The 50,492-nt window shown below is 62.4% G+C and carries 59 protein-coding genes, 1 tRNA gene and 1 pseudogene (1 of these 61 running past the window's edge); 46 read left to right on the top strand and 15 right to left on the bottom strand.

Annotation, left to right across the window (positions count from 1 at the left end; genetic code table 11):
* The 4 genes from IFU00_21145 to IFU00_21130 form a co-directional block, all read left to right on the top strand.
* The coding region (locus IFU00_21145; GenBank protein MBD8544788.1) for an elongation factor Tu at positions 1-225 on the top strand (225 nt) is incomplete at its 5' end.
* A gap of 189 nt (positions 226-414) precedes the next feature.
* Positions 415-729: a 30S ribosomal protein S10 gene (gene rpsJ, locus IFU00_21140; protein ID MBD8544787.1), complete on the top strand. Its 315-nt coding sequence runs from the start codon at positions 415-417 to the stop codon at positions 727-729.
* A 203-nt stretch (positions 730-932) separates the two neighbouring features.
* Positions 933-1,850 carry a hypothetical protein gene (locus IFU00_21135; GenBank protein ID MBD8544786.1) on the top strand — a complete coding sequence of 306 codons (918 nt, stop codon included), beginning with the start codon at positions 933-935 and terminating at the stop codon, positions 1,848-1,850.
* Positions 1,844-2,458, top strand: coding sequence for a hypothetical protein (locus IFU00_21130; GenBank protein ID MBD8544785.1), 615 nt, complete (start codon positions 1,844-1,846; stop codon positions 2,456-2,458). The genes IFU00_21135 and IFU00_21130 overlap by 7 nt, the downstream gene beginning before the upstream one ends.
* A 292-nt stretch (positions 2,459-2,750) precedes the next feature.
* Here IFU00_21130 and IFU00_21125 read toward each other — a convergent pair whose 3' ends face one another.
* The 7 genes from IFU00_21125 to IFU00_21095 form a co-directional block, all read right to left on the bottom strand.
* Entirely contained in the window at positions 2,751-4,073 is a 1,323-nt protein-coding gene (locus IFU00_21125) for a TerD family protein (protein ID MBD8544784.1), read from the bottom strand.
* Positions 4,074-4,075: 2 nt separating this feature from the next.
* Positions 4,076-4,993, bottom strand: coding sequence for an HpcH/HpaI aldolase/citrate lyase family protein (locus tag IFU00_21120; GenBank protein MBD8544783.1), 918 nt, complete (start codon positions 4,991-4,993; stop codon positions 4,076-4,078).
* Positions 4,986-6,074, bottom strand: a complete 1,089-nt coding sequence (locus IFU00_21115) for a cysteine protease StiP family protein (protein ID MBD8544782.1) — start codon at positions 6,072-6,074, stop codon at positions 4,986-4,988. Before IFU00_21115 ends, IFU00_21120 begins: the two co-directional genes overlap by 8 nt.
* Positions 6,074-6,838 carry a hypothetical protein gene (locus IFU00_21110; protein MBD8544781.1) on the bottom strand — a complete coding sequence of 255 codons (765 nt, stop codon included), beginning with the start codon at positions 6,836-6,838 and terminating at the stop codon, positions 6,074-6,076. The genes IFU00_21115 and IFU00_21110 overlap by 1 nt, the downstream gene beginning before the upstream one ends.
* The gene (locus IFU00_21105; protein ID MBD8544780.1) at positions 6,816-7,988 is read right to left on the bottom strand and encodes a phosphoribosyltransferase domain-containing protein; all 1,173 of its coding nucleotides are present in this window, start codon (positions 7,986-7,988) and stop codon (positions 6,816-6,818) included. Before IFU00_21105 ends, IFU00_21110 begins: the two co-directional genes overlap by 23 nt.
* Positions 7,989-7,990: 2 nt before the next feature.
* The gene (locus IFU00_21100) at positions 7,991-9,010 is read right to left on the bottom strand and encodes an ATP-grasp domain-containing protein (protein MBD8544779.1); all 1,020 of its coding nucleotides are present in this window, start codon (positions 9,008-9,010) and stop codon (positions 7,991-7,993) included.
* Between the two features lie 70 nt (positions 9,011-9,080).
* Complete coding sequence (locus tag IFU00_21095; protein ID MBD8544778.1) at positions 9,081-9,656, bottom strand: TerD family protein; 576 nt, start codon at positions 9,654-9,656, stop codon at positions 9,081-9,083.
* 290 nt (positions 9,657-9,946) lie between these two features.
* Here IFU00_21095 and IFU00_21090 point away from each other — a divergent pair, with 290 nt between their 5' ends.
* The gene (locus IFU00_21090; GenBank protein MBD8544777.1) at positions 9,947-10,702 is read left to right on the top strand and encodes an SDR family oxidoreductase; all 756 of its coding nucleotides are present in this window, start codon (positions 9,947-9,949) and stop codon (positions 10,700-10,702) included.
* A 10-nt stretch (positions 10,703-10,712) separates the two neighbouring features.
* Here the strand turns inward: IFU00_21090 and IFU00_21085 are convergent, their stop codons facing one another.
* From IFU00_21085 to ggpS, 3 genes are read right to left on the bottom strand one after another with little or no spacing between them, the layout of a single operon-like run.
* Entirely contained in the window at positions 10,713-11,603 is an 891-nt protein-coding gene (locus tag IFU00_21085; GenBank protein MBD8544776.1) for an AraC family transcriptional regulator, read from the bottom strand.
* Between the two features lie 28 nt (positions 11,604-11,631).
* On the bottom strand, positions 11,632-12,747 hold the full coding sequence (locus IFU00_21080) for a mechanosensitive ion channel family protein (GenBank protein MBD8544775.1): 1,116 nt from the start codon (positions 12,745-12,747) through the stop codon (positions 11,632-11,634).
* A gap of 1 nt (position 12,748) precedes the next feature.
* A complete protein-coding gene (gene ggpS, locus IFU00_21075; protein ID MBD8544774.1) occupies positions 12,749-15,067 on the bottom strand; it encodes a glucosylglycerol-phosphate synthase in 2,319 nt (772 codons plus the stop codon).
* A 406-nt stretch (positions 15,068-15,473) separates the two neighbouring features.
* Between ggpS and IFU00_21070 the strand changes: the two genes are divergently transcribed.
* From IFU00_21070 to dsbD, 30 genes and pseudogenes are all read left to right on the top strand, one after another.
* Positions 15,474-15,550: transfer RNA gene (locus IFU00_21070), tRNA-Val, on the top strand.
* Between the two features lie 276 nt (positions 15,551-15,826).
* On the top strand, positions 15,827-16,483 hold the full coding sequence (gene rplC, locus IFU00_21065; GenBank protein ID MBD8544773.1) for a 50S ribosomal protein L3: 657 nt from the start codon (positions 15,827-15,829) through the stop codon (positions 16,481-16,483).
* Between the two features lie 3 nt (positions 16,484-16,486).
* Positions 16,487-17,107, top strand: a complete 621-nt coding sequence (rplD, locus tag IFU00_21060; GenBank protein MBD8544772.1) for a 50S ribosomal protein L4 — start codon at positions 16,487-16,489, stop codon at positions 17,105-17,107.
* Positions 17,104-17,421, top strand: coding sequence for a 50S ribosomal protein L23 (gene rplW / locus IFU00_21055; GenBank protein ID MBD8544771.1), 318 nt, complete (start codon positions 17,104-17,106; stop codon positions 17,419-17,421). The genes rplD and rplW overlap by 4 nt, the downstream gene beginning before the upstream one ends.
* Entirely contained in the window at positions 17,421-18,248 is an 828-nt protein-coding gene (gene rplB / locus IFU00_21050; GenBank protein MBD8544770.1) for a 50S ribosomal protein L2, read from the top strand. Before rplW ends, rplB begins: the two co-directional genes overlap by 1 nt.
* Positions 18,249-18,257: 9 nt before the next feature.
* Positions 18,258-18,533, top strand: coding sequence for a 30S ribosomal protein S19 (gene rpsS / locus IFU00_21045; GenBank protein MBD8544769.1), 276 nt, complete (start codon positions 18,258-18,260; stop codon positions 18,531-18,533).
* Positions 18,530-18,862: a 50S ribosomal protein L22 gene (gene rplV / locus IFU00_21040; GenBank protein MBD8544768.1), complete on the top strand. Its 333-nt coding sequence runs from the start codon at positions 18,530-18,532 to the stop codon at positions 18,860-18,862. Before rpsS ends, rplV begins: the two co-directional genes overlap by 4 nt.
* Before the next feature lie 11 nt (positions 18,863-18,873).
* Positions 18,874-19,713 carry a 30S ribosomal protein S3 gene (rpsC, locus tag IFU00_21035; protein MBD8544767.1) on the top strand — a complete coding sequence of 280 codons (840 nt, stop codon included), beginning with the start codon at positions 18,874-18,876 and terminating at the stop codon, positions 19,711-19,713.
* Between the two features lie 2 nt (positions 19,714-19,715).
* Positions 19,716-20,135, top strand: coding sequence for a 50S ribosomal protein L16 (gene rplP / locus IFU00_21030; protein ID MBD8544766.1), 420 nt, complete (start codon positions 19,716-19,718; stop codon positions 20,133-20,135).
* Between the two features lie 12 nt (positions 20,136-20,147).
* Positions 20,148-20,339, top strand: a complete 192-nt coding sequence (gene rpmC, locus IFU00_21025; GenBank protein ID MBD8544765.1) for a 50S ribosomal protein L29 — start codon at positions 20,148-20,150, stop codon at positions 20,337-20,339.
* Positions 20,336-20,608 (top strand): 30S ribosomal protein S17, encoded by a 273-nt coding sequence (gene rpsQ / locus IFU00_21020; protein MBD8544764.1) that lies wholly within the window; start codon positions 20,336-20,338, stop codon positions 20,606-20,608. The genes rpmC and rpsQ overlap by 4 nt, the downstream gene beginning before the upstream one ends.
* 232 nt (positions 20,609-20,840) lie before the next feature.
* Positions 20,841-21,209, top strand: coding sequence for a 50S ribosomal protein L14 (gene rplN, locus IFU00_21015; GenBank protein ID MBD8544763.1), 369 nt, complete (start codon positions 20,841-20,843; stop codon positions 21,207-21,209).
* Positions 21,210-21,218: 9 nt separating this feature from the next.
* Positions 21,219-21,533 (top strand): 50S ribosomal protein L24, encoded by a 315-nt coding sequence (gene rplX / locus IFU00_21010; GenBank protein ID MBD8544762.1) that lies wholly within the window; start codon positions 21,219-21,221, stop codon positions 21,531-21,533.
* Between the two features lie 6 nt (positions 21,534-21,539).
* Positions 21,540-22,079 (top strand): 50S ribosomal protein L5, encoded by a 540-nt coding sequence (gene rplE, locus IFU00_21005; protein ID MBD8544761.1) that lies wholly within the window; start codon positions 21,540-21,542, stop codon positions 22,077-22,079.
* A gap of 5 nt (positions 22,080-22,084) precedes the next feature.
* Positions 22,085-22,390 carry a 30S ribosomal protein S14 gene (gene rpsN, locus IFU00_21000; GenBank protein ID MBD8544760.1) on the top strand — a complete coding sequence of 102 codons (306 nt, stop codon included), beginning with the start codon at positions 22,085-22,087 and terminating at the stop codon, positions 22,388-22,390.
* Positions 22,391-22,404: 14 nt separating this feature from the next.
* Entirely contained in the window at positions 22,405-22,800 is a 396-nt protein-coding gene (gene rpsH / locus IFU00_20995) for a 30S ribosomal protein S8 (protein ID MBD8544759.1), read from the top strand.
* 10 nt (positions 22,801-22,810) lie between these two features.
* Positions 22,811-23,344 carry a 50S ribosomal protein L6 gene (rplF, locus tag IFU00_20990; protein ID MBD8544758.1) on the top strand — a complete coding sequence of 178 codons (534 nt, stop codon included), beginning with the start codon at positions 22,811-22,813 and terminating at the stop codon, positions 23,342-23,344.
* Positions 23,345-23,355: 11 nt separating this feature from the next.
* Positions 23,356-23,718: a 50S ribosomal protein L18 gene (gene rplR, locus IFU00_20985; GenBank protein MBD8544757.1), complete on the top strand. Its 363-nt coding sequence runs from the start codon at positions 23,356-23,358 to the stop codon at positions 23,716-23,718.
* Between the two features lie 12 nt (positions 23,719-23,730).
* Positions 23,731-24,249, top strand: a complete 519-nt coding sequence (rpsE, locus tag IFU00_20980; GenBank protein MBD8544756.1) for a 30S ribosomal protein S5 — start codon at positions 23,731-23,733, stop codon at positions 24,247-24,249.
* An 11-nt stretch (positions 24,250-24,260) separates the two neighbouring features.
* Positions 24,261-24,440 carry a 50S ribosomal protein L30 gene (gene rpmD, locus IFU00_20975; protein MBD8544755.1) on the top strand — a complete coding sequence of 60 codons (180 nt, stop codon included), beginning with the start codon at positions 24,261-24,263 and terminating at the stop codon, positions 24,438-24,440.
* Positions 24,441-24,468: 28 nt separating this feature from the next.
* Entirely contained in the window at positions 24,469-24,900 is a 432-nt protein-coding gene (gene rplO / locus IFU00_20970) for a 50S ribosomal protein L15 (protein ID MBD8544754.1), read from the top strand.
* A 28-nt stretch (positions 24,901-24,928) separates the two neighbouring features.
* Positions 24,929-26,263 (top strand): preprotein translocase subunit SecY, encoded by a 1,335-nt coding sequence (gene secY / locus IFU00_20965; protein MBD8544753.1) that lies wholly within the window; start codon positions 24,929-24,931, stop codon positions 26,261-26,263.
* Positions 26,264-26,284: 21 nt separating this feature from the next.
* A pseudogene (gene infA, locus IFU00_20960) lies at positions 26,285-26,493 on the top strand (translation initiation factor IF-1).
* 39 nt (positions 26,494-26,532) lie between these two features.
* A complete protein-coding gene (gene rpmJ, locus IFU00_20955) occupies positions 26,533-26,646 on the top strand; it encodes a 50S ribosomal protein L36 (GenBank protein MBD8544752.1) in 114 nt (37 codons plus the stop codon).
* A 16-nt stretch (positions 26,647-26,662) separates the two neighbouring features.
* Entirely contained in the window at positions 26,663-27,028 is a 366-nt protein-coding gene (gene rpsM, locus IFU00_20950) for a 30S ribosomal protein S13 (protein ID MBD8544751.1), read from the top strand.
* Between the two features lie 14 nt (positions 27,029-27,042).
* Positions 27,043-27,447: a 30S ribosomal protein S11 gene (gene rpsK, locus IFU00_20945; GenBank protein ID MBD8544750.1), complete on the top strand. Its 405-nt coding sequence runs from the start codon at positions 27,043-27,045 to the stop codon at positions 27,445-27,447.
* Between the two features lie 249 nt (positions 27,448-27,696).
* Positions 27,697-28,320, top strand: a complete 624-nt coding sequence (gene rpsD / locus IFU00_20940) for a 30S ribosomal protein S4 (GenBank protein MBD8544749.1) — start codon at positions 27,697-27,699, stop codon at positions 28,318-28,320.
* Positions 28,321-28,622: 302 nt separating this feature from the next.
* On the top strand, positions 28,623-29,600 hold the full coding sequence (rpoA, locus tag IFU00_20935; protein MBD8544748.1) for a DNA-directed RNA polymerase subunit alpha: 978 nt from the start codon (positions 28,623-28,625) through the stop codon (positions 29,598-29,600).
* Between the two features lie 135 nt (positions 29,601-29,735).
* On the top strand, positions 29,736-30,131 hold the full coding sequence (gene rplQ / locus IFU00_20930; GenBank protein ID MBD8544747.1) for a 50S ribosomal protein L17: 396 nt from the start codon (positions 29,736-29,738) through the stop codon (positions 30,129-30,131).
* Between the two features lie 125 nt (positions 30,132-30,256).
* Positions 30,257-32,128 (top strand): protein-disulfide reductase DsbD, encoded by a 1,872-nt coding sequence (gene dsbD / locus IFU00_20925; GenBank protein ID MBD8544746.1) that lies wholly within the window; start codon positions 30,257-30,259, stop codon positions 32,126-32,128.
* 42 nt (positions 32,129-32,170) lie between these two features.
* Here the strand turns inward: dsbD and IFU00_20920 are convergent, their stop codons facing one another.
* Positions 32,171-32,704 carry a Spy/CpxP family protein refolding chaperone gene (locus IFU00_20920; protein MBD8544745.1) on the bottom strand — a complete coding sequence of 178 codons (534 nt, stop codon included), beginning with the start codon at positions 32,702-32,704 and terminating at the stop codon, positions 32,171-32,173.
* A 196-nt stretch (positions 32,705-32,900) separates the two neighbouring features.
* Between IFU00_20920 and IFU00_20915 the strand changes: the two genes are divergently transcribed.
* The 5 genes from IFU00_20915 to IFU00_20895 all read left to right on the top strand — a co-directional run bounded on the left by IFU00_20915 (position 32,901) and on the right by IFU00_20895 (position 40,474).
* Positions 32,901-33,629: a response regulator gene (locus IFU00_20915; protein MBD8544744.1), complete on the top strand. Its 729-nt coding sequence runs from the start codon at positions 32,901-32,903 to the stop codon at positions 33,627-33,629.
* The gene (locus IFU00_20910) at positions 33,626-34,981 is read left to right on the top strand and encodes a HAMP domain-containing protein (protein ID MBD8544743.1); all 1,356 of its coding nucleotides are present in this window, start codon (positions 33,626-33,628) and stop codon (positions 34,979-34,981) included. The genes IFU00_20915 and IFU00_20910 overlap by 4 nt, the downstream gene beginning before the upstream one ends.
* Positions 34,982-35,117: 136 nt before the next feature.
* Positions 35,118-36,302, top strand: coding sequence for an efflux RND transporter periplasmic adaptor subunit (locus IFU00_20905; GenBank protein ID MBD8544742.1), 1,185 nt, complete (start codon positions 35,118-35,120; stop codon positions 36,300-36,302).
* A complete protein-coding gene (locus IFU00_20900; GenBank protein MBD8544741.1) occupies positions 36,299-39,406 on the top strand; it encodes an efflux RND transporter permease subunit in 3,108 nt (1,035 codons plus the stop codon). The genes IFU00_20905 and IFU00_20900 overlap by 4 nt, the downstream gene beginning before the upstream one ends.
* A gap of 141 nt (positions 39,407-39,547) precedes the next feature.
* Positions 39,548-40,474: a hypothetical protein gene (locus IFU00_20895; GenBank protein MBD8544740.1), complete on the top strand. Its 927-nt coding sequence runs from the start codon at positions 39,548-39,550 to the stop codon at positions 40,472-40,474.
* A 314-nt stretch (positions 40,475-40,788) separates the two neighbouring features.
* Here the strand turns inward: IFU00_20895 and hemB are convergent, their stop codons facing one another.
* Together hemB and IFU00_20885 are read right to left on the bottom strand one after the other, a co-directional pair.
* On the bottom strand, positions 40,789-41,796 hold the full coding sequence (gene hemB / locus IFU00_20890) for a porphobilinogen synthase (protein ID MBD8544739.1): 1,008 nt from the start codon (positions 41,794-41,796) through the stop codon (positions 40,789-40,791).
* A 19-nt stretch (positions 41,797-41,815) separates the two neighbouring features.
* Complete coding sequence (locus IFU00_20885) at positions 41,816-42,565, bottom strand: YihA family ribosome biogenesis GTP-binding protein (GenBank protein ID MBD8544738.1); 750 nt, start codon at positions 42,563-42,565, stop codon at positions 41,816-41,818.
* A gap of 153 nt (positions 42,566-42,718) precedes the next feature.
* Between IFU00_20885 and IFU00_20880 the strand changes: the two genes are divergently transcribed.
* The 5 genes from IFU00_20880 (at position 42,719) to IFU00_20860 (ending at position 48,497) form a co-directional block, all read left to right on the top strand.
* On the top strand, positions 42,719-43,390 hold the full coding sequence (locus tag IFU00_20880) for a cytochrome c4 (protein MBD8544737.1): 672 nt from the start codon (positions 42,719-42,721) through the stop codon (positions 43,388-43,390).
* A 111-nt stretch (positions 43,391-43,501) separates the two neighbouring features.
* Positions 43,502-45,601: a cytochrome c biogenesis protein ResB gene (locus tag IFU00_20875; protein MBD8544736.1), complete on the top strand. Its 2,100-nt coding sequence runs from the start codon at positions 43,502-43,504 to the stop codon at positions 45,599-45,601.
* Positions 45,602-45,624: 23 nt separating this feature from the next.
* Positions 45,625-46,803, top strand: coding sequence for a c-type cytochrome biogenesis protein CcsB (gene ccsB / locus IFU00_20870; GenBank protein MBD8544735.1), 1,179 nt, complete (start codon positions 45,625-45,627; stop codon positions 46,801-46,803).
* A gap of 96 nt (positions 46,804-46,899) precedes the next feature.
* Positions 46,900-47,877 (top strand): protein-methionine-sulfoxide reductase catalytic subunit MsrP, encoded by a 978-nt coding sequence (msrP, locus tag IFU00_20865; protein ID MBD8544734.1) that lies wholly within the window; start codon positions 46,900-46,902, stop codon positions 47,875-47,877.
* Positions 47,877-48,497 (top strand): sulfoxide reductase heme-binding subunit YedZ, encoded by a 621-nt coding sequence (locus IFU00_20860; GenBank protein MBD8544733.1) that lies wholly within the window; start codon positions 47,877-47,879, stop codon positions 48,495-48,497. The genes msrP and IFU00_20860 overlap by 1 nt, the downstream gene beginning before the upstream one ends.
* Positions 48,498-48,665: 168 nt before the next feature.
* On the opposite strand, the gene lysA is transcribed toward IFU00_20860, so the two are convergent.
* Positions 48,666-49,943: a diaminopimelate decarboxylase gene (gene lysA / locus IFU00_20855; GenBank protein ID MBD8544732.1), complete on the bottom strand. Its 1,278-nt coding sequence runs from the start codon at positions 49,941-49,943 to the stop codon at positions 48,666-48,668.
* Between the two features lie 29 nt (positions 49,944-49,972).
* Positions 49,973-50,197, bottom strand: coding sequence for a lipoprotein (locus IFU00_20850; GenBank protein MBD8544731.1), 225 nt, complete (start codon positions 50,195-50,197; stop codon positions 49,973-49,975).
* On the opposite strand from IFU00_20850, the gene cyaY reads away from it, so the two are divergent.
* Positions 50,196-50,492, top strand: the 5' portion of a protein-coding gene (gene cyaY / locus IFU00_20845; GenBank protein ID MBD8544730.1) for an iron donor protein CyaY. It continues 33 nt past the right edge of the window; the window shows 297 of its 330 coding nt (coding positions 1-297); the start codon lies at positions 50,196-50,198; its stop codon lies off the right edge, out of view. The genes IFU00_20850 and cyaY overlap by 2 nt on opposite strands.

Genomic DNA, 50,492 nt, shown 5'->3' with positions numbered 1-50,492 from the left:
CCGTTCTTCAACAACTATCGTCCACAGTTCTACTTCCGTACGACTGACGTGACCGGTTCGATCGAGCTGCCAGCAGACAAAGAAATGGTCATGCCAGGCGACAACGTGTCGATCACCGTCAAGCTGATCAACCCGATCGCGATGGAAGAAGGTCTGCGCTTCGCAATCCGCGAAGGCGGCCGTACCGTCGGCGCCGGCGTTGTTGCAAAAATCCTGCCTAACTAATTAGGGCAAGATGGTGGATCGGCTCTCTTTCGGGAGAGTCTGATTGACACAACGATGGGGACAGACTTTTCGGTCTGTCCCCATCTGTTTGGGTGGGAACGATGTTATACTCCCGCCTCTTGTGCAGTAACGAAGTATCTCGACCACATTGCCGGCACCAAGCCGGAACGTTCTTTTAAAGGAAATCGCATGTCCGCTAACCAGAAAATCCGTATTCGCCTGAAAGCATTCGACTACAAGCTGATCGACCAGTCGGCCCTGGAAATCGTCGAGACCGCGAAGCGCACCGGCGCCGTCGTCAAAGGCCCAGTCCCACTGCCAACCCGTATCCAGCGTTTCGACGTGCTGCGTTCGCCACACGTGAACAAGACCTCGCGCGACCAGTTCGAAATCCGTACGCACCAGCGTCTGATGGACATCGTGGACCCAACCGACAAGACCGTTGACGCACTGATGAAGCTCGACCTGCCAGCTGGCGTCGATGTCGAAATCAAACTGCAGTAATCGCATTTAAGTATTGGCGGCATTGGCCGCCGATGCTGCAAGAAGCCAGGTTGACCGCATTGCGGGCAACCTGGCTTTTGTCATTTCCGGACCCAGTGATCATCATGCCGGGTGCATGAACTACGCTCTGGCAACCATCAAGCATTGTCGGTCCCGGCAGGGCGTGATGTAATCGACGGGTTTATTTGTTCAATTTCTCGTCCATACGCCAGATGCACGTTGTTTCCCTTTTGCGCGCCATGACATGGCGCGAACTCGCCGGCCTGGCGGTCGGCGCGCTGCTGCTTGCTGCCATCGCCAAGAGTCTCGCACCTGAAGCGGTCAAGCCGCTGCTGCATCATGCCGGTCTTGCGCTGCCCTTGCTGCTGCTGATGGCAAAGGACATCGCGCATGCCCCGCAAGCGTGGCAACGGCTACGCAGCGCCCATGCGGCGCGGGCGCCGTGGCATGCACAAGTGACGGCGCTACTGCCGCCTGAACTGCCGGGACTGTTCAAGCTCGATCGCCTGCTGTGGCTCGGTTGCCTGCGCCGCATGCAGGGCAAGCTGCTACCTGTCACGCTGCCTGAGGGCGTCGCACTGACTTACCTCGAACGCGGTGCCTACAACACGGCGCGCGCCGTGGTCTTCGTCGCGCTGCTGCTCGAGCTGCCCACGCACGCACTGCTGCTGCACCTGTTCATCAGGGATCCCGATGCGCTGCTGGTGATCCACGTGCTGGGCGCTATCGCCGTGCTGTACACACTGGCCTGGGTGCTGGGGGATCGCTGGCACATCGGGCCAGGGCGCCATGTGATGACGGCAGAGGCCCTGCACCTGCGCGTGGGGGTGCGGGTCGAGGGCACGCTGCCGTTGGCGGCAATCGCGCGCGTCGAACCGGTCGACCTGCTGCTGCAGACGTGGCGCCATCGGCATGGTGTAGCGCGCAACGATACCTTGGTGCTAACGCCATTCGACAAGCCGAACTGCGTGCTGGTACTGCACCAGCACGCGCAGGTCGACATCCTGCTGCATCAAGTAACGACGCGGCTGCCGCAGTACGTGTTCTTGTATCTCGACCGCCCTGCATTGCTGGCAGCGCACGTCGACCGGATGCGCCCGACTGTCAGCATGCCATGCTGATGCAGGAGCAGGGCGCAACGGGCCGCGCCGGGTCCGTCGCGTTCATCGTGCTGGCGCACGTGCTGTTCGTGCTCGCATTGGTGCACTACGCCAGTCCCCGACCAGACAACGTCAGCACCCCGGTCGATTACATCGCATTTGCCTTCATCGTCGCGCCGGTGAAGCCGCCGCCAGTGCCGCAGGTGCGCAGCGCGCCGCCACCACCAGTTTCTGTCCAGGTTGTGCGGCCACCCCGCATCGCCACACAGCGTGCGCTGCCGGCGTCCCCTGAGCCGATGACGATCATCGCTGCGCCGGAGGAAACCTCAACGGCCACGCCAGCCGAAACGACGACGGCACCTGCATCGGCGTCAACCGGAAAGCTGGACATGGAGTCGCTGCGCGGGCTGGCCCGGCAGGTGGAAAAAGAGCGCGTGCCAACGGCACTGGAACGCGTGCGCACCGCGGAGCAACTGCGCGGCGCCGATGACACTAATCTGGCGCGCGCGATCAAGAGGGCGAAGAACCCGGACTGTCAGAAGAAGTATGCCGGCGGCACAGAGACCAACCTACTGCTGTTGATCCCGCTTGCCATCGATACCATCACTGGCACCGGCTGCACGTGGTAGCTGTCAAAAACAGCCGGGGTCAAAACAGCCGGGGTCAGGTCTGACATTTGGACACGATCTCTACTGTACCTTGGCAAACAGCCGGGGTCAGGTCTGACATTCGGACACGATCTCTACCGTACCTTGACCGAGCGTCGGATTAAATTTTTGCTTGCTGGCGAAGTTGTCCTAGTAGCTTCCTAGAACTTTAGCTAAAGCTGAGGCCGTGTCCAAATGTCAGACCTGACCCCGGCTTTGAAAGCTGAGGCCGTGTCCAAATGTCAGACCTGACCCCGGCTTTGTTATGGCCAGCTTATTTGCTGCCGGTCTTCCAGCGCATGCCGAAGCCGAAGTGGCGGTCCATCAGTTCGTGGGCGCTGGTGGTGCCTTGCTGCTGGAAGTATTCGGCCAGTTTGGTGATCACGAGCTGGCCGCCGCGGTTTTCGATCAGCGCGATCGCGCACATGATCTGGCGGTCGCCGCCGTCGAGCTTGACTTCCACTGGCGCCTGGCCTGGTGCGGTGATCGTTACCACGCCATTGGTCACGCTCCAGTTGGCGGCGCCTTCGTAGATGAACGAGAAGATCACGGCGCGCTTGATCTGGTCGAAGCGCTCGCCGTTGATGAATAGGTTTTCGCCATTCGCGGCGGCGCCCGTGCGGTCGTCGGCGTCGAGCTTGATGAATGGATCGCGCTCGTAGTCGCCGAACGTGTTGCCCAGTGCCTGCACCAGCCCCCGGCGGCCATCCGTCAGCTCATACATGCAGCCCAAATCGAGGTCGATGCCTGTGCGGCCCTTGCGTGACGCTTGCGCCTTGTTGGCCATCTCGCCGGCCTTGTGCGCGAGGTCGCCGGCCATGCTGGTCAGGCGGTCGAGGAAGCCGCCGCCCCGGGCTGCGGCGGCCGGTGGCGGCGTGGACGGCGCCGGTGGCGGCGCGATTGCGGCCTGGTTCCAGTTCAGGTTGACGTGGATACGGCCATAGCCGCCGCCTGCGCGCTTGTCGAGTGAGACCTTGTCGCCGCGCTTGTCGAGCGTGATCTTCGACAGCGAGACGCGTGGCGCGGCTGGCGTCGCGACGGGAGCAGGTGTCGGCGTCGGCGCTGGCGTTGCCGGCTTCGCTGACGATCCCGCCTCGGCACCGCCAAAGTGCGCGAGCAGCGTCGACAGGCCGCCGGCAAAACCCTGGCCGACCGCGCCGAAGCGCCACTGGCCGTCGCGGCGATACAGCTCGGCCACGATCACGGCTTTTTCGTCGCCGAAGTCGGCGCCCGACCACGGGAAGCGCAGCGCGCTGCCCAGCGTGAGCGAGCTCGCGCCCAGGGTGCGCATGCTGGCCGCGCCGTCGATCGCGGCGACGAACACCAGCTTGGCGATCGATGCCGGCAGCTGGTCGAGGTTCACGGCGAAGCTGGCGCGGCCCGGTGACTGGTTCAGGCGCACCGCGCCTTCCGGGCTGGCCAGCTGGTTGTAGAAGACCATGTAGCGGTCATCGGACAGCTTGTCGTTGGCGTCCAGGCCGAAGCAGGAGACATCGACCGAGGCGCCGTTGGCGGCAATCTCGACGTCGACATTGAAGACGTGGCCGCTGCCCAGATCGGCCAGCTTGCCTTTCTGGCCGCGCGAATAGGTGGTCATGTTCATGAGGGTTCCCCTTCCAGGAATGGTTTGTGATCCAGTTCGGCGCCGTGGAAACCGAACAGGCGCGATTGCTCGACCGTGCGTTCGGCCCAGGCGCGATGGGTGGCGACTTCGCACATGGCGTCGTTCATGCGAAACACGGCCGGTGCCGACTGGTCGAGAATCGCGCGCGCCACCGCCAGGTCTTGCGGCGACACCTTGAAGTGCTGCTCGATCGGCGCGATCTGGGTCGGATGGATGGCGGTCTTGCCGATCATGCCGTGCGCCAGGTCTTCGATGACTTCCTGGTCCAGCAGCTCGGGCAGATCCAGGTACTCGAACACGGGCGCGGTCAGCATGAAACCGTAGGGCCGGAACGTGGTGACCAGTCGCGAGATGACGGGGCCCAGCGGCGTGCGGTACAGCGTCATGCCGCGCGGCCGGCGCAGGCCCAGCAGCGCCAGCAGGTCGTTGCCGCCGATGCGCAGCGCCAGGATGCGATGACGTACGCCGGGCGCTTCGAGCACCGCGCGCAGGCCCTGCATCTCCTGGTCGTCAAAGGCTTCGGCCGTTTCCAGCGTCGGCATCAGCACGTGCTCGGTGTGGCGCAGGAGCCGGTAGTAGTTGTCGAAGTTGTGGCGCGTGATCTTGGGCAGCACGAAACCGGTGAGCTTGTCGGCGCCCGGCATCGCCAGCACGCGCTCGAGCACTTCGGTATTGCGTACCCGGACGAAGCGGTCGGCCGCCACGTCCACGCGCATATTGGCCAGCACCACCGACAGGTTGAACAGCGAATAGCTCAGCTCCCGGTCGGCGATGGCGTCCTCCGTGCAGAAGATCAGCGACCGCGCCTGCGGGATCAGGTCGCCATTGGCGATCTCCGCCAGGTCCTTGTGATTGGCCGGCACGTACAACGACGCGCCCAGTGATTTAGCCATCGGATGCACTCCTGATCAGGGATACTGCGTGGTAGGGCAGGCTCGGGTCGATCTCGACCGGGACCTGTTTTTCTTCGGCCAGCGCGGCCAGGTGCGCCACATCCGGCGCATCCGCCTCGCGCAGTATGACCAGGCGCGGCACGCGCCGCAGCAGCACGCGCGTGGCTTCGCCGATGCCCGGCTTGACGAGGTTGATGTCGGGCACGCCGTAGCGCCCCATCGCGGCGCCGAGATAGGCTTGCGAGCGTTCGCGCGCCGCATGTGCATCCACGGGCGGCGCCTCGGCGGCATCCGCCGCCAGCGCCAGCGCGATCAAATTATCAGCGAACGCCTGCGAGCGGTCGATGCCGGCAAAGTCCGCATAGAAAACACAGCCGTGGAAATCGTCCGCGCCCAGATCGTCGGGCATGACGGTGCGGCTCACCAGGCCCGATACCGTCGCGTTCAGGATGCTCGACGGGATCAGATAATCGTCGCACGAGGCGGCGCAGGCGGCAGCGCCGGCCAGGTCCGACAGCACGTACAGGCCCGTGTCGATCGCCACGCCGTGGCGCAGGTTGAACGCGTCGACCGAGCCGGCCAGTTCGCGCGCGATGACGCCCTTGCCGGTCCAGCCGTCGACGAACACGATCGATTCGGGCGCGTGGCCCTGGGCCAGGATGTGGCGCAGCGCGGCCGCGTCGATGCCGCGGTCGCGCACGATCGACACGCAGTAATGCACGGCGTCGCGCCCGAACCGTTCGCGCAGCAGGCGCGTGACGACCACGCCCACCGGTGTGCCGGCGCGTGCCAGCGAAACGATCGTGATCTGCTGCGCGCGCCGCGCCGCGATCAGGCCCGCCAGGCGCAGGCAGTCCTGCGCCATGCGCGGATTGTTGGCGGCGCAGGCGGCATCGAACAGGCGCATGTAGCGCCCGGAGGGTGCGGATTCCGGCGACAGCATCTGGCTGTAGTGACGCTGGCCGCTCTGGATCAGCGCTTCCTTCTCGGCGACATTGGTGAAGTCCTGCTGCGGCAGGCAGCGCAGCAAAAAGTCGACGTCACCGGCGCGATAGCTGCCCGGGAAGGGGGCATGCCCGATCACAGCGCCCCCACGGTAACGCCGGCCAGCTGCGTGCCGCGCGGGATGATCGCGTAGTCGCAGGCGGCCATGAAGCGCGCATCCGAGCGGCTGTCGCCCATGCCGAACGTGACGATCTCGCCGTGTTCGGCCTTCAGGCGCGCCGTGATGTGCGCGACCGCATGGGCTTTGTCCAGCGCCCTGGGCAGGATCGCCAGGTTGTTGCCGTTGCGGTGGACGACGTAGTCGCGGTTGCCGTCCGCGATCCACGGCCGCACCACGTGTTCTTCGAGTGGCGCGAGGCGCTCGCTCAGCTTGTCCGGGTCTTTCACGACCAGGAAGAATGGCGTGCCGATATCCTCGATCATGCGCGCGCGGCCGGCGTAACTGGTGCGCGCGCCATGGGCGTCGATGTGGGCCGCCAGCTCCAGCAGGCCGGGCAGGGCGGTGTGCATCGCCGTGCGCACGCCTTCCAGAAAGGGCCGGTCGACCGCGCCGCCCGGCTCGAGCACGACGCCGCCGTAGTTGATGACGGCGTAGCTGGTGAACGGCAGGTGCACGCGGCGCAGGCCATCGAGGTCGCGCGCGGTGGTCGGGATCATCGTCATCCCGTCCTGCAGCAGCGCGAGAAACGAGCGCTGGGCCGGGGTGGTGTATGAACAGATGCTGCCATCCTTGTAGTAGGCGGCAGGCTGCAGCGCATCGGGGGCATCCCGGTGCGTGCCGCACTTGCCGAAGGTCTGGAACAGCGTGTCGTCCAGGTCAGCGAACAGGAACTTCTTCAACGTGGTCCTCGGACTGGAAATGGAACAGGCGCGCGCGCAGGGTATCGGCCAGCGCGAACAGCGCGGGGCCGGGGGCAGTTTCAAAGCACAGCAGGACATGGTCGTACTGGCCGGGTGCGACGTTGTACAGGTAGTTGGCGATGCCTTCGCCGTAATTGTCGGGGAAGCTCAAGGCGTGGCCCACCGCACCCCAGGTCAGGATCGGCGAGCGGGTCGTCGACTGCACCACCACGTCGACGCCGCGCTCCTGCAGGGCCGCGCCGAGCAGCGTGGACGCGTGCATGAATTCGCCGGTGCCCAGCACCAGCACGCGGCTGCCAGGGGCGAACTCGCCGGCCAGGCGCGCGGCCAGGGTGGTCGGCGCTTGTACGGCGTGGTCGATGCCCAGGCGGCCGAACGCGCTGCTGGCGCCGCGGTCGGCATCGTGCTCGAAGCGCTGGGCCGCGCCCTGGTCCGGCGGCAGCGGGCCTTGCGCAAACGTGAACTGGCCGTCGACCAGCGCGCCGATGGTGGCCGGCAGGCCGAAGCGGGCGTCGAGCGCGCCCGGGGCGGCCGGGCCCATGAAATTGGTGATCGTCGCCAGGTGCACGCGCTCGATGCCGGGATTCAGGCGCTGGCAGGCGGCAGCCAGGTTGACGAAGGTATTGCCGGTGCTGGCTTCATCGTCGACCATCACGACCGTGCGCGCCGCCATGAACAGCGCGTGCAGCGCCGCATCGGTGGGCTCGTGCAGGAACTGGCGCGGCGCGTGGCTGTGCGCCTCGGCAAATTCGATCAGCGGACCGGTGCCCACGCGGTAGCGCGTGGTGTACAAAAAAAGCGCCTGCTGCGCCGGATGCGCACGCAGCCAGGCTTCGAATACGCCCTGGCCCAGGCCAATCGCGGTTTCGGCCATCGCAATGAAGAGCACCGGGCCATCGACCGGCGGCACGGTGGCCGCCAGGCGCTCGTGCACGGCCAGCATCGCGCGGGGCGACGCCGGCCAGTGCTTGCCCAGCACCTTGCTCAGAAAGAGAAAGCCACGCTTGGCATTGGCGCGCGCGGCAAAGCCGAGCAGCTCGTTGACCTCGGGCGCGCCGCTGTCGATGCGCAGTTCGAGCGTGCCGGTAGGCAGTTCGATCCGCTGCAGGGTGGAGGAAGGCGCGGCCATGGTCATGCCAGTTCCGTGGCGACGCTGACTTCGGCCACGCGCATGCCGTTGGCCACGGGTGGCACGGTGACGCTGTCGAAGCCATCGGCAAAGCAGCGCAGTGCGATGTAGGGCAGGTTGGGGCCAGCCAGGCACGCCATGGCGATCCCGCCCGACATGCGCGGGTTGATCTCCAGCAGACGCGGACGGCCGCCGCCTTCGCGGAACTGGGCGTTGAACACGCCGTTCAGGCGGTAGTCGGCGCACAGGCGCGTGGTGGCGTCCAGGATGTCCTGGCGCATGTCGATCAGCTGCCCGCTGCCCGCTTGCGGCAGTTTGCGGCGCACGACGGCGGTCACGAGGCGGCCATTGTCGCCAACGCAGTCGACGCTGTATTCGGGGCCTTCGAGGAACTCCATCAGGAGCATGGTGCGAAATTCGCCCATCTCGGCCAGGCCGCGGCGCAGGTCATCGTAGCCGACGTGGTATTCGGCGCCGGCCAGCAGCAGCGCGGCGCTGCTGCGCGCTTCGTCGACGATGGCAAAGCCCAGGCCATAAATCGAATGCGACGGCTTGACGCACAATTTGGCGTGGCGCGGGCGCAGTTCGGCCCAGGCGGCGTCGAATTGGACGATGTTTTCAAAGACGCGGAATTCGGCCACCGGCGCGTCGGGCAGCACGGTCTCGGCGTAGAAGTCGGCCTTGTCATGGATGCGTTTGAGTTCGGCCGGCGGCGCGGCCGACAGCACACGCGTGCCTATCTCGGCAAAGCGTCCCAGTTCGGACGCCAGCAGCGTCGCTTCACGGCCTGGCACGAAGATGTCGATTTTCTGTTCGCGGCAGAAGGCCAGGCACCAGTCGATATACGCCTCGCCTTTCAGGCCGACCGGCTCGATATGAAACTCGTGTGCCAGGCGCGCAGCAGGCGCATGGCGGTTGGCGTTGCTGTGAACGATGGTGAAACGGCCGTCGGTGTCGGCCTCGCGAATCAGCTTGATCGCAGCATTGACGGACGAAAAAGTCCTGTTGTACCAAACGCGCATGCGCTAATTCCTGAAATTTTGCAGACATGGCCCGCGCTGAACGCGGGCCGGGGAAGACGAGACGAACGAATCAGACGTTGACGCCGAACGAACGGGCCAGAGGACCCAGACCGCCCTTGAAGCCCTGGCCGACAGCGCGGAATTTCCATTCGCTGCCATGGCGGTACAGTTCACCGAAGATCATTGCGGTTTCGGTCGAGCTGTCTTCGGACAGGTCATAGCGCGCGATCTCGGTTTCGCCGGCGGCGTTCAGGCAGCGGATGTACGCCTTGCTGACCTGGCCGAAGCTCTGGCGGCGCGTCTCGGCATCATGGATGGTGACGCAGAACGAGATCTTGTCGATGTCGGCCGGCACGCGGTTCAATTCAACGGCGATCTTTTCGTCGTCGCCCTCGCCCTGGCCGGTGGTGTTGTCGCCGGCGTGGACCACAGAACCGTCGGTCGACTTCAGGTTGTTGTAGAAGATGAAGTCGGTATCGCCGCGCACTTTGGCGTCGGTCTTGAGCAGGAAGGCGCTGCCATCCAGATCGAAAGCGGAACCGTCGGTCGAGCGGGGATCCCAGCCCAGGCCGATGATGACCTTGGTGAGGCCCGGTGCTTCCTTGCTCAGGTTGACGTTGCCGCCTTTTTGCAGACTGATTGCCATACGAACTCCTTGTTCCGTTGAGGGTTGACTGGCCGCCGGTGGTCTGGCGAACCTCGGGGATGGTCCCGCCAATATAGGCGGTAAGCGATCAATTGTACATGGGGCTACGGCGCGCGGATTTCAACCGTTTTTCATAGGAGGATGTACGTACTTGCGGCGATAAAAGGCACGCCCGCCAGCCGGCATCGTGTTCTGGAGGATCAGGCAAAGACCGGCCAGCTTCCGGCAACGGCGCAGGCGGCGCGGCTCACATACTGGTGGCTCTCTCCAACCTGCAAGGAATCACCATCATGACCACGATCGCTCTCGTTACCGGCGCCAGCCGCGGCCTGGGACGCAACACCGCACTGCACATCGCCCGCCGTGGCGGCGACGTGATCATCACCTACCAGAGCCGCCAGGCCGAGGCCCAGAAAGTGGTCGACGAAATCCGCGCCTTGGGCCGCCAGGCGCTGGCGCTGCAGCTCGACGTGGGCGACGTTGCCAGCTTCCCCGCGTTTGCCGCCAGCCTGCGCGCGGCGCTAAGCACTACCTGGGGCCGCGAACAGTTCGATCACCTCGTCAACAATGCCGGCCACGGCGCCATGGCGCCTATTGCCGACACCACCGAGGCGCAGTTCGACCATCTGGTCGACGTCCACTTCAAGGGCGTGTTCTTCCTGACCCAGGCGCTGCTGCCGCTGCTGGCCGATGGTGGGCGCATCGTGAACCTGTCGTCCGGTCTCACCCGTTTCGCGCTCCCGGGCTTTGGTGCCTACGCGGCCGTCAAGGGCGCGGTCGAGGTCCTGAGCCTCTATCTCGCCAAAGAACTGGGCGGGCGCGGCATCGCGGTCAATACCGTGGCGCCCGGTGCGATCGAGACGGATTTCCTGGGCGGCGCAGTGCGCGACACGCCGGACCTGAATGGCGTGTTTGCCGGCATGACAGCACTGGGCCGGGTGGGGGTGCCGGACGATATCGGGCCGATGATTGCCAGCTTGCTCGGGCAGGACAATCGCTGGATCAACGGCCAGCGCATCGAAGTCTCGGGCGGGCAGGCGATTTGAGGGCTTGAGCTCAGGCCGCGTGCAGGCGCTCGTGCGCGGCGCTCACGTCGCGCACCGGCGGCAGTCCGAACATGCGTCCGTACTCGCGCGTGAATTGCTGCACGCTTTCATAGCCGACCGCGTGGGCGGCCGTGCTGGCGTTGACGCCGTCGGCGAGCATCAGGCGACGTGCCTCGATCAGGCGCAGCTGCTTCTGGAACTGCAGCGGCGTGAGCGACGTCACCGCGCGAAAGTGCTGGTGGAACGAGGAGGGACTCATGCCGGCCAGGCCGGCCAGCTGCTCTACCGGGAGCCGGCGTGCATAGTCGGTGCGCAGCAGCGCGACGGCGCGCGCCACACGCCGCACGTGACTGTCGGGCAGGCCAAGGCGCCGCACCGCCGCGCCGTGGCGGCCGGCCAGCAGCCAGTAATGGAATTCACGTATCAGCGATGCCTGCAGCACCGGCAGTGCGGCGGGCCGCTCGATCAATCCCATCAGGCGCAGGGCGGTGTCCGTCAGGTGTGCATCGGTCGGCGCGCTGCGCACCGGCGCGCCGGTGGTGTCTTCGATCGTCGCCATGTCGGTGGCCAGATCGGCAATCACGGCCGGATTCAGGTCGAGCACCAGTGAACAATAGGGCGTCGCGCTGCTGGCCTGCGTGATCTGGCTGAGGGTGGGCACGTCGGCCATGATCAGGAGAGAATCGCCCGCATGGAACGTCAGCGTTTGCCCGCCCGTGCTGACTTGTTTGCTGCCTTGCAGGACCAGGCAGGCCAGCGGGCGGGCGATCTGGCTGGTCAACGCGCTGCGCTCGTTCACGCGGATCGCGACCAGGCCGGCGATCGGCGTGGGCGCGATGCCGTCGCGGTCGGCCTGGAGGGCTGCGTAGCGCAGGACGCGGGCGAGAAGTGGCGTGTGCATGCGCCAAGTGTAGCGCGACGAACCCGCGTCAGGCAGCTTTTCCGAGCGATGCATCGGCGTCGTTGCCCGCCTGCGCGCTGTCGTGCGGCCGCGCTTCACGCGTGAGCTGCACGGTCTGCACCGGCAAGGCCAGTGCCACGTCCTGCGCCTGCAGCAGCGCCACGATGCGCAGGTAGATCTCCTGCTGGATATCCATGTAGATCGTGTAGTCGGTATTGTCGACGTAGTACACGACTTCATAGTTGAAGCTCGGCGCGGCCAGGCCGCTCAGGTGGGCGCGGTCGAAACGCACCTGCGGCTGGGCGCGCACGATCTCTTCCAGCAGTGCCGGCAGCGCGCGCAGGATCGGTTCGGGCGTGCGGTGCGACACGCCGAACCCGAACACGACACGGCGCGACGCCATCCGGCGCAGGTTCTGGATGCGGCTCTTGAGCAGGTCGTTATTGGAAAACACGATCTGCTCGCCGCCCAGGCTGCGCACGCGGGTGGTCTTCAGGCCGATCTTCTCCACAGTGCCGAGCATCTTGTCGACGATGATGAAGTCGCCCACGACGAATGGTTTGTCGAGCACGATCGAGAGCGACGCGAACAGGTCGCCCAGGATGCTCTGCACTGCCAGTGCGATGGCGATACCGCCGATACCCAGGCTGGCGACGAGCGTGGTGATGTTCACGCCCAGGTTGTCGAGCACCATCAGCGCGACGATTGCCCACAGCGCGACGCGCACCAGGAAGGTGATCGCGGCCGACGAGGTGACACGGTCCGGGTCTTCGCTGCTGCGCTGCGCGCGCGTGACGCGCAGCCAGGTGCGTAGGCCCGTATCGCCCCACAGGGCGACCTGGATCAAGAGCGCCGTAATCGCGAAGCGGCCGATGAACAGGTCCGCTTTCGCGGGCAGGGTCAGCAGGCTGGCGCCGACATACAGGCCGACGAAGCCCAGCACCACCAGCTTCGTCGAGCACAGCGTGGCGGCGGCGATGTCGTGCAGGAGCGTGTGCGTACCCGCTTCGGTCCGCGCGCCCCCCGCACCCAGGCGCCGCGCGACGATCGACTTGAACGCGTCCAGGCCGATGGTCACGGCCACCATGGCTGCCAGGGCAATCAGCCAGTCGGCCACGGGATTGGCAAGGATGATGTAGTTCATGTCAGGCCGCGGCGCGTTCTTCGATCGGTTGTTCGGCGCCCGGCGCTGGCAATGCCGCCAGTGCGGCCAGGAAGTCGTCGCCCCAGCGTGTCACGTCATGACCGCGCACGATCGCCGCCATGCGCCCGGCGCGGTACGCCACCTCGTCGGCGCCCATCGTCAGCGCGTCGTATAGCGTGGCGCTCATCGCGTTGGCGTCGTACGGATTGACCAGCAGCGCGCCGTGCAGCTCGACGGCGGCGCCGGCGAACTCGGACAGCACCAGCGTGCCGGGCCGGCCCGTCGCATGGCGCGTAGCGACGTATTCCTTGGCCACCAGGTTCAGGCCATCGCGCAGCGGCGTGATCCAGGCGATGTCGCAGGCGGCGTAGTGGGCCACCACCTGCTCGAACGGCAGGCTGCGGTAGAAGTAGCGCACCGGCACCCAGTCCATCGTGGAGAAGCGCCCGTTGATGCGCCCGACGATGCGATCCAGGTCTTCGCGCAGGCTGTCGTAGATGTCCATGCCGCTGGCGGCCGGCGTGATGATGTTCAGCAGCGTGACCTTGCCCAGCAATTCCGGATGCTGTTCGAGCATGCGTTCATAGGCCTGCAGCTTTTCCAGCGAGCCTTTCACATAATCGAGGCGCTCGATCGAGACGATGCCGGTCTTGCCGTCCAGGTAGGCGTCGATCTCCGCGATCTGCTGCTGTACGGCGTCGGTTTGCACCAGCGCGTCGATCAGGTCCGTGTTGGTGCCGACCGGATGGGCGCCCAGCGCGACCTGGCGGCCGCCCACTTCGAGCGCGGTGGTCATGTGATCCACGCCCAGCGCGCAGCCGAAGGTCAGGAAGCGCGGCGCGCAGCCTACGCCGTCGACGATCTGCACCGGCGCGCACGAACGGGCGGCGTCGACGAAGTTCTCGACGTAGCGCGGGATGTGAAAGCCCACGTAGTCGCACTGCAGCAGGCTGCCGATGATGTCGCGCCGCCATGGCAGGATATTGAAGACGTCGCTCGACGGGAATGCCGTGTGGTGGAAGAACGCGATCTTCAGGTCGGGGCGCAGCGGGCGCAGGAAGGCCGGCACCATCCACAGGTTGTAGTCGTGGATCCAGGCGGTGGCGCCGTACGCCGCTTCGCGCGCGGTCTGCTCGGCGAACAGGCGGTTGATCTCGAGGTAGCGTTCCCAGTGGTCCTGGCGGAACACGGCTTTATCAGGGAACGAAAAGATGATCGGCCAGAACGCCTCTTTCGAGAACTTCTTGTAGAACTGGTCGATGTCGTCCGGCGTGAGTGCGATGCGGGCCGCTTTCAGGTGCGGGTAGCGCGCGGCATCGACCGCGACGTGCGGGACGAAGCCGGCCGGGTTGCGGCTGTTCTGCTGCGACCACGCGACCCACGAACCCTTGCGGCCGCCGGCAAAAAAGCTCAGCAGCGTGGGCATGATGCCGTTCGGGCTTTTCGGGCGCCGCGCACAGGTCACGCCATCTTCGACCACTTCGTCGTAGGGCAGGCGGTGATACACCATCACCAGTTCGGCGTCGCCGCAGGCTGGAGCGGGGGCAGGGCTGTCGTCGCCATCGAAGCGCAGGCCATGGCGGCTCAGGGCTTCGAGGATGCCGCCGCAGCCGGCGGCGTCGGCCACCACCACGCGCGGCGACTTGCGCACGGCTTCGATCAGCGCCGGTTCGGCGGCGCCCACGACCACGCCGCGAAAGCCCGCCTCGAACATCGACAGGTCATTCAGTGTGTCGCCCGCCACCAAAATATGGGCCGGATCGAACCCGGCCACTTCAGCCAGACGGCGCACGGCGGCGCCCTTGCCGACACCGCGCGGCAGCACGTCCAGGTATTGCCCGGCCGAGAACACCAGATCGCAGCCGAGGGCATCGACCGCAGCGCGCAGTTCTGGCGTGATCGCGGACTCGGTCGCATAGAACGAGCAGCGCCGCTCCTGCGGCACGAGCTGGCGCACCAGTTGCGGGAAGCCGCTCAGCGCGCGCAGCACTTCATGGGTGCCGGGCCAGGTGGCGGCGATCTCGTGCGCGAGCGGCTCGACCGGGCGCAGGTCGGCGTCGACAATCGTCGCGCCGACGTCGGCAATGATGTAATGGGGACGCGGGACGGTCGGATCGCTCAGCAGCGGAATGACGGTTTCCAGGCCGCGGCCAGTGACGAAGACCAGCTTGGCGCCAGGCAGGGCGCCGGAAAACAGTTCACGGATGCGGCGCCGTGCTTCATGGGTGCCGGCCAGCAGCGTGCCGTCGAGATCGGTAGCGAGGACCAGGCGTGAAGGGTCGAGCAGGCGGGGCCAGCGTTGGGTATCAATGACAGTCATGTTGTACATCCTTGCAGCAATGCGTCCGCCAGCAGACCAGGGGTGGACTGACGGCGCAGGTCGGGGCCCGCGAAGTCGCCGGGGAGGCGCGCGGACCGTGGGAAAGGCGGATGGCGCGAAGCGCGTTTTGTTGTACGAAGAATTGCGCGTTCGACAGGGCCGGGGCCGCCAGGCGGAGGAGGGCGGGCAGCGCCGGCATGGGTGCCGGAAATCACGTGCGCCAGGTGCACACGACGAAGCCCGTCCTCGAAATACATTTGTACAATAACATTTTGTTGCATCTGGCACAACCGGCGATTTGCCAATGCTGCTGGCCTGGCGTGGAATCAAAATTCTGCTGGAAAGTTGAATCGCCGAAAAAAGCTATTGCAAAAGTTCCAGCATGCCCCGTATAATTCGGCTCCCCGGGCGGTTAGTTCAGTTGGTTAGAATACTTGGTCGACATCCAAGGGGTCGCAGGTTCGAATCCTGCACCGCCCACCAGAAATTCAAGTCGCAGGCTCCCAGCAATGGTTGATGCCTGTAGAGACAAGGCGCACGACGCTGTGCCTGTCTGTGCCGTTCAGCTCGAACGGATTCTTCATTCTCCAGATACTGCGAAAAGCGCAACAGGACCGGTCTCGATGCCGATTTTTCCTGTTGCGCCGTTGCCGTTTGCGCGCTATACTAGCCGGCTTCGGTACGGGTGCGTCTTTTATTGCCCGTATTATTTAGTAGTTCAACTACCCCCGCCCAATCGTAGGTGGGAATGGAGAAAAAATGAGCTTGGGCCTTCTCGGTCGCAAGGTTGGCATGATGCGTATCTTCACGGACGAGGGTGATTCAATCCCTGTCACCGTGCTGGATGTGTCGAACAACCGTGTCGCACAAATCAAAACCCCTGAAACTGATGGCTACACCGCAGTTCAGGTCGTCTACGGTCAACGTCGTGCTTCGCGCGTGACGAAAGCCGCTGCCGGTCACTACGCCAAAGCTGGCGTCGAAGCCGGTACGATGCTGAAAGAATTCCGCATCGATTCCACCAAAGCCGCCGAACTCAAAGCCGGTGACACCATCGATGCTTCGCTGTTCGAAGTGGGCCAGAAAATCGACGTGCAAGGCACCTCGATCGGTAAAGGCTACGCCGGTACCATCAAGCGTCACAACTTCGCATCGGGCCGTGCTACCCACGGTAACTCGCGTTCGCACAATGTTCCTGGCTCGATCGGTATGGCCCAGGATCCAGGCCGCGTGTTTCCAGGCAAGCGCATGACCGGTCACATGGGCGACGTCACCGTCACCACCCAGAACCTGGAAGTTGCTCGCATCGACACCGAACGTCAGCTGCTGCTGATCAAAGGTGCCGTACCTGGCGCGAAGAACGGCCAAGTGGTCGTCAAGCCTGCTGTTAAAACCAAACTCAAGAAAGGAGCGTAAGCCATGGAACTGAAGCTCCTGAATGAGCAAGGTCAAGACGGCGCCAATGTTGCAGCCGCCGATGAAGTGTTCGGTCGTGAATACAACGAAGCCCTGATTCACCAAGTCGTCGTCGCCTACGCTGCTAACGCACGTGGCGGTAACCGCAAGCAGAAAGATCGTGAAGAAGTCCACCACACGACCAAGAAGCCATGGCGCCAAAAAGGTACCGGCCGCGCTCGTGCTGGTATGTCGTCGTCGCCACTGTGGCGCGGCGGTGGTCGTATCTTCCCGAACAGCCCAGAAGAAAACTTCACGCACAAAGTTAACAAGAAGATGTTCCGCGCAGGTATCTGCTCGATCTTCTCGCAACTGGCCCGCGAAGGCCGTCTGAGTGTCGTCGAGAACCTGTCGATCGAAGCACCAAAGACCAAGCTGCTGTCGCAGAAACTGCTGGGCATGGGTCTGGACTCGGTCCTGGTGATCACCGATACCATCGATGAAAACCTCGAGCTGGCATCGCGCAATCTGCCGCACGTTCTGGTCGTTGAGCCTAAGCACGCTGACCCGATGTCGCTGGTGTTCTACAAGAAAATCCTGGTCACGAAAGCTGCTCTGGCCAAGATCGAGGAGATGTACGCATGAGCGCCGCAATCAAATTTAGCGAAGAGCGCCTGATGAAGGTGCTGCTGGCTCCGATCATTTCCGAGAAGGCTACCTTCGTCGCGGAAAAGAACGAGCAGATCGTGTTCAAGGTCATGCCTGACGCGACCAAGCCAGAAATCAAGGCTGCTGTCGAACTGCTGTTCAAAGTCGAGGTCGAATCGGTCCAGACGTTGAACCGTGAAGGCAAGCAGAAGCGTTCGGGCCGTTTCAACGGTCGTCGCAACCACACCAAGCGTGCTTTCGTGTGCCTGAAGCCAGGCCAGGAAATCAATTTTGTCGAGGAGGCTAAATAATGGCACTCGTTAAGATGAAGCCAACCTCCCCAGGCCGTCGCGGCATGGTGAAAGTTGTGACTGAAGGCCTGTACAAAGGTCGTCCATTCGCAGCCCTGGTTGAAAAGAAATCGAAAACTGCCGGCCGTAACAACAATGGTCACATCACCACCCGTCACATGGGCGGCGGTCACAAGCAGCATTACCGTCTGGTCGACTTCAAGCGCCAGAAGGACGGCATCCCTGCCAAGGTCGAGCGTATCGAATACGACCCGAACCGTACCGCGCACATTGCACTGCTGTGCTACGCGGACGGTGAGCGTCAGTATGTCATCGCCACCAAGAACATGGCTGTCGGCGATAGCATCATGAATGGCTCGGAAGCGCCGATCAAGGCCGGTAACTGCCTGCCGATCCGCAACATCCCAGTCGGTACCATCATGAACTGCGTCGAAATGCTGCCAGGTAAGGGTGCCCAGATGGCCCGTACCGCCGGCGCCGGCGTCGTGCTGATGGCACGTGAAGGCACCTACGCTCAGGTCCGCCTGCGCTCGGGTGAAGTCCGTCGCGTGCACATCGAGTGCCGCGCTACCATTGGCGAAGTCGGCAATGCCGAACACAGCCTGCGCAAGATCGGTAAAGCTGGCGCGATGCGCTGGCGTGGTGTTCGTCCAACCGTTCGCGGTGTGGTCATGAACCCTGTCGATCACCCGCACGGTGGTGGTGAAGGTAAAACTGCAGCCGGTCGTCACCCAGTGTCCCCATGGGGCCAGCAGACCAAGGGTAAGAAGACGCGTTCGAACAAGCGTACTTCGTCGATGATCGTTTCGCGCCGCGGCAAGAAATAAGGATAAAAAATGACTCGTTCATTGAAAAAAGGGCCGTTTATTGACGCCCACCTGGTGAAAAAAGTCGAAGCCGCGCAAGCGAACAAAGACAAAAAGCCAGTCAAAACCTGGTCGCGCCGCTCGACGATCTCCCCAGACTTTATCGGTCTGACGATCGCTGTTCACAACGGCAAGCTGCACGTTCCTGTGTACGTGTCGGAGAACATGGTCGGCCACAAGCTCGGCGAGTTCGCGCTGACCCGTACGTTCAAGGGCCACGCCGCTGACAAGAAGGCGAAAAAATAATGGAAACTAAAGCTATCCTCAAAGGCGTGCGCCTGTCGGAACAAAAAGGCCGCCTGGTGGCCGATCTGATCCGCGGCAAGAAAGTTGACGCAGCACTCAACATTCTGCAATTCAGCCCAAAAAAGGGCGCGACGATCATCAAGAAGGTTCTCGAGTCGGCGATCGCCAACGCGGAACACAATGATGGCGCGGACATCGACGAACTGAAAATCGTTCAGATCTATGTCGAAAAGGGCCCGATCCTGAAGCGTTTCACGGCACGTGCAAAAGGCCGCGGCGATCGTATTTCTAAACAATCCTGTCACATTTACGTGACTGTCGGTAACTAAGGAGTCACAGAATGGGTCAGAAAATCCACCCTACCGGCTTCCGCCTGGCGGTCACCCGTAACTGGTCGTCGCGTTGGTATGCTGGTAACGGCAACTTCGCAGCCATGCTGCTGGAAGACCTGGAAGCACGCGCTTTCCTGAAAAAGAAGCTGAAGAACGCTTCGGTCGGTCGCATCGTCATCGAGCGTCCTGCCAAGAACGCGCGTTTCACCATTTACTCGTCGCGTCCTGGTGTCGTGATCGGTAAAAAAGGCGAAGACATCGAAGTGCTGAAGTCGTCGCTGGCGAAGATCATGGGCGTGCCAGTGCACGTCAATATCGAAGAGATCCGCAAGCCTGAGATCGATTCGCAGCTGATCGCCGATTCGATCTCGCAACAGCTCGAAAAGCGCATCATGTTCCGTCGTGCAATGAAGCGCGCGATGCAAAATGCAATGCGTCTGGGCGCTGTCGGCATCAAGATCATGTCGTCGGGTCGTCTGAACGGCATCGAAATCGCACGTACCGAATGGTACCGCGAAGGTCGCGTGCCACTTCACACCCTGCGCGCCGATATCGACTACGGCACCAGCGAAGCATCGACCACGTACGGCATCATCGGCGTCAAGGTCTGGGTCTACAAGGGCGACCGTTCGGTCACCGGCGAAGCACCAGTCATCGACACCCCGCCGGACGACAAGAAGCCACGCGGCCCACGTCGTGACGATGGCAAGCCATCGCGCGGCCCACGCCCAGCAGGCGGCGCACGTCCAGCCGCAGCGCCAGTTGTCCGCGCTCGTCCAGCTGTCAAGCTGGCGACCCCGGCTGCCGCTGCACCTGCTGCTGCCCCAGCTGAGAAAGCAGGAGAATAAGCATGCTGCAACCATCGCGCAGGAAGTATCGTAAAGAGCAGAAAGGCCGTAACACCGGCATTTCGCACACCCGCGGCACCGCGGTCTCGTTCGGTGAATTCGGTCTGAAGGCAGTTGCCCGCGGCCGTATCACTGCACGTCAGATCGAAGCGGCACGTCGTGCCATGACCCGTCACATCAAGCGTGGCGGTCGTATCTGGATCCGTATCTTCCCGGACAAGCCGATTTCGAACAAGCCAGCTGAAGTTCGTATGGGTAACGGTAAAGGTAACCCAGAATACTACGTCGCTGAAATCCAGCCAGGCAAAGTCCTGTATGAGATGGACGGCGTTGATGAAACCCTGGCGCGCGAAGCATTCCGCCTGGCCGCTGCCAAACTGCCACTGGCTACCACGTTCGTGGTTCGCCAGGTCGGTCAATAACAGGAGTTGTATATGAAAGCATCGGAACTCCGCGGCAAGGACCAGGACGCGCTGCAGAAGGAGCTGAACGAGCTGCTCAAGGCCCAATTCGGTCTGCGCATGCAAGTCGCCACCCAGCAGCTCGGGAATACCTCGCAGCTCAAGAAAGTACGTCGCGATATCGCGCGTGTGAAGACTGTGATGAACACGAAGGAAGCCAAATGAACGACACCACTAAAACGGCGCTGAAGCGTACGCTGGTCGGTAAAGTCGTGTCCGATAAAATGGACAAGACGGTAACCGTACTGATCGAACGTCACGTCAAGCATCCGCTGTACGGCAAGATCATCGTGCGCTCGAACAAGTATCACGCGCACGACGAAGCGAACGAAGCGAAAATTGGCGACACCGTCGAGATCGCAGAAGGTCGCCCGATCTCGAAGACGAAAGCCTGGACGGTCACCCAGGTGCTGTTGGTAGCACCAGTCCTCTAAGCTTTAAAAATTGTCTTGCGTGGCCCGCTGGTATCTGAGATACTAGCGGGCTTCGTTCATGTGTTGCCGCAGTTTGTCCCCCTCGGCAAGTGCGGCCTGTAACGAAAGCGTTATTGGAAAGTCCAATCACCCAATCGTGGTGCTCCAGCAGGGGCGTTACGGCGGGACCAAGACTGACCGCAGGCCCACAAATTGTGGGGTTTCTTCGGCTTAAGTTGGGAAAGAAAATACTATGATTCAAACCGAAAGCCGGCTCGAAGTAGCCGACAACACGGGTGCAAAGGAAGTTCTGTGCATCAAGGTGTTGGGCGGCTCGAAGCGCCGTTACGCGAGCATTGGCGACATCATCAAGGTCACCGTTAAAGTCGCAGCCCCACGTGGCCGCGTCAAAAAAGGTGAAATTTACAATGCCGTGGTTGTGCGCACCGCAAAAGGTGTGCGTCGCCCGGATGGTTCCCTGGTCAAGTTCGACGGCAATGCCGCTGTCCTGCTGAACGCCAAGCTGGAGCCAATCGGTACCCGTATCTTCGGACCAGTGACGCGCGAGCTGCGCACTGAAAAGTTCATGAAGATCGTGTCGCTGGCACCTGAAGTTCTGTAAGGATACGACATGGATAAGATTCGTAAAAACGACGAAGTCATCGTTCTGGCCGGGAAAGACAAGGGCAAGCGCGGTGTCGTTCAACAGCGTGTAGACGCTGAACACGTCATCGTCGAAGGCGTCAACGTCGCTAAAAAAGCGACCAAGCCTAACCCGATGACCGGTGTTACTGGTGGTATCGTCGACAAGACAATGCCGATTCACGTGTCGAATGTCGCGCTGTTCAACGCAGCGACCGGCAAGGCAGATCGCGTTGGCTTCAAAGACCAGGACGGCAAAAAAGTCCGCGTCTTCAAGTCGAGCGGCGAAGTAGTGAAGGGGTAAGAATAAATGGCCCGTCTCCAAGCAATTTACAAAGAAAAAGTCGTCGCCGAGCTGACCGAGAAATTCGGTTACAAGTCGGTGATGGAAGTGCCACGTCTGACCAAGATCACCCTGAACATGGGTCTGTCGGAAGCAGTCGCTGACAAGAAGATCATCGAGCACGCCACTGGCGACCTGACGAAGATCGCCGGCCAGAAGCCAGTGATCACCAAGGCACGCAAGGCAATCGCTGGTTTCAAAATCCGCGAAGGCTACCCGATCGGCACGATGGTGACCCTGCGCGGCGCCCGCATGTACGAATTCCTGGACCGCTTCATCACCGTGGCTCTGCCGCGCGTGCGTGACTTCCGCGGTGTCAATGGTAAATCGTTCGATGGTCGCGGCAACTACAACATCGGTGTCAAGGAACAGATCATCTTCCCAGAGATCGACTACGACAAGATCGATGCACTGCGTGGCATGAACATCTCGATCACCACGACTGCTAAGACCGACGAAGAAGCCAAAGCGCTGCTCGCCGCCTTCAAATTCCCGTTCAGGAACTAAGAGCAATGGCAAAACTTTCACTGATTAACCGCGAAAAGAAGCGTGCAGACCTGGTGGAGAAATTCGCCCCGAAGCGTGCCGCTCTTAAAGCGATCATCGACGACCAGTCGAAGACGGAAGAAGAACGCTACGAAGCGCGTCTGAAGCTGCAGGCTCTGCCGCGCAATTCGGCACCGACCCGTCAGCGTAACCGCTGCGCCATCACTGGCCGTCCACGTGGCACTTTCCGTAAATTCGGTCTGGCACGTACTAAACTCCGCGAATTCGCCATGAAGGGCGAAATTCCTGGTATGACCAAAGCAAGCTGGTAATAGGAGAATATGCAATGAGTATGAGCGATCCTATCGCCGATATGCTGACCCGCATTCGCAACGCACAAGTTGTTCAGAAAACCACGGTCGCAATGCCGTCGTCAAAAGTCAAGGTTGCTATTGCCAACGTCCTGAAGGACGAGGGTTACATTGAGGATTTCGCTGTCACCTCCGAAGGTGGTAAAGCGGAACTGAAAATCGGTTTGAAGTATTACACTGGCCGTCCGGTCATCGAGCGCCTTGAGCGTGTTTCCCGTCCTGGCCTGCGTATCTACAAAGGTAAAGACGAGATCCCAACCGTCATGAACGGCCTGGGCGTGGCAATCGTGTCGACCCCGCAAGGCGTCATGACTGATCGCAAAGCGCGCGCTACCGGTGTCGGTGGCGAAGTGATTTGCTACGTGGCTTAAGGAGTAGACGATGTCTCGAGTAGCTAAGATGCCTATCGCCGTCCCTGCCGGTGCCGAAGTCGCGATCAACGCGTCGTCGATCACCGTCAAGGGCCCGCTGGGCTCCCTGACCCAGGCCCTGAACGGCCTGGTCAAAGTGGAAAACAACAATGGCACGCTGACCTTCGACGTAGTCGATGATTCGCGTGAATCGAACGCCATGTCCGGCACCCTGCGTGCTCTGGTCAACAACATGGTAACCGGCGTGACCAAGGGCTTCGAGAAGAAGCTGAACCTGGTCGGCGTGGGCTACAAGGCAGCAGTGCAGGGCAACGCCCTGAACCTGTCGCTGGGCTTCTCGCACCCGGTGCTGCATGCAATGCCGGAAGGCGTTACTGCAGCAACTCCGACCCCGACCGAGATCCTGATCAAGGGTATCGATCGTCAAAAGGTCGGCCAGGTTGCCGCTGAAGTTCGCGCTTACCGCTCGCCTGAGCCTTACAAAGGCAAGGGTGTCCGTTATTCGGACGAAGTGGTGAAGCTTAAAGAAACCAAGAAGAAATAATCGGAGCTGACATGGACAAGAAAGAATCACGTCTGCGTCGTGGACGTCAGACCCGCATCAAGATCTCGCAGCTGGGCGTGAACCGTTTGTCGGTTCACCGCACCAACCTGCATATCTATGCGAACCTGATCAGCCCGGACGCAAAAGTACTGGTGTCGGCTTCGACTCTGGAAGCTGAAGTGCGCGCCGAGCTGGCAGGTCAGACTGGCGCCGGCGGCAACGCTGCAGCAGCCGCTCTGGTCGGCAAGCGCGTCGCAGAAAAAGCACTGAAAGCAGGAATCACCGAAGTCGCGTTCGATCGCTCCGGTTTCCGTTACCACGGTCGGGTGAAGGCGCTGGCGGAAGCCGCGCGTGAAGCCGGTCTGAAGTTCTAAGGAAGAATCGTCATGGCAAAAATGCAAGCGAAAATGGCAAGCGACAAGCCGGATGATGGCATGCGCGAGAAAATGATCGCGATCAACCGCGTGACCAAAGTGGTCAAGGGTGGTCGTATCATGGGTTTTGCAGCGCTGACCGTTGTCGGTGACGGCGATGGCCGCATCGGCATGGGCAAAGGCAAGTCGAAGGAAGTTCCAGTCGGCGTGCAAAAAGCGATGGAAGAAGCCCGCCGCAACCTGATCAAGGTGCCACTCAAGAACGGTACCCTGCATCACACCGTGTCCGGTCGTCACGGCGCCTCGCGCGTCATGATGATGCCAGCTAAGCCTGGTACCGGCGTGATCGCTGGTGGCGCAATGCGCGCTATCTTCGAAGTGATGGGCGTGACGGACGTGGTCGCTAAATCGACCGGCTCGTCGAATCCATACAACCTGGTGCGCGCAACTCTCGACGGTCTGTCGAAAATGAGCACTGCTTCCGACATCGCCGCCAAGCGTGGCAAGTCGGTCGAAGACATCCTGGGTTAAGGGGAAATCACATGGCTAACACCGTTAAAGTTCAGCTCGTCAAGGGCCTGATCGGTACCCGTCAGGATCACCGTGCCACCGTGCGCGGTCTGGGTCTGCGTCGCGTTAACTCGGTCTCCGAGTTGCAAGACACCCCGTCCGTGCGTGGCATGATCAACAAAGTATCGTACCTCGTGAAAGTGGTTTCGTAAGCCCTCGGGCTTGCGAACGGAGAAATCAATGGAACTCAATACCATTCAACCAGCTGACGGCGCCAAGCACTACAAGCGTCGCGTCGGCCGCGGTATCGGCTCCGGCATCGGCAAAACTGCCGGCCGTGGTCACAAGGGTCAAAAGTCGCGTTCGGGCGGCTTCCACAAAGTCGGCTTCGAAGGCGGTCAAATGCCTCTGCAGCGTCGTCTGCCAAAGCGCGGTTTCAAATCGCTGAACGCAACGTTCAAGGCTGAAGTGCGTCTGTCCGATCTGAACAACCTGGCCGTCGGCGAAGTCGACATCCTGGTGCTCAAAGCGGCTGGCGTTCTGTCGGTTCTGGCACGTGACGTGCGCGTCATCCTGTCCGGCGAGATCACCAAAGCGGTGAACCTCAAAGGCCTGAAAGTGAGCGCCGGCGCTAAAGCGGCAATCGAAGCAGCTGGCGGCTCGGTCGCGTAAAGCGATCGCTGCCTGATCGGAGCAAAAATTGGCGACTAATTCACAACTTGGTAAAAGCGCCGCTTCCGGATTCCCATGGGCCCGGCTGTGGTTTTTGCTTGGCGCGTTGGTCGTGTACCGCATCGGTGCTCATATTCCGGTCCCCGGAATTGACCCGGTGCAGCTCGCTGCGCTGTTCAAGCAGAACGAAGGCGGCATCCTGGGCATGTTCAACATGTTCTCGGGTGGCGCCTTGTCCCGCTTTACCGTGTTCGCGCTCGGCATCATGCCTTATATTTCGGCTTCGATCATCATGCAGCTCGCATCGATCGTTTCGCCGCAACTCGAGGCGTTGAAGAAAGAGGGCGAGTCCGGCCGCCGCAAGATTACCCAGTACACCCGTTACTTCACGGTTGCGCTGGCACTCTTCCAGGCGTTCGGTATCGCTGTCGCGCTCGAAGCGCAGCCTGGCCTGGTCATTGACCCTGGTCTCGGCTTCCGTTTCGTCACCATCGTGACCCTCTTGACCGGCACCATGTTCCTGATGTGGCTGGGCGAGCAAATTACCGAGCGTGGTCTTGGCAATGGCATTTCGATCATCATCTTTGCCGGCATCGCAGCAGGTTTGCCGTCGGCGCTGGGTGGCTTGTTCACCCTGGTGTCGAACGGTTCGATCGGCAGCTTCTCGGCCATCCTGATCGTTCTGCTGATCGCTGCGGTGACGTATGCGGTGGTGTTCGTGGAACGCGGACAGCGCAAGATTCTGGTTAATTACGCGAAACGTCAGGTCGGCAACAAGATCTACGGTGGCCAAACCAGCCACCTGCCCTTGAAGCTGAACATGGCAGGCGTGATCCCGCCGATCTTCGCGTCGTCGATCATTCTGTTCCCGGCGACGATTGTCGACTGGTTCACCCGTGGCAAGGATTCCAGCGGCCCGGTGATCGGGTTCCTGAAGGATCTGGCGGCGTCGATGGCGCCGGGCGAACCAATCCACGCGTTGCTGTATGCGGTGGCGATCGTGTTCTTCTGCTTCTTCTATACCGCGCTGGTATTTAACAGCAAGGAAACGGCGGACAACTTGAAGAAAAGTGGCGCGTTTGTACCGGGCATCCGTCCGGGTGATCAGACCGCTCGCTATATCGACAAGATCCTGATGCGCCTGACCCTGGCTGGTGCTGTCTACATCACCCTGGTGTGCCTGGTGCCGGAGTTCATGACCGCCCAGTGGAAGGTTCCCTTCTACTTCGGTGGCACGTCGCTCCTGATCATCGTTGTGGTGACGATGGACTTCATGGCACAAGTACAGAACTACGTCATGTCGCAGCAATATGATTCACTGCTGCGCAAGGCGAACTTCAAGGGTGGCGTCCCGACGCGATAAGTAGTCGGGTGCATGGCGCGAATGGCAGAAGACGATGTCATCCGAATGCAAGGGGAGGGTCGAAAGACTCTCCCAAACGCGACGTTCCGCGTGAAGCTGGAAAACGAAATGTGAGCCTGGGGTCGATCTCGGGTAGAATGCGTGTTCGCTTCTGCCCGCGTGACCCGGTAATGGTGAAGTTGACCCCGTTATCGAGGTCCCGGGCCCGCATCGTATTCGGCACCAAGTAAAAACACATCATCAAGTAAACGAACCGAAGAGAGTGCAAAATGAAAGTTAACGCTTCAGTCAAGCGGATCTGCCGCAACTGCAAGATCATCAAGCGCAAGGGCGTGGTCCGTGTGATCTGCGTCGAGCCGCGTCACAAGCAGCGTCAAGGTTAATTTCGAGGAATAACGAATGGCACGTATTGCAGGGGTTAACATCCCAAATCATCAGCACACTGTTATCGGCCTGACGGCGATCTACGGTGTTGGCCGTCCGCGTTCGCAGAAAATCTGCGACGCAACCGGTATCGCGACCACCAAAAAAGTCAAGGACCTGGACGATAACGAACTCGAGAAGCTGCGTGACGAAGTCGCGAAGTTTGTCGTGGAAGGCGATCTTCGCCGCGAACTGTCCATGAACATCAAGCGTCTGATGGACTTGGGCTGCTACCGCGGCATGCGTCACCGTAAGGGCCTGCCGGTCCGCGGTCAGCGTACCCGCACCAACGCGCGTACCCGTAAGGGCCCGCGTAAGGCAGCTCAATCGCTCAAGAAATAATCTAGGAACCGACTATGGCCAAGCAACAAAGCAGCGCGGCAGCAGCGCGCGTCCGCAAGAAAGTCAAGAAGAACGTTGCCGAGGGCATCGCCCACGTGCACGCGTCCTTCAACAACACGATCATCACGATCACCGATCGTCAGGGCAATGCTCTGTCGTGGGCAACTTCCGGCGGCGCCGGCTTCAAGGGTTCGCGCAAATCGACCCCGTTCGCAGCGCAGGTTGCTGCCGAAGCTGCTGGCAAGGTCGCTCAGGAATCGGGCGTGAAGAATCTGGAAGTGCGTATCAAGGGCCCAGGCCCAGGCCGTGAATCGGCTGTGCGCGCACTGAACAACCTCGGCATCAAGATCACCGAGATCCAGGACGTCACCCCAGTTCCACACAACGGTTGCCGTCCACCAAAGCGTCGCCGTATCTAAGTTGCAGGGGAGGGCGGTTCGCCGCCAGCCCATGTACTTGGTAATCGATGCTCGGGGCGCATAGCCCCGTTGTGTTTTCAAGAAAAGCCGGTGCAGTTGCCCGTAAATGGGATATACTGCCCGGCTCTTGTCGCCTGCTGCTCTAGCGGTGGGTGATGCAAGCCACGTCCGGCCTGACTTTCCAGAGCTGGACTAGCGCCTGGGTGCTTCTGCACTCTGGGGCGTGATCAATTATTAAAGGAATCTAACGTGGCACGTTATATCGGACCAAAAGCAAAACTGTCGCGCCGTGAAGGCACTGACCTGTTCCTCAAGAGCGCACGTCGCTCGCTCGACTCGAAGTGCAAACTGGACATCAAGCCAGGCCAGCACGGTGTCAAGTCGGGTGCCCGCACCTCGGACTACGGCAACCAACTGCGCGAAAAGCAAAAAGTCAAGCGCATGTACGGCATCCTGGAACGCCAGTTCCGTCGCTACTTCGCAGAAGCTTCGCGTCGCAAGGGTAACACCGGCGAAACGCTGCTGAAGCTGCTGGAAGCGCGTCTGGACAACGTGACGTACCGCATGGGTTTCGGTTCGACCCGCGCTGAAGCACGTCAGCTGGTCAGCCACAAAGCCTTCACCGTCAACGGTCAGGTCGTGAACATCGCTTCGTACCAAGTCAAGACCGGCGACGTCGTCGCTGTTCGTGAAAAGGCCAAGAAGCAAGTACGTATCGCTGAAGCCCTGTCGCTGGCTGAGCAAATCGGTTTCCCAAGCTGGGTGTCGGTCGATGCCAAGAAGCTGGAAGGCACCTTCCGTTCGTTCCCAGAGCGTAACGAAATCGCTGCTGACGTCAACGAAGCGCTGATCGTCGAACTGTACTCGCGTTAATCGACCGTGTCAGAGCCGGCTTTGCCGGCTCCCAGCGGTCGACCCCGCGCAGGCGGGGATCCAAGTTTGCCGGCTAGATCGAGCAGCTTGGGTTCCCGCCTACGCGGAAACGACGGAGTGGTTGTGCAAGCGCAGCGATCCCGGATCGGCACTTGCAAAGAGCAGCGAATTCTCTGGAATCAAAGTTTCCTCCTCACCGTCGTAACCCAATTCGTTTTACCGCCTGCTCCGGCAGGCGTTTTCCATCAAGCCATCAGCCTTATCGGTGTAACGAGCCGAGGGTATTGAAAAGGACTACGTTCATGCAAAATAGTTTGTTGAAGCCACGTATCATCGACGTCGAAGCACTGGGCGCCGGCCACGCGAAAGTCGTGATGGAGCCGTTCGAGCGTGGCTATGGCCACACCCTCGGCAACGCACTGCGTCGCGTGCTGCTGTCGTCGATGGTTGGCTACGCGCCGACCGAAGTGACGATCGCTGGTGTCGTGCATGAATACTCGTCGCTCGATGGCGTTCAGGAAGATGTCGTCGACCTGCTGCTGAACCTGAAGGGCGTGGTCTTCAAAGTCCACAACCGTGACTCGGTCAACCTGACCCTGAAAAAGGAAGGCGAAGGCCCAGTCCTGGCATCGGACATCGACCTGCCGCACGACGTCGAGCTGGTCAACCCGGATCACGTGATCGCTCACCTGACCGCCGGTGGCAAGCTGGACATGCAGATCAAGGTCGAAAAAGGCCGTGGCTATGTGCCAGGTAACGTCCGTCGTCTGTCGGAAGACACCAACAAGACCATCGGCCGCATCATCCTGGACGCTTCGTTCTCGCCAGTACGCCGCGTGTCGTACGCTGTTGAATCGGCCCGTGTCGAACAGCGTACCGACCTGGACAAGCTGATCATCAACATCGAAACGAACGGCGTCATCACGCCAGAAGAAGCGATCCGCCAGTCGGCCCGCGTCCTGGTCGATCAGCTGAACGTGTTCGCTGCTCTGGAAGGCACCGAAGCCGCCGCGGAAGCGCCATCGCGCGCACCGCTGGTCGATCCGATCCTGCTGCGTCCAGTCGACGACCTGGAACTGACCGTCCGTTCGGCCAACTGCCTGAAAGCAGAAAACATCTACTACATCGGCGATCTGATCCAGCGTTCGGAAAACGAACTGCTCAAGACGCCAAACCTGGGCCGCAAGTCGCTCAACGAAATCAAGGAAGTCCTTGCTTCGCGTGGCTTGACCCTGGGCATGAAACTCGAAAACTGGCCACCAGCCGGCCTCGAGAAGTAATCAGAGTTTTTTGTCGCACCCCGCCCGGACGCGTTGTCCAGGCGGATTTAACCCGAACCGGTCCGCGGACGTGCCCTTGTAGAAGGGCACGAACGATCGAAGAACTGGCATTGAAAACACCCGAAAGGAATTACCATGCGTCACCGTCACGGCCTTCGTAAGCTGAATCGTACCTCGTCCCACCGTCTGGCAATGCTGCGCAACATGACTGTTTCGCTGCTGCGTCATGAAGCCATCAAGACCACCGTCCCAAAAGCCAAGGAACTGCGTCGCGTCATCGAACCGATCCTGACCCTGGGCAAGACCGACACCCTGGCAAACAAGCGCCTGGCCTTCGCTCGCCTGCGCGACCGCGAAATGGTCCTGAAGCTGTTCGCTGAGCTGGGTCCACGCTACGCAAACCGCAACGGCGGCTACCTGCGTATCCTGAAGATGGGTTTCCGCGTTGGCGACAATGCACCAATGGCTTACGTTGAACTGCTGGATCGTCCAGAAGTGACTTCGGAAGAAGAAGCACCGACCGCCGAGTAATCGACTGTCGTTGAAAAGACCAGGCTTCGGCCTGGTTTTTTTTCGCCTGTCGATCGAGCCTCCTCTGCGCACCTTTGGCAGCCGGTGTACCATGCCCGTGCCTTATTACAACTGACTCGACCTCCATGCCCCGATTCCCTGCACGGCACTGGCTTGCTGCCTGCCTGACGCTGTTTGCCTTTTTCACGCTGTTTGCCGCCGCGCCTGGCCGCGCAGCCGAGGAATTTCTCGATCCTGCCATCGCCTTCAAGTTCGAAGCACGCATGGCCGATCCGCAGACTGCCGAAGTCACGTACACGATCGCGCCGAAGTACTACATGTACCGCGAACGCTTCGCCTTCAAGTCGAGCAATCCTGCTGTCAAGCTGGGCGCGCCATCCATTCCGCCGGGCACCGTGAAGTACGACCAGACGTTCGAGAAGGACGTGGAAACCTACAAGGGAACATTGACGATCCGCATTCCGGTCGAGGGTGACGGCGCGTTCACGTTGACTGCCACCGGCCAGGGCTGCGCCGATGCCGGCCTGTGCTACCCGCCGCAGGATCATACCGCCAGCCTGAGCGCGGGCAAGGGCGGCGCAGCCCCACCGGCGCTGCCGATCGGCGCCGCAGCGCCGCAGGGCGGCATATCGACACCGCTGTCGTCCACGCCAATGGCAGAGAGCGCCCCGACCGCGCCAGCCGCCGCCGCCGCCATCGCCACTTCGCCAGTCCCGGCAGGACCACCAGCACAATCCGACCTCTCGAACATCGCCGGCATCCTCGGCGGCGGCAGCCTGCTGGCCATCATCCCCGCGTTCATCCTGCTGGGCCTGGGCCTAGCGTTCACGCCATGCGTGCTGCCGATGGTGCCAATCCTGTCGTCGATCATCGTGGGCGAAGGCAAGAACGTCAGCCGTGCGCGCGGCTTCCTGCTGTCGGTAACGTATTCGCTGGGCATGGCGATCGTCTACACGCTGCTGGGCGTGGCCGCAGGCCTGGCTGGCGAGGGCCTGGCCGCAGCCCTGCAGAATCCGTGGGTGCTGGGCACCTTCGCGCTGCTGATCGTGGCGATGTCGCTGTCGATGTTCGGTTTCTATCAGTTACAACTTCCAGGCGCATTGCAGACCAGTCTGAGCAATGTGTCGAACCGCCAGCAGTCCGGCAAGCTGGCCGGCGTGTTTGCAATGGGCGCCATTTCGGCGCTGATCGTCGGCCCCTGCGTGGCCGCGCCACTGGCCGGCGCGCTGGTCTACATCAGCCAGACGCGCGATGTGTTCCTGGGCGGCGCGGCGCTGTTCTCGATGGCGGTGGGTATGAGTATTCCGCTGCTGCTGGTGGGCGTATCGGCCGGCTCGCTGCTGCCGCGCGTGGGTGCGTGGATGGAGTCGGTCAAGCGCCTGTTCGGTGTGCTGATGCTGGCCATGGCGATCTGGCTCGTTTCGCCCGTGATCCCGCCGGTCGCGCAGATGTTGCTGTGGGCCGCGCTGCTCTTGGGCTACGGCTTTTATCTGCTGCGTCACACGCGCCACTGGGCGTCGATGGCCTTTGGCGCCGCGTTCGCGCTGATGGGCGGCATGCAACTGGTGGGCGTGGCCAGCGGCGGGCGCGATGCGTTCGCACCCCTGGCGCACCTGAACGGTACGCCGCAGCATCACGGGCTGGTGTTCACCCGCATCAAGACGGTCGATCAGCTCGACGCGGCCCTGGCCGCCAATGCCGGCAAGACCGTCATGCTCGACTTCTATGCGGACTGGTGCGTGTCGTGCAAGGAGATGGAGAAGTTCACCTTCGTCGATCCGAAGGTGCAGGCCAAGCTGGCCAATACTGCGCTGCTGCAGGTTGATGTGACCGCCAACGATGCGGCCGACAAGGCAATGCTCAAGCGCTTCGGCCTGTTCGGACCGCCGGGCATCATCCTGTTTGACGATCAAGGCAAGGAGATTGCCGATAGCCGGGTGATCGGCTACCAGAATGCAGAGAAGTTTTCGACGTCGCTGGAACGTCTGGACAAATGAACGCCGGCGGCGTGGGCCGCCGGCTTCAGGTGAGGCAAGCGCTTATGCGTTGGCGCGATGCTGCTGATGATGACGCCCGCCCTTGCGGTGCTGGGCCTGTGCATCGAACGTCTTGCGCTGCTCTGGCGTGAGTACCGCGTAGAAGCTGTTCAGGGCGGTGAGGCGCGATTCCATCTTCGCGGTGCGCGCTTTCTGCATCGCGATCTGCTTTTCCATGCGTTGCGGCGCGCTCAGGCTGGCCCAGGCGGCGCGGTCGCCGCGCCCGGCGCGCTCACCGTGCTTTACAGGCGCGCGGCTGGCGACGAATGCATCCCAGGCCGGCTTCTGTTGTGCCGTCAGGTTCAGCGATGCCTGCAGCTTGGCCTGATGCTCGGCGCGCTTCTGCGCCATCTTTGCGTGACGCTCGCCTGCCTTGGCTTGCCACTCGGCCTTCTTGGCCAGGCGTTGTTCCGCCGTCAATGTCGATGCCTGGCGGCCCTCGGCCGGGGCGGCGCTCTGGGCCTGGGCACCGACGGTGGCGCCGAACAGGCCGGCAGCGGTGAAAGCGATCACGAGGTGTTTGCGAAGGGTGTTCATGGTAGGTCCTTTGTGTGAGAGTCTGGTGAAGTGCATCCGAAACGCTCGCTGCACAGGACCCATCCTGGGTCAAAACTGTAACCATGGGATTTCCCCTGCCGGGCACTTTGTATCCATATGTTTCGCGCCTGTCGGCATATACACAGCGATACAAATACTTCCGCCGGTCTTGTCATAAATTCGGATAATTGCGGTTATGGATAATCCCTCTACGATTCTGATCGTCGACGACGACCGCGACATCCGCACGCTGCTGGCCGACTACCTCGAGTCCAACAGCTACCGGACGCTCGGCGCCGCCGACGGCACCGCGATGTGGAAGACGCTCGACGAAACGCGTCCCGACCTCATCGTGCTCGACCTGAACATGCCTGGCGACGATGGCCTGACGCTGTGCCGCAAGCTGCGCGCCACGTCGAGCCTGCCCGTCATCATGCTCACCGCCCGCAACGAACCGCTCGACCGCATCCTGGGTCTGGAAATGGGCGCCGACGACTACCTGCCGAAACCGTTCGAGCCGCGCGAGCTGCTGGCGCGCATCCGCAGCGTGCTGCGCCGCTCGCACGCGATGCCATCGAACACGCCATCCGAAAACGTGCAGCAGATGCGCTTCTCGGGCTGGACGCTCGACCTGACTGCGCGCCACCTGCTCAACCCGGACGGCATCGTCATCATGCTCTCGGGCGCCGAGTTCCGCCTGCTGCGCGTATTCCTCGAGCACCCGAACCGCGTGCTCAATCGCGACCAGCTGCTCAACCTCACGCAGGGCCGCGACGCCGATCCGTTCGACCGCTCGATCGACATCCAGATCAGCCGCCTGCGCCAGAAGCTCGGCGAAGACGCGCGCATGCCGCAGATTATAAAGACCGTGCGCAACGGCGGCTACGTGCTGGCCGGCCAGGTCACCGTGGAGCCGGTGGCGTGAAAGCCTTCTTCGGGTCGATGACCGGGCGCGTGTTCCTCACGCTGCTGCTGGGCATTCTGACCTCGGCCGCGCTGACGCAACTGGCGGCCGACTACCAGCGCCTGCGCGACTTCGAGAACCAGCGCGATGCGCACGTGCTCGAACGCGCCGAGCAACTGATCATGGCCACCGAGATCGTCCCGGCGTCGGCCCGCTCGATCTACCTCGACGTCGCCAACCGCCCGGGCCTGCAGCTCCAGGTGGGCGACATGCCGCCGGACGCGGCGCCCCTGACGCCGTTTGCCGCATCGCTGGCCAAGCGTCTGGGCAAGGGCTATCTGGTGGCCTCACGCGCCACGCGCCCGACTGCCTGCGGCGTCGTCCAAACGCAGCCCGTGATGTACGGCTTGCTGAGCATGAAGTGGGAGGGCGCCTGCGAGTCGATCGATGTGCGGCTGCGCGATGGCGCCGAACTGCAACTGTCGGTGTTGCCACCGCGGCTGGTCGGTGAGGATGTCGACACGAGCATCATCCTCGGGATGTTCCTGGTCAGCATCGCGGTGCTGGCCTACTTCGTGGCACGCATGACCGCGCGCCCGTTCAAGCAGCTTGCGCAAGCCGCGCAGGATCTGGGGCAAGACATCAACCGCGCGCCGCTCGACCTGGTCGGCGCGATCGAGATCCGCCAGGCCAGCGCTGCCTTCAATGCGATGCAGGCACGCATCCGCCAGTACATCTTCCAGCGCACGCAGATGCTGGCTGCGATCACGCACGACCTGCAAACGCCGCTCACGCGCATGCGCCTGCGACTCGAGAAGGTCAGCGACACCGAACTGCAGGACCGCCTGATCGGCGACCTGTCGGCGATGCAGGAAATGGTGCGCGAAGGCCTGGTGCTGGCGCGCAGCATGGACACGACCGAGACGATGCAGATGCTCGATCTCGATTCGCTGCTCGAAGCCGTGTGCGCCGATGCGACCGATGCCGGCCAGACCGTGACGCTGGCCGGCAAGGCCTCGATCGCGGTGCTGGGCCGGCCGATCGACATGCGCCGCTGCCTGGTCAACCTGATCGACAACGCGGTCAAGTACGGGCGCGATGCACGCGTCTGCGTCGACCGCACCAATGGCACCGCGCGTATCCGTATCCGCGATAGCGGACCGGGCATTCCGCGCAGCGAGCTGGTGCGCGTGTTCGACCCGTTCTACCGCGTAGAGACATCGCGCTCGCGCGAATCGGGCGGCACCGGCCTGGGCCTGACGATCGCACGCAATATCACGGAGCAGCACGGCGGCAGCATCAGCCTGGCCAACCATTCGGAAGGCGGACTGGAAGTGACGCTGATGCTGCCCACGTATTACCCGAACAAATAGCAAAAAAAACCAACAAGCAAAATAAAGCCGTAACGACAGTGTGGGACAATGCGCGCGCGCAATGACCACATCAACAAGCAGGATCACCAGGCAGCATTACTGAGAGAGCCGTCGGCACTGGCGGCAAGGGACAAGCATGAACAAGAAGAATGTCGGCGTCATCGCCGTCGTGGCGGCGCTGGTCGTCGCTGGCGGCTGGTACTTCAATCAGGGCCATGAGGCCAAGGCACAGGCGCCGGGCGCCAAAGGCCCCGGCGGCGGCCAGCCACCGGTCACCGTCAATGTGGTCAAGCCCGAGCGGCGCGACGTCGGCGTCGAGCTGTTCGCCAACGGCACCGTCACGCCGGTGCGCACCGTGAACCTGCATCCGCAGACCGTCACCACCATCCGCAAGGTCCATATCCGCGAAGGCCAGTTCGTCAAGGAAGGCGAATTGATGTTCTCGCTCGACGACCGCGCCGACCAGGCCAATGTCGCGCGCGCCGAAGCGCAGGTGGCGCGCGACCGCGCCACGCTGGCCGACCTCGATCGCCAGTACAAGCGCAGCCAGGAGCTGGTGGCGCAGAACTTCCTGGCGCAAAGTGCGCTCGACTCCCTGCTGAGCCAGGTGGAAGCCCAGCGCGCGCTGGTGCAGTCGAACCAGGCCGCGATGCGCGCCACCCAGGTCAGTGCCAGCTACACGTCGATCCGCGCGCCGATGTCGGGCCGCGTGGGCGCCATCGACGTCCATCCGGGCGCGCTGGTGCAGATGACGACGTCGCTGACCACCGTCACCCAGCTCGACCCGATCAATGTCTCGTTCACGCTGCCGGAATCGACGCTCGGCGCGCTGCTCGGCGCCCAGAGAGCCGGCAACGTCGACGTCCATGTGACGAGCGGCGCCGATGCGAAACCGGTCGCCGGGCGCCTGAGCTTCATCGACAACGCCGTCGATGCGCAGGCCGGCACCATCCGCGTCAAGGGTGAGTTCTCCAACAACAACACCAGCCTGTGGCCCGGCCAGTACGTGACCGCGCGCGTGGTCGTGCAAACGCTCAAGGACGCCCTCGTGATCCCGCAGACGGCGATCATCACGTCGACCAACGGCACCTTCGTCTACGTGCTGGCCGAAGGCAACTCGGCGCGCCAGGTGCCGGTCAAGCGCGTGTATGCGTTTGGCGACCACGCCGCCGTCACGGGCCTGAGCGGCGCCGAGCAGGTGATCACCGAAGGCAAGCAGAACCTGCGGCCGGGCGGCAAGGTGCGCCTGGCGCAGGCGGCCAAGCCTGCCACCGACAAGCCGGCTTCCACCGCGCAACCCAAGCAGGGTGAGCAGGCATGAACCTGTCCGAACTGTGTATCCGCCGTCCCGTGATGGTGGTGTTGCTGTCGCTCAGCCTGGTGCTGGTGGGCATCCTGTCGTACATGAAGATCCCGGTCGCCGCGTTGCCGAGCTATAACACGCCGGTCATCAACGTGTCGGCCAACTTGCCGGGCGCAAGTCCCGAGACGATGGCGTCATCGGTCGCGCTGCCTCTGGAGAAACAGTTCTCGACCATTGCCGGCATCAAGCTGATCACGTCGAGCAGCACCCAGGGCGACACCAATATCACCCTTGAATTCGACACCGCGATCGATGTCGACAAGGCTGCGGTCGACGTCCAGGCCGCGCTGCTGGTGGCGCAGCGCCGGTTGCCGCTCGAGATGACGGAACTGCCGGCTTACCGCAAGGTCAACCCGGCCGACGCCCCGATCCTGTTCATGCACCTGACCTCGCCGTCGATGGACCTGTCGGAGCTGAACGATTACGCAGAGAATCTGATCTCGCCGGCGATCTCGACCGTGCAGGGCGTGTCGCAAGTCTCGATCAACGGCGGCAAGCGCTTCGCCGTGCGCGTGCGCGCCAAGTCCGACCTGATGAACGCGCGCAATATCTCGATGGACGAGCTCGCAGCAGCACTGCGCGCGGCCAACTCGAACACCCCGCTGGGCATCCTCGATGGCCCAACGCAGGCGCTGACGATCCAGGGCGGCGGCCAGCTGATGAAGGCGGCCGACTTCGCCAACCTGATCGTTGCCACGCGCGAAGGCCTGCCCGTGCGCCTGCGCGACATCGCCGACGTCCAGGACAGCTACCAGTCGGTCAAGGCCATGGGTAGCCTGAATGGCGAGCGCTCGATCTCGCTGATGGTGCAGCGCCAGCCGAATGCCAACACGGTCGAAGTGGTCGACGCCGTGCGCGCGCTGATTCCCCGCTTCGAAGGGCAATTGCCGGCCTCGATCAAGATCGAGCTCGTCAACGACCGCTCGCTGTCGATCCGCGAAGCGATCCACGACGTCAACCTGACGCTGCTCGGCACGGTGATGCTGGTGATCCTGGTGATCTTCCTGTTCCTGCACCGCGCGGCGGCCACGTTCATCCCGGCGGTGACGGTGCCGATCTCGTTGCTGGGCGCGCTTTCGCTGCTGTATTGGCTCGGCTATAGCCTCGACAATATCTCGCTGCTGGGCATCACGCTGGCTGTCGGCCTGGTGGTCGACGATGCGATCGTGGTGCTGGAAAATATCGTGCGCCATATGGAGATGGGCAAGAAGCCGATGCACGCGTCGCTCGTTGGCGCGCGTGAAATGGGCTTTACCATCATCTCGATCTCGATTTCGCTGGTGGCCGTGTTCATCCCGATCTTCTTCATGCCCGGCGTGATCGGCCTGCTGTTCCGCGAATTTGCCGTGATCGTCGGCCTGGCCGTGATGGTCTCGGCCATCGTCTCGCTCACGCTGGTGCCGATGCTGTGCTCGCGCCTGCTCAAGGATGGCGGCCACGTCGATCCAAAAGACATGTCGTGGATCGGTCGCCGTTTCGAAGCCATGTTCACCAATGTGCGCAACGGCTACGGCCGCACGCTCGACATGGCGCTGCGCCACCGCTTTTTGGTCCTGATGCTGGCGCTGGGCACCTTCGTGCTGACCGCCGTGCTGTATATGACGATGCCGAAGGGCTTCTTCCCCGAAGAAGACATCGGCCAGATCCGCGTGAACGTCGAAGCGTCCGAAGACACGTCGTCGGTCGCGCTGGCCGAACTGCAGGGCAAGGTGGTCGACATCGTCCGCGCCAATCCGTACGTGCAGGACACGACTTCGTTCAGCGGCGGCGGCAACACGGGCCGCATGTTCCTGGTACTGAAACCCCGCGGCGAGCGGCCACCGATGGACCTGGTGATCGACGACCTGCGCAAGGCCACGCGCGCCGTGCCGGGCGTGCAGGTGTTCATGTCGCCCCAGCAGAATCTGCAACTGGGCGGACGCCAGAGCAAGGCGCGCTACCAGTACACGCTGCAAAGCGTGTCGGGCGGCGAGATCGGCGGCTGGGCCGAGCGGTTCCTGGAAGGCATGCGGCAGGATGCGCGCTTCCGCGACGTCAACAGCGACTCGCAGAACAAGGCGCTGCAAGCGACCGTGGACATCGACCGCGACAAGGCTGCGCTGCTGGGCCTCGAAATGGACGATATCCGTACCGTGATGTACGCGTCGTTCGGCGAGCGCCAGGTCTCGACCATCTACTCGACGGCCGCCAGCTACTACGTGATCCTGGAAGCGGCCGCCAGCGACCGCTACTACGACGAAGCGCTGTCGCGCGTGTCGGTGCGCAGCAAGTCGGGCGACTTGGTCAAGCTGTCGAGCATCGCCACGGTGCGCCGCACGGTCGGTCCGCTGCAAGTGAATCACCAGGGGCAATTGCAGGCGATCACGCTGTCGTTCAACCTGGCGCCCGGCGTGCCGCTGGGCGACGCCACTGCCGCCATCGAACAGATGGGTACGGCGATGAAGTTGCCGGCCTCGGTGATTGCCACGTATGGCGGCGACGCGGCCGTGTTCCAGGATACGCAGTCGAGCCAGCTGATCCTGATCCTGACGGCCATCGGCGTCATCTACGTGCTGCTGGGCGTCTTGTACGAAAGCTATATCCACCCACTGACCATCCTGGCCGGCCTGCCGTCGGCAGCGGTTGGCGCGCTGCTGACGCTGTGGATCTTCGACAAGGACCTGACGCTGATCGCGATGATCGGCATCCTGATGCTGATCGGTATCGTCAAGAAGAACGCCATCATGATGATCGACTTCGCGCTCGATGCGCAGCGCACGCTCGGCATGAGCCCGCAAGAGGCGATCCGCGAAGCGTGCATCCTGCGCTTCCGGCCGATCCTGATGACGACGCTGGCCGCGCTGATGGGTGCGCTGCCGATCGCGCTCGGTATCGGCGCTGGCGCCGAGCTGCGCCAGCCGCTGGGCCTGGCGGTGTGCGGCGGCTTGATCTTCTCGCAAGTCATCACGCTGTACATCACGCCGGTCATCTATCTGTACCTGGACCGTTTCAGCGGCACTGGGCCGATGACGGACGAACAGCTTGCGAAGGCCGACGATGTCGCGATTGCCCAGCATGCTTAACCTTGGAAACATTTGGTAACAACCATCAACGCCAGCAGCGGGGCAGTCCGCTCGCTGGCGTGATGCGTTGGTACTCTAAAACGGTTAGACTGCGCCTCTCTGCTGTTTTTTTAGACGTCGCTTCCAGGATACCGATCTACCTTGCGTGACCATCCCCACTCCTACGATCAGGACAGCGAAGTTTGCTCCCACTGCGGGCAGCCACTGGTACGCCCGGGGCCGCATTACGAGCGCGAGGGCTCCAAGCGCGGCGGCCTGATCGGCACGATCGTGCTGCACTTGCTGCTGCTCGCGATCTTCATCTTCAAGCCGCCCGAAAAAGAGCAAAAGACAGCGCGTCCGGCGTCGGACCGCGAAACCGACGTCTTTTTTGTCCAGCCGCTGCAGCAGCCGACCAAGGCGCAGCGCGAGCAAAAGCCCAAGCCGGCGCCGAAGCCAACGCCCCGGCAAGAAACGCCGCGGCCAACGCCGCCGGAGCGCGTCATCGTCAAGCGCCTGCCCGACACGATCACGATTCCCGACGAAAAGCCGGTTGAGCGCAGGCCACCGCCACCACAGCCGCCGCAGCCAAAGACCGAAGTCCCGCCCGACATGGACATGGCTGCCTACGTCAAAGCGCAGCGCGAGCGCCGGGGCGCGCCGACGGGCAGCGAAGTGGAAACGCCGGAAAGCGACGCCGTCCGCGGCAACCGCAACGCGCTGGCGAACATCGCCGCGATCAACGGCCGCGGCCGCGACGACAGCAACGAGTCCGGCGGCATTTTCTCGGTGTCGAACAAGACGTTCAACACGATGGACCTGAAGTTCCGCGGCTGGAACCCGAGCTTCAAGCGGCGCTGGCTGACGGCGGTAACGGTGGAGCAGGGCAGCGCACGCGACATCGAAACAGCCGTCATCAAGAAAATGATCGAGCTGATCCGCAAGGAAAAGACCGGCGACTTCGAATGGGATTCGCACCGCCTGGGCCGCGTGGTCAAGCTCAGCGCCCGACCAGCAGACGAAGCGCGACTGACCGAGTTCCTGTACAAAGAAATGTTCCCGGAATACCGCCCGCCACCGGGAGGCTAATGAATGTGGCAAATAAAAGCCGGGGTCAGGTCTGACATTCGGGCAAATAAAAGCCGGGGTCAGGTCTGACATTCGGACACGACCTCGACAGTAGAGCAGTCGGAGTTCGAAAAAAGCGGGGCCAGGTCTGACATTCGGACACGGCCTCGACAGTCTGGCAGTCAGGACTAGCTTGCACCGGGCCATGCCGATACGGGGCAAGACACCGTTAGATGTGGAAAAGGCTGAGCTCGTGTCCGAATGTCAGACCTGACCCCAGCTTTGTCGTAAAAAAACCGTGCCATGGCACGGTTTTTTGTTGGGTGCGCGGGTGTTTAACCTGCTTTCAATTTCCGGGCAATATCCAGCGCGAAGTATGTCAGCACGCCATCGGCGCCGGCGCGCTTGAACGCCATCATCGATTCCATCATGACCTTGTCATGGTCCAGCCAGCCGTTGAGCGCGGCCGCCTTCAGCATCGCGTACTCGCCGCTGACCTGGTAGGCAAACGTCGGCACCCTGAACTCATCTTTCACGCGGCGCACGATGTCCAGATACGGCATGCCTGGTTTCACCATCACCATGTCGGCGCCCTCGGCCAGGTCCAGCGCCACTTCGCGCAGCGCTTCGTCGCTGTTGGCCGGGTCCATCTGATACGTGTTCTTGTCGGCCTTGCCGAGATTGGCCGACGAGCCGACGGCATCGCGGAACGGGCCGTAGAACGCGGACGCATACTTGGCCGAATACGCCATGATGCGCGTATGGATATGGCCCTGCGCCTCGAACGCGGTGCGGATCGCGCCGATGCGCCCGTCCATCATGTCCGACGGCGCCACGATGTCCACGCCGGCGTCGGCGTGGGTGAGCGCTTGCTTGACCAGCATCTCGATCGTCTTTTCATTGACGATATAGCCGTTCTCGTCCGGCAGGCCGTCCTGGCCGTGGGTCGTGTACGGGTCGAGCGCGATGTCGGTGATGATGCCCAGCTCGGGGAAGTTGCGCTTGAGTTCGCGGACCACGCGCGGCACCAGCCCGTCCGGGTTCGTTGCTTCGACACCATCATAAGTCTTCACTGACTGGTCGACCAGCGGGAACAGCGCCAGCGCAGGAATCCCGAGCGCGACGCATTCTTCGGCCATTTTCAGCAGCAGGTCGAGCGAAACGCGGGCCACGCCCGGCATCGAGCCGACTTCCTGGCGCACGTTCTGGCCTTCCAGCACGAACACGGGATAGATCAGGTCGGACGCGGTAATCGTGTTCTCGCGCATCATGGCGCGGGAGAACGGGTCGCGGCGCATGCGGCGCGGCCGGGCCGCCGGATAGGCGGAAGTGATGATGCTCATCGAGTGGCTCCTTGCAGGATCAGGCGGAGGTTTGATCGTCGTCCGCCGACGGCGCGCCAGATTCGTCGTGCTCTTCTTCTTCCTCACCTTCGTACTCACCGGCAACGCCATCCAGCCCGGCCAGCTCGAGAATCTTGGCATCGGCTTCTTCGATGCCGATGCGCTTGAGCGCCGAGAACAGCTGCACCGTGAACGGGAAGCCAACGCCATCTTCATCGACATAGCTTTCGAGCACGCCGCGCGCTTCGCGCAGGGCATTGGTCGATTCGTTGCGGTTGAGCTTATCGGCCTTGGTCAGGATGCAGTGGATCGGCTTGCCGGTGGGGGCGAACCATTCGAGCATCTGGACGTCGAGGTCGGTGAACGGACGGCGCGAGTCCATGATCAGGATGAGCGCAGCGAGCTGGTCGCGGCGCTGGACATAGTCGCCCAGCAGCTTTTGCCAGTGCAGCTTGGCCGTGCCCGACACTTCGGCGTAGCCATAGCCCGGCAAGTCGACCAGCAGCGCTTCGATTTCATCAACGCGAACCGCATCCTTGCGGTGCTGGCCCACGTGGGCGCCGCCGATCGAGAAGTAATTGATGTGCTGGGTACGACCCGGCGTCTTGGACGCGAACGCCAGACCCTTCTGGTTCGTGAGGATATTGATGGCTGTGGATTTGCCGGCGTTGGAGCGCCCGGCGAAGGCGATTTCCGGCACATTGGTGTCGGGGAGGTCGCGCAACTGATTCACGGTCGTAAAGAACCGGGCTTGCCATAATCTGGACATGGGGGGGGAAGAGGGTAAGAGGACTACGAAATGGCGTTTGAGAAACAAAGCTATTGTACAATAAGGGGTTGATTGCTGCCTGCCAGCCCCATGGCCCAAGCAATCAGGGCGCTGCACTGAACCTTCAATTATTGACTTTTTCAAGGTGCTAGTATGAACCGCTTGTCGTCCCCCCTGCTCAAAACATTGTTGGTCACACTAACTGTTTTCGGGGGACTCCCGGCGGCAACAGCAGCGGCGCCCACTGCAGCGCCCGCAGTCAAGGCTGATCCGGCCCGGGGCGGCGCGCTGTACGATGCGGGCGATCCCGCGCGCGGCCTGCCGGCATGCGTCTCGTGCCATGGTGCGGCGGGCAATTCGTCCATCGTTGCCAACCCCAAGCTGTCGGGCCAGTTCGCCAGCTACACGCACAAGCAACTGGTCGATTTCACGACCCCGAACCGCCAGCAGCCGATCATGACGACCTACGCCAAGATGCTCACCGACGCCGAGAAGAAGGACATCGCGGCGTGGCTGGCGGCGCAGGTGCACAAGCCGGGCGCGGCCAAGAACAAGGATACCGTTGAACTGGGTCGCAAGATCTATCGCGGTGGCATCGCCGAGCGTGGCGTGGCGGCCTGTGCTAGCTGTCATGGCGCCAACGCCAGCGGCATCCCCGCCCAATATCCGCGCCTTGCAGGCCAGCATCAGGATTACACTACTGCCCAGCTCGAAGCATTCAAGAGCGGCACCCGCGCCAACAGCCCGCAAATGACCACGCTCTCTCAGCGCATGTCGACGGCTGAAATGCGCGCGGTGGCCGACTATATCGCCGGCTTGCGCTAAGAGACTCCACGATCTCGCATGAGCAATATTGAACGCAGGAAGGGCGGCAGCAACGGGCTGACCCCCTTCCTGCAAGCGGCTACCTGCCGCGCAGGAAGAAAGTTGTAAAGCATGAGCACCACCGGAATTGAACTGAACACTCGCCGCCGTGGTCTGGCCGAGGCGGTCGAACTGATCTCATCGATGCGGTTTGCGATCAGTCTTCTCACCATCATCTCCATCTCGTCGATCATCGGCACCGTGCTCAAGCAGGCTGAGCCGATGTCGAATTACGTCAATCAGTTCGGTCCATTCTGGTTCGAGATTTTCAACAAGTTCGGTCTGTACAGCGTGTATTCCAGCTGGTGGTTCCTGGTGATCCTGGTGGTGCTGGTCATGTCCACCGGCCTGTGCCTGATCCGCAACGCGCCGAAAATGATGCGCGACATGCGCAGCTGGCGCGAAAACGTGCGCTTCGATTCGCTGCGCAACTTCCACCACAAGCTCGAATGGCAGGCGCCGCTGGCCAAAAGCGCGCTGGCCGAGCAGAGCGCGCTGCGCCTGCGCCACGCCGGCTACGCCACGAAAATCGTCGAGAAGGACGGCGGCACGCTGGTTACGGCCAAGAAAGGCGCGGGCAACAAATTCGGCTACATCTTCGCGCACTCGTCGATCATCGTGATCCTGGTGGGCGGCACGCTCGATTCGGACTTGCCGGTGCGCATCCAGCAGTGGCTGTTCAACAAGACGCCGTTCACCGGCAGCGGCGTGATCGCCGATATTCCGGCCCAGCACCGCCTGGGCACGGGCAACCCGACCTTCCGTGGCAATACCGCCATTGCCGAAGGGCAGGCCAGCCGCACTGCGATCCTGAACCAGCCGACAGGCGTCCTGGTGCAGGAGCTCCCGTTCTCGCTGCAGCTCAAGAAATTCCATATCGAGTTCTATTCGACCGGCATGCCGAAACTGTTTGCCAGCGATGTGGTCGTGCGCGATCTGGAAAACGGCCACACGTTCGAATCGACCATCAAGGTCAATCACCCGCTGATCTACAAGGGCATCGCCGTCTACCAGTCGAGCTTTGACGATGGCGGCAGCAAGCTCCGGCTCACGGGGTACCCGATGAACGGCGCCGCCAGCGCCAGTTTTCCGATCGAAGGCGAAGTCAACAGCGCCACCGAACTGAAAATCGGCGGCGAGACCTATGCGGTCGAGTGGTCGGGCTTCCGTCCGTTCAACGTCGAAAACATCAGCCAGGGCAATGACGTGCGCGCGGTGAGCAAGGGCAAAACGTTCAACGAACAGTTCGCCGCTACGCTGGGCAAGGCCTCGGGTTCGGCTGCCAATCCGGACGCCACGAAAGACCTCAAGAACGTCGGCCCCAGCGTCCAATACAAGCTGCGCGACGCCAGCGGCCAGGCGCGCGAATTCATGAACTACATGCAGCCGATGACGCTCGATGGGTCGCAGGTCTATCTGGCCGGCGTGCGCGCGAACCCGTCTGAAAGCTTCAGCTTCCTGCGTATTCCCGTGGACGAGCGCTATGGCGTTGGCGACTGGATGCGCCTGCGCGCGGCGCTGGCCGATCCCGAAGCACGCGCCGTGGCGGCACGCCGCTATGCCGCGCGGGCGCTGGGCGGCAACCAGGGCAGCGCGCTGGCTGGCCAGTTGCAGGAGTCGGCGGCGCGCACGCTCGGCATCTTTGCCGGCGGCGACGGTCGCGGCGGCTTCGTTGGCGTGGCCCAGTTCCTGGAAAAGATTCCGCAGGCCGAGCAGGAGAAAGCAGCCGGCATTTTCATGAAGATGCTTAACGGCACCCTGTGGGAGCTGTGGCAAGTGGCGCGCGAAAAACACGGCGACGCCGCGGCCGCGCCAACGGACGCCAATGGCCGCTTCCTGCAACTGGCCACCAATGCGTTGTCGGACAGTTATCTGTACGGCGCGCCGGTCTACCTGCAGCTCGACGATTTCACCGAAGTGAAGGCCTCGGTGCTGCAATTGACGCGCTCGCCGGGCAAGAACGTGGTCTACTTCGGCTGTGTCCTGCTTGTCTTGGGCGTGTTCGCGATGTTCTACATCCGCGAGCGGCGTGTCTGGATCTGGGTGCGCGACGTGCCCGGTAATCCTGAGGCTGGCGCCGAGGCGCTGATGGCCATGAGCACGCAGCGCAAGACGCTCGATTTCGAGCGCGAGTACGAAGACTTGTCAGTAAAGCTGCCACAACCGGCGTAAGCTGCGCGGGCCTGGAGAAAACAATGGAACTGTCACAACCAAAGACTGGCGCCCCGGCGCGCTCGACCGACCAATATCAGGAAGCGCCCGGCTATTTCCGCCGCCTGGGTGCGCTCGACTGGCTGTACGCGCTTGCCCTGTGCGCCGCAGCACTGTTCGCGCTGAACCGGTACGGCCATTTCATGGACATCTATGAAGAGGTGATCCTGGTGTGCACGGCGCCCGTGTTTGCCGTGCTGGGCTGGTACTGGAAGCCGATGCGCTGGCTGCTGCTGCTGGTCGCCGTGCTGTCGCTGGGCGCCATCGCGCTGTACGACGGCAACCTTGCCGCTGCCGAGCAGAAATTCTTCCTCAAATACATGCTGTCGAGCCAGTCGGCCATCCTGTGGATGAGCGCGCTGTTCGTGTTCTCGACCGTGTTCTACTGGGTTGGCCTGGTAAGCCGCGGCAAGTTCGGCGGCGGCGTGGGTGCTGCGCTGTGCTGGGCCGCGGTCGTGATCGGCGCGGTCGGCATGATGGTGCGCTGGTACGAGTCGTACCTGATCGGCCCGGATGTCGGCCACATTCCGGTGTCGAACCTGTACGAAGTGTTCATCCTGTTTGCCATCATCACCGCGCTGTTCCACCTGTATTACGAAGAACACTACGCCACGCGCCAGCTGGGCCCGTTCGTGATGCTGATCATCGGCGCCGCCGTTGGCTTCCTGCTGTGGTACACGGTCTCGCGCGACGCTGCCCAGATCCAGCCGCTCGTGCCGGCGCTGCAGAGCTGGTGGATGAAAATCCACGTGCCGGCCAACTTCATCGGCTATGGCACCTTTGCGCTGGCCGCGATGGTCGCGTCGGCCTATCTGCTCAAATCGCACGGCATGCTGGTCGACCGCCTGCCTTCGCTCGAGGTGCTCGACGACGTGATGTACAAGTCGATCTCGGTCGGTTTCGCGTTCTTCACCGTCGCCACCATTCTCGGCGCGCTGTGGGCCGCTGAAGCGTGGGGTGGCTACTGGTCGTGGGATCCGAAAGAGACGTGGGCGCTGATCGTGTGGCTGAACTACGCGGCGTGGCTGCACATGCGCCTGATGACGGGCCTGCGCGGCCGTGTCGCGGCCTGGTGGGCGGTGGTTGGCTTGCTGGTGACCACGTTTGCGTTCCTGGGCGTGAACATGTTCCTGTCGGGTCTGCACTCGTACGGCGAGCTGTAAAGACGGGCGGGCGCTGACCCGATAGTGTTGGCCGCCTAACGCAAGCTTAAGGGAACTTCGTGTAATGTGAAGCTTCCCAAGCTCGCGAGGCCAGCCATGCTCTTCAAACGCAATCCCAACGGACTCGATCTTCCGTACCCTTCCGAAATCACGCCGCAAGAGATCTATACCGGCCGGCGTGAATTCATTACGCGCATGGCCGCCACGGCCGCCGTCGGCAGCGGCGTCTGGGAGATGGCCAACCGCGAAGCCTTCGCCCAGACCGCTGGCCAGAAGCTCGCGGCGCGCGCCAATGTGGCGCTGTCGACCGACGAAAAGCAGACGCCATTCAAGGACGCTGCCGGCTACAACAATTTCTATGAGTTTGGCCTCGACAAGGGCGATCCGGCCGAGAACGCGCACACGCTGCGTACGCGGCCCTGGACCGTGCGCATCGAGGGTGAGGTCAAGAAGCCCCTGACGCTCGACATCGACAGCCTGCTGAAACTCGCGCCGTTAGAGGAACGCGTGTACCGCCTGCGCTGCGTCGAAGGCTGGTCGATGGTCATTCCATGGGTCGGCTATTCGTTGTCGAACCTGCTCAAGCAGGTGGAACCGACTGGCAACGCCAAGTTCGTCGAATTCACGACGCTGGCCGACGCCAAGCAGATGCCGGGTCTGCGTAGTGGCGTGCTCGACTGGCCGTACGTCGAGGGTTTGCGCATCGACGAAGCCATGCACCCGCTGACGATGCTCACGATGGGCATGTATGGCCAGGTGCTGCCGAACCAGAACGGCGCGCCGGTGCGCCTCGTCGTGCCATGGAAGTACGGTTTCAAGTCGGCCAAGTCGCTGGTGCGCATCCGCCTGCTCTCACGCCAGCCCAAGACCGCCTGGAACGACATGGCGCCGCGCGAATACGGCTTTTTCTCGAACGTGAATCCGAACGTGGACCACCCGCGCTGGTCGCAGGCCAGCGAGCGCCGCATTGGTGAATCGGGCCTGTTTGCACCAAAGCGCAAGACCCTGATGTTCAATGGCTATGACCAGGTGTCGTCGCTGTATACCGGCCTGGATCTGAAGCGTTATTTCTGATGGCAGGGTTGAACAGCAAACAGGTCGGGTGGGTCAAGGCGCTGGTGTTCGTGTTGGCGTTGATCCCCTTCGCGCGCCTGGTGTGGGGCACTGCCAGCGGCAGCTTTTCGGATCCACTGGCGGCAATCACCAAGGGCAGCGGCGAATGGGCGCTGTACTTCCTGTGCATCACGCTGGCGGTGACGCCGCTGCGGCACCTGACCGGCTGGAACTGGCTCGTCAAGCTGCGCCGCATGATCGGCCTGTTCATGTTTTTCTACGCATTCGTGCACTTCACCGCGTTCCTGTGGTTCGACCACTTCTTCGACGTGCCGGCAATGCTGGCCGACGTCATCAAGCGCCCGTTCATCCTGGTGGGCTTCATTGCCTTCGTGCTGCTCATTCCGCTGGCGGCAACCTCGACCAACGCGATGATCAAGCGCCTGGGTGGCAAGCGCTGGCAGTGGCTGCACCGCCTGATCTACGTGATCGCACCGCTGTCGATCCTGCATTTCTGGTGGATGAAAGAGGGCAAGAACGATTTCGCCAGACCGATCATCTTCGGATCGATCATTGCGCTGCTGCTGGGGTTGCGGGTGTTCTGGCACTTCAGGCGCAAGCAGCAAGCCGTGCGCGCCTGAACAGCGGGGGGCAGAACAGCGGGGGTCAGGTCTGACATTCGGACACGACCTCGACAGTCTCTTGGTCGGAACTAGCTGGCACCGCGCGATGCTACTGCTGGCAGGAAAGATTGGAACTGGCTAAAGCTGAGGTCGTGTCCGAATGTCAGACCTGACCCCGGCTTTTTTTTATTTGATGAGCGTTTCGAGCGCGAAGGTCTCGGCGGGTGTTTCGCGGCGGCGTACCAGGTGGATGGTGTCGCCGTCGACGATCACTTCGGCTGCGCGGCCGCGCGTGTTGTAGTTCGACGCCATTGTCATGCCGTAGGCGCCGGCCGTCATCATGGCCAGCAGGTCGCCCGGTTCCAATGCCAGCTCGCGCTCGCGTGCCAGCCAGTCGCCCGATTCGCAGATTGGTCCCACGACATCCCACATCAGTGCTTCGCTCTCGCGCTGCGTTACTGCCTGCAGGCCCATCCAGGCCCCGTACAGCGTCGGACGCATCATGTCGTTCATCGCAGCGTCAACGATGCAGAAGTTCTTCTCGGCGCCAGGTTTGAGGTATTCCACGCGCGTGAGCAGCACGCCGGCCTCGGCAACGATCGAGCGGCCCGGCTCGAAGATCACCTTGAGTGGCTGGCCGTCGTACTTTGCTGCGCGCCAGGCGTCGATGCGCGCGAACAGGCGGCCGAGGTAGTCGCCCACCGGCACTGGCGGCGCGTCGCCGGCCACGCCGTAGTCGACGCCGATGCCGCCGCCGATGTCCAGGTGGTGCAGGTGGATGCCTTCGGCGTGCAGCGTGTCGATCAGGTCGATCAGCTTGTCGAGCGCCTCGAGCAACGGTGCGTCGTCCAGCAGCTGCGAGCCGATATGGCAGTCGATGCCGACCACGTCCAGGTGTGGCAGCGCAGCGGCTGCGCGGTAGGTGTCGAGGGCTTCATCGAACGCGACGCCGAATTTATTGGCCTTCAGGCCGGTGGCGATGTACGGGTGGGTCTTGGCGTCCACGTTCGGGTTCACGCGCAGCGAGACCGGCGCGCGCATGCCGAGTTTGCCGGCCACGGCGTTCAGGCGGTGCAGTTCGGGGATCGATTCCACGTTGAAGCACAGGATCCCTTTTTCGAGCGCCAGCGTCATCTCGGCCTCGGTCTTGCCCACGCCCGAGAAAATGGTCTTGCCCGGATCGCCGCCGGCAGCGATCACGCGCAGCAGTTCGCCGCCCGAGACGATGTCGAAGCCCGCGCCCTGGCGCGCCAGCAGGTCGAGTACGGCGAGGTTCGAGTTGGCCTTCATCGCATAGCAGACCAGCGCGTCGCGGCCGGCGCAGGCGTCCTGGTAGGCGTTGAAGTTCTCGAGCAGCGTGGCCTTGGAATAGACATAGGTCGGCGTGCCGAATTCATCGGCGATGGCGGACAGGGAAACGCCTTCGGCGTGCAGCACGCCGTCCTGGTACAAGAAATGGGGCATAGGGTAGGAACGAAGGTGGAAGCGGACGGTTAGCGGTACGGCGCCGGGGTGGACGCATTGTTCGACGGGACGGGCTGGGCGGGCTGGTCGACGACGACCGGCACGGGCCTGGCAGGTGGGTTGGGCATGTACAGCGGGCCGGTCTGGCCGCAGCCGGCGAGGGCCGAGGCGAGCAGCGCAGCGCCGAAAGGAAGCGCGAGGGAGGACTTCACGATTAGAATCAAGGTTTGATTAGCAGATTTGGAGTGTAGCATGACCGAAACCGAATTTTTGGACCTGGCCGACCTGACCCTGAAACGGATCGAAACCGCCTTCGATCGCCTGAACGACGAAGACATCGTCGACGTCGAGTGCAAGCGCAGCGGCAACGTGCTCGAAATCGAGTTCATCGACAACGGCACCAAGATCATCATCAACAGCCAGGCGCCGCTGCAAGAGATGTGGCTGGCCGCACGTTCGGGTGGCTACCACTACAAGCGCGTGGGCGACGAATGGCGCAACACGCGCGACGACAGCGAGTTCTTCGCGGCGCTCGGGCGCTATGCGAGC

It is taken from the genome of Oxalobacteraceae sp. CFBP 8761 (assembly GCA_014841595.1).
Lineage (GTDB): Bacteria > Pseudomonadota > Gammaproteobacteria > Burkholderiales > Burkholderiaceae_D > Telluria.
The sequence above is the reverse complement of the archived record's forward strand: the minus strand, read 5'-3'. Positions and strand labels throughout refer to the sequence as shown.

What these genes read in the sequence shown, in the direction of transcription:
- rpsJ (MBD8544787.1), top strand. Translation starts at nt 415, where the DNA reads ATGTCCGCTAACCAGAAAATCCGTATTCGCCTGAAAGCATTCGACTAC.
- IFU00_21130 (MBD8544785.1), top strand. Translation starts at nt 1,844, where the DNA reads ATGCTGATGCAGGAGCAGGGCGCAACGGGCCGCGCCGGGTCCGTCGCG.
- IFU00_21125 (MBD8544784.1), bottom strand. Translation starts at nt 4,073, where the DNA reads ATGACCACCTATTCGCGCGGCCAGAAAGGCAAGCTGGCCGATCTGGGC.
- IFU00_21120 (MBD8544783.1), bottom strand. Translation starts at nt 4,993, where the DNA reads ATGGCTAAATCACTGGGCGCGTCGTTGTACGTGCCGGCCAATCACAAG.
- IFU00_21105 (MBD8544780.1), bottom strand. Translation starts at nt 7,988, where the DNA reads ATGGCCGCGCCTTCCTCCACCCTGCAGCGGATCGAACTGCCTACCGGC.
- IFU00_21100 (MBD8544779.1), bottom strand. Translation starts at nt 9,010, where the DNA reads ATGCGCGTTTGGTACAACAGGACTTTTTCGTCCGTCAATGCTGCGATC.
- IFU00_21095 (MBD8544778.1), bottom strand. Translation starts at nt 9,656, where the DNA reads ATGGCAATCAGTCTGCAAAAAGGCGGCAACGTCAACCTGAGCAAGGAA.
- IFU00_21090 (MBD8544777.1), top strand. Translation starts at nt 9,947, where the DNA reads ATGACCACGATCGCTCTCGTTACCGGCGCCAGCCGCGGCCTGGGACGC.
- IFU00_21085 (MBD8544776.1), bottom strand. Translation starts at nt 11,603, where the DNA reads ATGCACACGCCACTTCTCGCCCGCGTCCTGCGCTACGCAGCCCTCCAG.
- IFU00_21080 (MBD8544775.1), bottom strand. Translation starts at nt 12,747, where the DNA reads ATGAACTACATCATCCTTGCCAATCCCGTGGCCGACTGGCTGATTGCC.
- ggpS (MBD8544774.1), bottom strand. Translation starts at nt 15,067, where the DNA reads ATGACTGTCATTGATACCCAACGCTGGCCCCGCCTGCTCGACCCTTCA.
- rplC (MBD8544773.1), top strand. Translation starts at nt 15,827, where the DNA reads ATGAGCTTGGGCCTTCTCGGTCGCAAGGTTGGCATGATGCGTATCTTC.
- rplD (MBD8544772.1), top strand. Translation starts at nt 16,487, where the DNA reads ATGGAACTGAAGCTCCTGAATGAGCAAGGTCAAGACGGCGCCAATGTT.
- rplW (MBD8544771.1), top strand. Translation starts at nt 17,104, where the DNA reads ATGAGCGCCGCAATCAAATTTAGCGAAGAGCGCCTGATGAAGGTGCTG.
- rplB (MBD8544770.1), top strand. Translation starts at nt 17,421, where the DNA reads ATGGCACTCGTTAAGATGAAGCCAACCTCCCCAGGCCGTCGCGGCATG.
- rpsS (MBD8544769.1), top strand. Translation starts at nt 18,258, where the DNA reads ATGACTCGTTCATTGAAAAAAGGGCCGTTTATTGACGCCCACCTGGTG.
- rpsC (MBD8544767.1), top strand. Translation starts at nt 18,874, where the DNA reads ATGGGTCAGAAAATCCACCCTACCGGCTTCCGCCTGGCGGTCACCCGT.
- rplP (MBD8544766.1), top strand. Translation starts at nt 19,716, where the DNA reads ATGCTGCAACCATCGCGCAGGAAGTATCGTAAAGAGCAGAAAGGCCGT.
- rpmC (MBD8544765.1), top strand. Translation starts at nt 20,148, where the DNA reads ATGAAAGCATCGGAACTCCGCGGCAAGGACCAGGACGCGCTGCAGAAG.
- rpsQ (MBD8544764.1), top strand. Translation starts at nt 20,336, where the DNA reads ATGAACGACACCACTAAAACGGCGCTGAAGCGTACGCTGGTCGGTAAA.
- rplN (MBD8544763.1), top strand. Translation starts at nt 20,841, where the DNA reads ATGATTCAAACCGAAAGCCGGCTCGAAGTAGCCGACAACACGGGTGCA.
- rplX (MBD8544762.1), top strand. Translation starts at nt 21,219, where the DNA reads ATGGATAAGATTCGTAAAAACGACGAAGTCATCGTTCTGGCCGGGAAA.
- rplE (MBD8544761.1), top strand. Translation starts at nt 21,540, where the DNA reads ATGGCCCGTCTCCAAGCAATTTACAAAGAAAAAGTCGTCGCCGAGCTG.
- rpsN (MBD8544760.1), top strand. Translation starts at nt 22,085, where the DNA reads ATGGCAAAACTTTCACTGATTAACCGCGAAAAGAAGCGTGCAGACCTG.
- rpsH (MBD8544759.1), top strand. Translation starts at nt 22,405, where the DNA reads ATGAGTATGAGCGATCCTATCGCCGATATGCTGACCCGCATTCGCAAC.
- rplF (MBD8544758.1), top strand. Translation starts at nt 22,811, where the DNA reads ATGTCTCGAGTAGCTAAGATGCCTATCGCCGTCCCTGCCGGTGCCGAA.
- rplR (MBD8544757.1), top strand. Translation starts at nt 23,356, where the DNA reads ATGGACAAGAAAGAATCACGTCTGCGTCGTGGACGTCAGACCCGCATC.
- rpsE (MBD8544756.1), top strand. Translation starts at nt 23,731, where the DNA reads ATGGCAAAAATGCAAGCGAAAATGGCAAGCGACAAGCCGGATGATGGC.
- rpmD (MBD8544755.1), top strand. Translation starts at nt 24,261, where the DNA reads ATGGCTAACACCGTTAAAGTTCAGCTCGTCAAGGGCCTGATCGGTACC.
- rplO (MBD8544754.1), top strand. Translation starts at nt 24,469, where the DNA reads ATGGAACTCAATACCATTCAACCAGCTGACGGCGCCAAGCACTACAAG.
- rpmJ (MBD8544752.1), top strand. Translation starts at nt 26,533, where the DNA reads ATGAAAGTTAACGCTTCAGTCAAGCGGATCTGCCGCAACTGCAAGATC.
- rpsM (MBD8544751.1), top strand. Translation starts at nt 26,663, where the DNA reads ATGGCACGTATTGCAGGGGTTAACATCCCAAATCATCAGCACACTGTT.
- rpsK (MBD8544750.1), top strand. Translation starts at nt 27,043, where the DNA reads ATGGCCAAGCAACAAAGCAGCGCGGCAGCAGCGCGCGTCCGCAAGAAA.
- rpoA (MBD8544748.1), top strand. Translation starts at nt 28,623, where the DNA reads ATGCAAAATAGTTTGTTGAAGCCACGTATCATCGACGTCGAAGCACTG.
- rplQ (MBD8544747.1), top strand. Translation starts at nt 29,736, where the DNA reads ATGCGTCACCGTCACGGCCTTCGTAAGCTGAATCGTACCTCGTCCCAC.
- dsbD (MBD8544746.1), top strand. Translation starts at nt 30,257, where the DNA reads ATGCCCCGATTCCCTGCACGGCACTGGCTTGCTGCCTGCCTGACGCTG.
- IFU00_20920 (MBD8544745.1), bottom strand. Translation starts at nt 32,704, where the DNA reads ATGAACACCCTTCGCAAACACCTCGTGATCGCTTTCACCGCTGCCGGC.
- IFU00_20915 (MBD8544744.1), top strand. Translation starts at nt 32,901, where the DNA reads ATGGATAATCCCTCTACGATTCTGATCGTCGACGACGACCGCGACATC.
- IFU00_20905 (MBD8544742.1), top strand. Translation starts at nt 35,118, where the DNA reads ATGAACAAGAAGAATGTCGGCGTCATCGCCGTCGTGGCGGCGCTGGTC.
- IFU00_20900 (MBD8544741.1), top strand. Translation starts at nt 36,299, where the DNA reads ATGAACCTGTCCGAACTGTGTATCCGCCGTCCCGTGATGGTGGTGTTG.
- hemB (MBD8544739.1), bottom strand. Translation starts at nt 41,796, where the DNA reads ATGAGCATCATCACTTCCGCCTATCCGGCGGCCCGGCCGCGCCGCATG.
- IFU00_20885 (MBD8544738.1), bottom strand. Translation starts at nt 42,565, where the DNA reads ATGTCCAGATTATGGCAAGCCCGGTTCTTTACGACCGTGAATCAGTTG.
- IFU00_20880 (MBD8544737.1), top strand. Translation starts at nt 42,719, where the DNA reads ATGAACCGCTTGTCGTCCCCCCTGCTCAAAACATTGTTGGTCACACTA.
- IFU00_20875 (MBD8544736.1), top strand. Translation starts at nt 43,502, where the DNA reads ATGAGCACCACCGGAATTGAACTGAACACTCGCCGCCGTGGTCTGGCC.
- ccsB (MBD8544735.1), top strand. Translation starts at nt 45,625, where the DNA reads ATGGAACTGTCACAACCAAAGACTGGCGCCCCGGCGCGCTCGACCGAC.
- msrP (MBD8544734.1), top strand. Translation starts at nt 46,900, where the DNA reads ATGCTCTTCAAACGCAATCCCAACGGACTCGATCTTCCGTACCCTTCC.
- IFU00_20860 (MBD8544733.1), top strand. Translation starts at nt 47,877, where the DNA reads ATGGCAGGGTTGAACAGCAAACAGGTCGGGTGGGTCAAGGCGCTGGTG.
- lysA (MBD8544732.1), bottom strand. Translation starts at nt 49,943, where the DNA reads ATGCCCCATTTCTTGTACCAGGACGGCGTGCTGCACGCCGAAGGCGTT.
- IFU00_20850 (MBD8544731.1), bottom strand. Translation starts at nt 50,197, where the DNA reads ATGCTACACTCCAAATCTGCTAATCAAACCTTGATTCTAATCGTGAAG.